This window comes from Myxococcus llanfairpwllgwyngyllgogerychwyrndrobwllllantysiliogogogochensis, from assembly GCF_006636215.1.
Classification (GTDB): Bacteria; Myxococcota; Myxococcia; order Myxococcales; family Myxococcaceae; genus Myxococcus; species Myxococcus llanfairpwllgwyngyllgogerychwyrndrobwllllantysiliogogogochensis.
The window spans coordinates 1-57,671 of the sequence record NZ_VIFM01000040.1 but is presented as its reverse complement, the minus strand read 5'-3'; the positions used below and the strand labels follow the sequence as shown (position 1 = coordinate 57,671).

At 68.0% G+C, this 57,671-nt stretch carries 37 protein-coding genes and 1 pseudogene (1 of these 38 running past the window's edge); 16 read left to right on the top strand and 22 right to left on the bottom strand.

All coding sequences use genetic code 11. The features are described 5' to 3' along the window. Together FJV41_RS12870 and FJV41_RS12865 are read left to right on the top strand one after the other, a co-directional pair. Window positions 1–850 carry the 3' portion of an ABC transporter permease gene (locus FJV41_RS12870; RefSeq protein ID WP_141642754.1) on the top strand. It extends 5 nt beyond the left edge of the window, so 850 of the gene's 855 nt are visible here — the last part of the coding sequence; its start codon lies beyond the left edge, outside the window; the stop codon is at window positions 848–850. Between the two features lie 84 nt (window positions 851–934). After that, window positions 935–1,801 carry a carboxypeptidase regulatory-like domain-containing protein gene (locus FJV41_RS12865; RefSeq protein WP_141642753.1) on the top strand — a complete coding sequence of 289 codons (867 nt, stop codon included), beginning with the start codon at window positions 935–937 and terminating at the stop codon, window positions 1,799–1,801. A 117-nt stretch (window positions 1,802–1,918) separates the two neighbouring features. Here FJV41_RS12865 and FJV41_RS12860 read toward each other — a convergent pair whose 3' ends face one another. From FJV41_RS12860 to FJV41_RS12845, 4 genes are read right to left on the bottom strand one after another with little or no spacing between them, the layout of a single operon-like run. Continuing rightward, entirely contained in the window at window positions 1,919–3,517 is a 1,599-nt protein-coding gene (locus FJV41_RS12860) for a sensor histidine kinase (RefSeq protein WP_246137174.1), read from the bottom strand. Further along, window positions 3,517–4,197 (bottom strand): response regulator transcription factor, encoded by a 681-nt coding sequence (locus FJV41_RS12855; RefSeq protein WP_141642752.1) that lies wholly within the window; start codon window positions 4,195–4,197, stop codon window positions 3,517–3,519. The genes FJV41_RS12860 and FJV41_RS12855 overlap by 1 nt, the downstream gene beginning before the upstream one ends. A 14-nt stretch (window positions 4,198–4,211) precedes the next feature. Further along, window positions 4,212–4,445, bottom strand: a complete 234-nt coding sequence (locus FJV41_RS12850; protein WP_141642751.1) for a hypothetical protein — start codon at window positions 4,443–4,445, stop codon at window positions 4,212–4,214. 41 nt (window positions 4,446–4,486) lie between these two features. Beyond that, the gene (locus FJV41_RS12845) at window positions 4,487–5,002 is read right to left on the bottom strand and encodes a periplasmic heavy metal sensor (protein WP_141642750.1); all 516 of its coding nucleotides are present in this window, start codon (window positions 5,000–5,002) and stop codon (window positions 4,487–4,489) included. Between the two features lie 356 nt (window positions 5,003–5,358). Here FJV41_RS12845 and FJV41_RS12840 point away from each other — a divergent pair, with 356 nt between their 5' ends. Both FJV41_RS12840 and FJV41_RS12835 read left to right on the top strand, forming a co-directional pair. After that, window positions 5,359–5,565, top strand: a complete 207-nt coding sequence (locus FJV41_RS12840; protein WP_141642749.1) for a cold-shock protein — start codon at window positions 5,359–5,361, stop codon at window positions 5,563–5,565. A gap of 201 nt (window positions 5,566–5,766) precedes the next feature. Beyond that, complete coding sequence (locus FJV41_RS12835) at window positions 5,767–6,138, top strand: cupin domain-containing protein (protein WP_141642748.1); 372 nt, start codon at window positions 5,767–5,769, stop codon at window positions 6,136–6,138. Between the two features lie 75 nt (window positions 6,139–6,213). Here FJV41_RS12835 and FJV41_RS12830 read toward each other — a convergent pair whose 3' ends face one another. The 3 genes from FJV41_RS12830 to FJV41_RS12820 form a co-directional block, all read right to left on the bottom strand. Then, window positions 6,214–10,131, bottom strand: coding sequence for a tetratricopeptide repeat protein (locus FJV41_RS12830; protein WP_141642747.1), 3,918 nt, complete (start codon window positions 10,129–10,131; stop codon window positions 6,214–6,216). 95 nt (window positions 10,132–10,226) lie between these two features. Further along, on the bottom strand, window positions 10,227–10,652 hold the full coding sequence (locus FJV41_RS12825) for a DoxX family protein (protein ID WP_141642746.1): 426 nt from the start codon (window positions 10,650–10,652) through the stop codon (window positions 10,227–10,229). Window positions 10,653–10,678: 26 nt separating this feature from the next. Further along, the gene (locus FJV41_RS12820; RefSeq protein WP_141642745.1) at window positions 10,679–11,128 is read right to left on the bottom strand and encodes a hypothetical protein; all 450 of its coding nucleotides are present in this window, start codon (window positions 11,126–11,128) and stop codon (window positions 10,679–10,681) included. Between the two features lie 688 nt (window positions 11,129–11,816). Between FJV41_RS12820 and FJV41_RS12815 the strand changes: the two genes are divergently transcribed. Continuing rightward, window positions 11,817–13,196 (top strand): DUF2254 domain-containing protein, encoded by a 1,380-nt coding sequence (locus tag FJV41_RS12815; protein ID WP_141642744.1) that lies wholly within the window; start codon window positions 11,817–11,819, stop codon window positions 13,194–13,196. Between the two features lie 24 nt (window positions 13,197–13,220). Here FJV41_RS12815 and FJV41_RS12810 read toward each other — a convergent pair whose 3' ends face one another. Next, a complete protein-coding gene (locus FJV41_RS12810) occupies window positions 13,221–13,832 on the bottom strand; it encodes a hypothetical protein (protein ID WP_141642743.1) in 612 nt (203 codons plus the stop codon). 179 nt (window positions 13,833–14,011) lie between these two features. Between FJV41_RS12810 and FJV41_RS12805 the strand changes: the two genes are divergently transcribed. The 3 genes from FJV41_RS12805 (at window position 14,012) to FJV41_RS12795 (ending at window position 23,386) form a co-directional block, all read left to right on the top strand. Continuing rightward, a complete protein-coding gene (locus FJV41_RS12805; protein ID WP_141642742.1) occupies window positions 14,012–14,548 on the top strand; it encodes an AAA family ATPase in 537 nt (178 codons plus the stop codon). Between the two features lie 658 nt (window positions 14,549–15,206). Continuing rightward, window positions 15,207–16,199 carry a hypothetical protein gene (locus tag FJV41_RS12800; protein ID WP_141642741.1) on the top strand — a complete coding sequence of 331 codons (993 nt, stop codon included), beginning with the start codon at window positions 15,207–15,209 and terminating at the stop codon, window positions 16,197–16,199. A 44-nt stretch (window positions 16,200–16,243) separates the two neighbouring features. Further along, on the top strand, window positions 16,244–23,386 hold the full coding sequence (locus FJV41_RS12795) for an FG-GAP-like repeat-containing protein (protein ID WP_181790593.1): 7,143 nt from the start codon (window positions 16,244–16,246) through the stop codon (window positions 23,384–23,386). 121 nt (window positions 23,387–23,507) lie between these two features. Here the strand turns inward: FJV41_RS12795 and FJV41_RS12790 are convergent, their stop codons facing one another. Then, window positions 23,508–26,546, bottom strand: coding sequence for a Vps62-related protein (locus FJV41_RS12790; protein ID WP_141642739.1), 3,039 nt, complete (start codon window positions 26,544–26,546; stop codon window positions 23,508–23,510). Window positions 26,547–26,971: 425 nt separating this feature from the next. On the opposite strand from FJV41_RS12790, the gene FJV41_RS12785 reads away from it, so the two are divergent. Next, window positions 26,972–27,298 (top strand): hypothetical protein, encoded by a 327-nt coding sequence (locus FJV41_RS12785; protein ID WP_141642738.1) that lies wholly within the window; start codon window positions 26,972–26,974, stop codon window positions 27,296–27,298. A 294-nt stretch (window positions 27,299–27,592) separates the two neighbouring features. Next, window positions 27,593–29,242 carry a DUF4394 domain-containing protein gene (locus tag FJV41_RS12780; RefSeq protein WP_141642737.1) on the top strand — a complete coding sequence of 550 codons (1,650 nt, stop codon included), beginning with the start codon at window positions 27,593–27,595 and terminating at the stop codon, window positions 29,240–29,242. Window positions 29,243–29,406: 164 nt separating this feature from the next. On the opposite strand, the gene FJV41_RS12775 is transcribed toward FJV41_RS12780, so the two are convergent. The 3 genes from FJV41_RS12775 to FJV41_RS12765 all read right to left on the bottom strand — a co-directional run bounded on the left by FJV41_RS12775 (window position 29,407) and on the right by FJV41_RS12765 (window position 41,136). Further along, a complete protein-coding gene (locus FJV41_RS12775; protein WP_141642736.1) occupies window positions 29,407–30,873 on the bottom strand; it encodes an APC family permease in 1,467 nt (488 codons plus the stop codon). Between the two features lie 150 nt (window positions 30,874–31,023). Beyond that, window positions 31,024–36,555, bottom strand: a complete 5,532-nt coding sequence (locus FJV41_RS12770) for an RHS repeat-associated core domain-containing protein (RefSeq protein WP_141642735.1) — start codon at window positions 36,553–36,555, stop codon at window positions 31,024–31,026. A 114-nt stretch (window positions 36,556–36,669) separates the two neighbouring features. After that, window positions 36,670–41,136 (bottom strand): hypothetical protein, encoded by a 4,467-nt coding sequence (locus FJV41_RS12765; protein WP_141642734.1) that lies wholly within the window; start codon window positions 41,134–41,136, stop codon window positions 36,670–36,672. Between the two features lie 314 nt (window positions 41,137–41,450). Here FJV41_RS12765 and FJV41_RS12760 point away from each other — a divergent pair, with 314 nt between their 5' ends. Further along, window positions 41,451–41,870, top strand: coding sequence for an MAPEG family protein (locus tag FJV41_RS12760; RefSeq protein ID WP_141642733.1), 420 nt, complete (start codon window positions 41,451–41,453; stop codon window positions 41,868–41,870). A gap of 5 nt (window positions 41,871–41,875) precedes the next feature. On the opposite strand, the gene FJV41_RS12755 is transcribed toward FJV41_RS12760, so the two are convergent. The 3 genes from FJV41_RS12755 to FJV41_RS12745 all read right to left on the bottom strand — a co-directional run bounded on the left by FJV41_RS12755 (window position 41,876) and on the right by FJV41_RS12745 (window position 44,147). Next, window positions 41,876–42,547 (bottom strand): TetR/AcrR family transcriptional regulator, encoded by a 672-nt coding sequence (locus FJV41_RS12755; protein WP_141642732.1) that lies wholly within the window; start codon window positions 42,545–42,547, stop codon window positions 41,876–41,878. A gap of 53 nt (window positions 42,548–42,600) precedes the next feature. After that, on the bottom strand, window positions 42,601–43,251 hold the full coding sequence (locus tag FJV41_RS12750; protein WP_141642731.1) for an SRPBCC family protein: 651 nt from the start codon (window positions 43,249–43,251) through the stop codon (window positions 42,601–42,603). A gap of 176 nt (window positions 43,252–43,427) precedes the next feature. Continuing rightward, the gene (locus FJV41_RS12745; protein WP_141642730.1) at window positions 43,428–44,147 is read right to left on the bottom strand and encodes a helix-turn-helix transcriptional regulator; all 720 of its coding nucleotides are present in this window, start codon (window positions 44,145–44,147) and stop codon (window positions 43,428–43,430) included. Between the two features lie 77 nt (window positions 44,148–44,224). Between FJV41_RS12745 and FJV41_RS12740 the strand changes: the two genes are divergently transcribed. Together FJV41_RS12740 and FJV41_RS12735 are read left to right on the top strand one after the other, a co-directional pair. Beyond that, on the top strand, window positions 44,225–44,653 hold the full coding sequence (locus FJV41_RS12740) for a VOC family protein (RefSeq protein WP_141642729.1): 429 nt from the start codon (window positions 44,225–44,227) through the stop codon (window positions 44,651–44,653). Beyond that, window positions 44,640–45,227 (top strand): YdeI/OmpD-associated family protein, encoded by a 588-nt coding sequence (locus FJV41_RS12735; RefSeq protein ID WP_141642728.1) that lies wholly within the window; start codon window positions 44,640–44,642, stop codon window positions 45,225–45,227. The genes FJV41_RS12740 and FJV41_RS12735 overlap by 14 nt, the downstream gene beginning before the upstream one ends. A 115-nt stretch (window positions 45,228–45,342) precedes the next feature. On the opposite strand, the gene FJV41_RS54580 is transcribed toward FJV41_RS12735, so the two are convergent. After that, window positions 45,343–46,701 (bottom strand): M57 family metalloprotease, encoded by a 1,359-nt coding sequence (locus FJV41_RS54580; RefSeq protein WP_141642727.1) that lies wholly within the window; start codon window positions 46,699–46,701, stop codon window positions 45,343–45,345. A 257-nt stretch (window positions 46,702–46,958) separates the two neighbouring features. Here FJV41_RS54580 and FJV41_RS12725 point away from each other — a divergent pair, with 257 nt between their 5' ends. Continuing rightward, complete coding sequence (locus FJV41_RS12725; RefSeq protein ID WP_141642726.1) at window positions 46,959–47,597, top strand: glutathione S-transferase family protein; 639 nt, start codon at window positions 46,959–46,961, stop codon at window positions 47,595–47,597. A 37-nt stretch (window positions 47,598–47,634) separates the two neighbouring features. Here FJV41_RS12725 and FJV41_RS12720 read toward each other — a convergent pair whose 3' ends face one another. The 3 genes from FJV41_RS12720 to FJV41_RS12710 form a co-directional block, all read right to left on the bottom strand. Next, the gene (locus tag FJV41_RS12720) at window positions 47,635–49,047 is read right to left on the bottom strand and encodes a serine/threonine protein kinase (protein WP_181790591.1); all 1,413 of its coding nucleotides are present in this window, start codon (window positions 49,045–49,047) and stop codon (window positions 47,635–47,637) included. A gap of 82 nt (window positions 49,048–49,129) precedes the next feature. Beyond that, complete coding sequence (locus FJV41_RS12715; RefSeq protein ID WP_246137173.1) at window positions 49,130–49,615, bottom strand: hypothetical protein; 486 nt, start codon at window positions 49,613–49,615, stop codon at window positions 49,130–49,132. 106 nt (window positions 49,616–49,721) lie between these two features. Then, window positions 49,722–50,375 carry a TetR/AcrR family transcriptional regulator C-terminal domain-containing protein gene (locus FJV41_RS12710; protein WP_141642724.1) on the bottom strand — a complete coding sequence of 218 codons (654 nt, stop codon included), beginning with the start codon at window positions 50,373–50,375 and terminating at the stop codon, window positions 49,722–49,724. A 47-nt stretch (window positions 50,376–50,422) separates the two neighbouring features. On the opposite strand from FJV41_RS12710, the gene FJV41_RS12705 reads away from it, so the two are divergent. After that, window positions 50,423–51,310 carry a M28 family peptidase gene (locus tag FJV41_RS12705; protein ID WP_141642723.1) on the top strand — a complete coding sequence of 296 codons (888 nt, stop codon included), beginning with the start codon at window positions 50,423–50,425 and terminating at the stop codon, window positions 51,308–51,310. 57 nt (window positions 51,311–51,367) lie between these two features. Here FJV41_RS12705 and FJV41_RS12700 read toward each other — a convergent pair whose 3' ends face one another. The 3 genes from FJV41_RS12700 to FJV41_RS12690 form a co-directional block, all read right to left on the bottom strand. Further along, window positions 51,368–53,200, bottom strand: coding sequence for a bifunctional metallophosphatase/5'-nucleotidase (locus tag FJV41_RS12700; RefSeq protein ID WP_141642722.1), 1,833 nt, complete (start codon window positions 53,198–53,200; stop codon window positions 51,368–51,370). Between the two features lie 94 nt (window positions 53,201–53,294). Then, window positions 53,295–56,096, bottom strand: coding sequence for a TonB-dependent receptor (locus FJV41_RS12695; protein ID WP_141642721.1), 2,802 nt, complete (start codon window positions 56,094–56,096; stop codon window positions 53,295–53,297). A 29-nt stretch (window positions 56,097–56,125) separates the two neighbouring features. Then, a complete protein-coding gene (locus FJV41_RS12690; protein ID WP_141642720.1) occupies window positions 56,126–57,094 on the bottom strand; it encodes a hypothetical protein in 969 nt (322 codons plus the stop codon). Between the two features lie 178 nt (window positions 57,095–57,272). On the opposite strand from FJV41_RS12690, the pseudogene FJV41_RS52180 reads away from it, so the two are divergent. Next, window positions 57,273–57,671 (top strand): annotated as a pseudogene (locus FJV41_RS52180) (PaxA); the annotation flags it as partial.

The window sequence follows — 57,671 nt, the reverse complement described above, 5'->3', positions numbered from 1 at the left end:
CGCCGAGATTTCCACCGCGCAACCCCCCGTGACAGCCGTCGCTCCGGCGCCATCCCTTCCTGGGACGCTCGCGCTGCAGTGGGCGACGGTGCGCGTGCTGATGGCGCGCGACGTGGTGCGCTTCTTCCGTCAGCCCAGCCGCGTCGTGGGCGCGTTGGCGCAGCCCATCCTGTTCTGGTTCGTCATCGGCTCGGGCTTCGCCGGCTCGTTCCGCGTCGAGGGCGCGCAGGGGCTGGGCTACCAGCAGTTCTTCTTCCCGGGCGTCGTCACCATGGTGCTGCTGTTCAGCGCCATCTTCGCGACGATTACCGTCATCGAGGACCGGCGGGAGGGCTTCCTCCAGGCGGTGCTCGCCGGGCCGGGCTCGCGGCTGGCGGTGGTGTTGGGCAAGGCGCTGGGCTCGTCGGCCATCGCGCTGATGCAGGCGTCGCTGTTCCTGCTGCTGGCGCCGCTGGCGGGCGTGAGCGCGGCCACCGTCAACCTGCCGCTCTTGTTCTCGGTGATGGTGCTGTCGGCGCTGGCGCTGACGGGCATGGGCATGTCGCTGGCGTGGTGGGTGCGCTCCAGCGCGGGCTACCACGCGGTGATGAGCATCGTGCTGCTGCCCATGTGGGTGCTGTCCGGGGCGATGTTCCCGCTCAAGGGCGCGGGGACGTGGCTGTCGTGGGTGATGGTGCTCAACCCCATGCGCTTCTCCGTGGAGGGCGTGCGTCGGGCGCTCTACGGCGCGGAGGCGTCGGTGGTGGTGGGCTCGCCCATGTCGGGGACGGGGCTGGAGGTGCCGGTGCTGCTCGCGTTCGCGACGGTGTTCGTCGGACTGGCCGCGGTGAGCGTCAGCCGTCGCGAATAGCGCGGACGCGCCGTTGGACAGGTCGGCGTCCTTTGACTACGAGGGGACGCGGACGATGAACTGGTTCACCGAGGAGATTGCACGATGACGCTGCGCACGCTCGGCCTGTCGATGCTGGGAGCCGCGGGGCTGCTGGCCCTGCCCGCTTGCAAGAAGGAGGAGGCTCCCGCCACTCCGCCACCTACCACCCAGGCACCGCCTCCCTCGGCGGCCCGCGCGACGGAGCCTGGCGCCGAGCACGCGGCGACGCCGATTCAGGCGGACAAGGACCCGGGGAACGAACAGGGGAAGGTCGCCGCGCCCGCCGGCAACGGTGCGGTGAAGGGGACTGTGACCTTCACCGGCACGCCTCCCGCCGCGGCCGACCTGCCGCCGAACACCGACCCGGCTTGCGAGGGGCGAGGCTCGAAGGAAGAGGCGGTGCTGGTGAAGGACGGCAAGCTCCAGAACGTGCTGGTGCGCGTGAAGGGGACCGTGGCCGGGGCTCCGGCCGCGCCGAGTGCTCCGGTGGTGGTGGACCAGACGAAGTGCACCTATGTGCCTCGCGTCCAGGGCGCGGTGGCGGGGCAATCGGTCGTCTTCAAGAACAGCGACGGCACGCTGCACAACGTGCGCGGCGTGGTGGGGACGAAGGCGGCCTTCAACGTCGCGCAGCCGCCCTCGGGCGCGCCGGTCCAGAAGCCCGTGCCTCCGGCGGATGACGTGTTGAAGCTCAAGTGCGACGTGCACCCGTGGATGACCGCGTTCGTGGTGAGCAACCCGAACCCGTACTTCGCCACGACGGGCGCGGATGGCGCCTTCGCGCTCCAGGGGCTGCCCGCGGGCACGTACACCGTGGAGGCGTGGCACGAGACGCTCGGGACGAAGACGACCGAAGTCACGGTGAAGGACGGTGCTCCGGCCGAGGTCTCCTTCGCGTTCTCCTCCGAGGACACGTCCGCGAAGAAGTAGGCCCGCGCTTGTCTCCGCGATGCGGGCCTGAATCCAGGCTCGTGTCGCGTGCCGCCGAGGAAGCCGCGAAGAAAGAGCCCCGTGCCTTTGAACGGGGAGCCACTCCCCCGGGTCTGCCTACGCCGCCGGCCGCTCGATGGCGTCCGGTGGCCCCGCCTTCTTCACCGTGAAGCCCACGCGCGCGCCGCCGCCGTCGCGATTCTCCGCGAACGTCTCACCGCCGTGCGCCCGGGCAATGCGCTGCACCAGCGCGAGCCCCAGGCCCAGCGAGCCCGCCTCGCGCGCTTCGCCACCCCGGTCCTTCCGGTAGAAGGGCTGGAAGATGCGAGTCTCCTCGCCCGGCTGGAGTCCAGGACCCCGGTCCTCGACGCAGAACGCGAGGTGCTCTCCCTGTTCCTGCACCCGCAGCTTCTCCACGCCCCCCCCATGCCGCCGGGCGTTGTCGAGCAGGTTGGCCAACGCGCGCCCCAACAGCGTCGCGTCTCCCACCAGCCCCGTCTCCGGCGCACCCACGTCGAGCATCTCCAGCGCGAGCCCCGCGCGCTCCATCGCCTGGGTCGCGAGCGTGCGCCCATCCAGAACGCGAGGCGTGAGCTGACCGAAGTCCAGCCGTGAGCTGGCGAGCAGCTCGCCCACCAACGCGTCCAGCTCCACCACCTCGCGGTCCACCTGGTCCAGCGTCTTGGGATTGCCACCGCCGTCGCGCAGCAGCTCCGTCAGCACGCGCAGCCGCGCCAGGGGCGTGCGCAGCTCATGGGACACCGCCGCGAGCAGCTCCCGCTGGTCCGCCACCTGTTTCTCGATGCGCCCCGCCATGTGGTTGAAGGCGACGGCCAGCACGGTGAACTCCCCCGTCGCATGCGGGAGGACCTCCGCGCGCGCGTTGAGCCGTCCCGCGCCCAGCGCCTCGGTGGCCTGCACCAGCGCATCCACGGGCTTGGCGAGCCTGCGCGCCATCTTCCCGGACGCCATCCACAGCATGAGACACGCCGCGAGCAACGGCAGCATCACCTTCAACGGAGTCTTGCCGCGCGCCAGCCCGTTGCAGACGCGCACCTGTCCCAGGGTCGTGCCCGCGCGCACGACGGGGAGGGTGAACTCGGCGTGTTTGCACAACCCACCCGCCAGCACGAGCAGCTTGCCGCTCGCGTCCGTCACCTCCACTTCGATGTCCAGGTCCTTCGCGAAGGACTGCGCCAGGGCGTCTCGCCGCGCGGGCTCGCTCCACACCTCCTCGAAGCGGTGGCTCGCGAAGTCCTTCAGCCGCATCATCTCCTGCTTCCACGTGTTGCCACCCACCAGGCTGAACACCGTGGCCACCACGACGCCCGTCATGAAGATGCTCAGGCCGAACCACAGGAACAGCCGCCGATGCAGGCGTGAGCGCACGAAGTGCCCGAGCCGGCTCATGCCCCAGTAGTGGTGCCGCCAGTGCGCGCGCTGCTGGCGCTTCCAGTGGAGATGCGCGCGGCGGTGATGTGCCTCCCACGCTTCCAGGGGGTTGGAGAACGGGCCTCGGCGGCGGTCCTTCGCCTCCTTGCCCTCGTCCTTGTCGGCCTGGGTCCACTCTCCCTGCGGCGGGCACGCGCCTTCGCGTTCCCCCTGCAGCCACCGCGCGATGGCGTCGGGGTCGTCCGACTCCGGACCCCAGGAGGGTTCGCACGGGTCCTTCTGATTCCAGGGCCCTCGGCCTCGCTTGCCGTCGCGGCGGCCCATCAGAGTCCCTCTTTGGCGAAGACGTAGCCCACGCCGCGCACCGTCTTGATGAGCCGGGAGCCCACGTCGCCCAGCTTCTGGCGCAGATGCGAGATGTGCACGTCCACCGTGCGCTCGCCCACCACCGTGTCGCTGCGGCCCGCTTCACCGAGCAGCGCGTCGCGGGGGATGACCCGCCCGGCCCGGCGCACCAGCGCCACCAGCAGGTCGAACTCCAGCCCCGTGAGGTCCACCAGCTTTCCTTCCGCGCGCACCTCGCGCCCGGCGACGTCGATCGACAACCCTCCCGCCTCCAGTCGGTCCGCCACCGACGAGGGCTGCGAGCGGCGCAGCACCGCGCGCAGGCGGGCCAGCAGCTCACGCGGACTGAAGGGCTTGGGGAGGTAGTCGTCCGCGCCCAGCTCCAGCCCCACCACGCGGTCCGTCTCATCGCCTTTCGCGGTGAGCATGACGACGGGAATGCGGCTCTTGGCGCGGATGCGCTTGCACACCTCCAGGCCGTCCATGCCCGGCATCATCACGTCGAGCAGCACCGCGTCGTAGGCGCTGGCCTCCAGCGCCGCGAGCCCTCGACCGCCGTCAGCGGCATGGGTGACGTTGACGCCGTTTTGCCCCAGGTACTGCGCGAGCAGCTCGTAGAGGCGGGAATCATCGTCGATGAGCAGGACACGTGTGGACATGGACGGAGTGGAGTCTAGCGCGGCCCCGGCGCGGGGGCCTGGGCCGTTGAGGAAGACGGCGACTCGGGCTGCGCGGGGGCGGCCGAGTGGAACGTGGGCGAGTTGCCCCAGGGCCCTCGAGAATCCCAGCGCTCCGCCCACCCGCCAGCATGGCAGTGGCGGCGGTGGCGGGCGATGCTGGCGAAGCCGGAGGCATAGCCTCCGAGGGTTCCCAGGGCGAGCAGGACGATGAGCAGGCGACGGCGCATGGCGGAGTTCCTCTGACGTTTGTTCGGGGAAGGGGAGCGGCTCACACCATCCGCTGGTCGTCACCGCGCCAGCCGCCACGCCCGCCGCAGTGACGCCCGTGCCAGCCCGGGCCGCCGCGCCAGCCATGGCCCCAGCCGTGCTCGAGCATGTCCGCCAGCTCGCGACGCTGGCGCGCATCCAGCGCTTCATGCACCTGCGAGAGCGCGCCCTGGAGTGAGCGACGGGCGTTCTCCAGCGCCACGTCGTGCCGCGTGAACAGCTCGCGCAGCGCGGCGCCATCGAAGTGCTCTCCGCGCAGCGCGTTGCCCAGGGCCGAGCGGCTGGGGCCCACCTCATCGCGCAGCTTGTCGAAGGCCTCCGTCACCTCCTCGGTGGCCTGGATGATGACCTTCTCCTGACCGGGGGACGTCTCCAGCCGCTCGAACAGCCAGCGCAGCCTCATCCGCCAGCCAAACCGGCTGCCGCGCCTGTGAGCGTGGTGATGCCAGCGACGACCGCCCTTCACCGTGTAGACGAGGCCGGCGAGGCACGCGGTACCCAACAAGAATCCGAACATGGGGCCTGCTCCTTCAAGAGTGCGGGCCCGAAGTAGGGCGCGCACCGGGTTTGATGGGCAGGAAGGTAGAGAACGGGTGTGAAGGGCGCGCCGGAGCCGCATGAAGAAACGTGAAGGACCCGGTGCGGGTTCGGCGCGTTCGGGATGAAGAGGCGAATGTGGCCTGTTCATCTCCCGAGCGATTTTCAGCCTCTCGGATTGTCCTCTGGTCGACGGCCGCCTGCCCGCTGGGCGGAGGTCGGGTGGACAAAGGAAATCGGGAGGTAGATTGTCGCGGCAGTGTCGGAGCGATGTCCGCCCCGCACTGGTGGTCCGGCTGGTCCCGGGTCGCCGTCTAGCAGAAAGAAGAAGGTCACATGGCAATCGGTACTGTGAAGTGGTTCAACGACGCCAAGGGTTTCGGCTTCATCGCTCAAGAGGGCGGCGAAGACGTGTTCTGCCACCACACGGCCATCAATATGGATGGCTTCCGCACCCTCCAGGAGGGTCAGCGGGTGGAGTTCGAGGTGACCCGTGGCCCCAAGGGGCTGCAGGCCCAGAACGTTCGCGCTTACAACGGCTAGCGTCATTCCTGGCCACCCTTGAGTGAGCCCGAGGCCCGGTCTTCCCACAGGGAAGGCTGGGCCTTCGTCTTTGGTGCGAACAGGCCCGTCGAGCAGGCGAGCGCCCGTGCGGGCCACGTCGGGACTCGCCCCCTTCCTTACCTTCATGGCTGAGCGCGGCGCACCCGCCGCCTGACGCCCGAGGGCGAAGGAGACCAAGGCATGGGGGATACCAGCGTGAAGAAGGTGGAGAGCCGGCACTCGCCCCGGGGAGACATGGGGCAGAAGTACCTGGCCTCCGGCGTACGAGTGTCCATGCGGCTGTGGGAGGACGAGCCACCCGGGGAGCCCCGGCCCGCGTCCCCTCGCGACTATGAGACGGTGGGCTTCGTGCTGAAGGGCCGCGCGGAGCTGCACCTGGAGGGGCAGGTCATCCTGCTCAACCCCGGTGACTCGTGGCTCGTGCCGCGAGGCTCCAGCCACACGTACAAGATTCTCGAGACGTTCTCCGCGGTGGAGGCCACCAGTCCTCCCGCGGCGGTGCATGGCCGTGACGAGGGCGCGGAGAAGGAGAAGAAGCCCGCGAAGGCCTGAGGGGTTTCGCGAGGTCGGGAGTCGACGGGGTCGCCACTCGCGATGGAGGCGGGCGGTGACCCCGTCGATGCCAGCTCAGGTGTCGCGAAGGGGCGGAAGCCTGGCGCGGGTCCACATCTCGCGAAGTCGTGCGCGGAGCGCCTCGGGTGTTTCGGTCAGCAGCCGCGCGAAGTCCGCGGTCGCATCCCCCAACAGCTCGGGCTCCCGGTCGCGCACGAAGCCCGTGGCGGCCTGGACGAGCCATGAGGCCGACTCCTCCCTCTGCCCGCACTCCAGCTCCAGGAGGCCCAACTGGAGGCGGGTTTCAGTGGAGACGCGCCGTTTGCCAAGCTTCTCCCGGAGGGCGAGCGCCTTGAGGTACCACGTCCGTGCTGCCTCGAACTCCCGCTGCTCCCGGGCGAGCCCCCCGAGCCGGTGGCAGACCATGGCCGCGTGGTCCTCGCTTCCCAGCTTCTCGTCGAGGACGAGCGCCTGGAGGAACCACGTCTGGGCCGCCGCGAAGTCCTTCCGCCTCCGGGCATTCGCCCCGAGCCGGAAGTAGCCGCTCGCCACGTCCCGCTGGTGGCCCCGCTTCTCGTCGATGGCGAGCGCCTTGCGGTACCACGCCTCGGTCTCCTCGAAGTCCTGCCGCTCCCGAGCAACTCTCCCGAGCTTGGTGCATGTTCGAGCCACCGCGTTCTCGTCACCCTGCTTCTCCTGGCTCGCGAGCGCCTTCAGGTACCAGGATTGAGCCGCCTCGAAGTCCTCCCGGTTGAGGGCGACCCTTCCCAGGTCGGAACAGGTGTTGGCCGCGTCGTGCACGTACTCCTGTTTCTCTTCGAGGGCGAGCACCTTGAGGAGCCACGTCTCGGTCGCCGCGAAGTCCTCCCGTTCCTCCGTCACCGTCGCGAGCTGCTCGCAGGTGTGGAGCACCGCGTCCTCGTCGCCTTGCTTCTCCCGGATGGCGAGCAACGGGAGGTACCACGCCTCGGCCGCCGCGAAGTTCCGCCGCGCACGGGCCAGGGTGGCGAGCCGCGAATACAGGCCGGCCATGCCGCGCTCATCGCCCAGGCGTTGGTAGAGGGCGAGTGCCTTGCGATAGCACGTCTGGGCGGCCTCGAAGTTCCTCCGCTTGCTCGCGACGATGCCGAGCTGGGTATAGCTGATGGCCGCGTCGTGCTCGTTGCCCAGTCCCTCCTCGATGGCCACCGACTTGCGGTACCACGCCTCGGCCGCTTCGAAGTTCCGCTGTTCGTGGGCGAGCCTCCCCAGTTGATAGGCGGTGCCCGCGAGGGTGCGCTCCTCGCCCCGCAGCTCATCCAGGGCGAGCGATTTGAGGAACCACGCCTCGGCGACCTCGAGGTCTCTCTGCGCCCAGACCACCCTCCCGAGTTGGTGGCAGTACGCGGCGGTGCTGGCCTCGTCGCCCTTCGCTTCCACGAGGGCGAGCGCTTTGAGGTACCACGTCTCCGCCTCCTCGAAGTCCTTCTGTGCCTCGGCGACCTCCGCGAGCAGTTTGTAGGTGGCGTCGTCGTACGCGTTGCCCTCTTTCTCCTCGAGGGCCAGTGCCTTGCGGAACCAGGTCTCGGCCGTGTCGAGGTCCTTCCTCGACCGCGCCACCTTCCCGAGCTGGTGGTAGGCGTAGACGGTGCCGTACAGCTCGCCCGTCTTCTCGACGATGCCGAGCTGCTTGAGGTACCACGCCTCGGCCGCGTCGAGGTCCTTGCGCTTCCGGGCCAGGTCCCCGAGCAGACCGCAGGTGCTCTCCGCGAGGGACTCGTCGCCCCGCGCTTCCGCGTCGGCGAGGGCCTTGAGGTACCAGACCTCCGCCGCCTCGAAGTCTCGATGGTGGTACTCGGCGGCTCTCCCGAGCGACTGGTAGAGGTTGGCCGTGTCCTGCGCTCCCTTGCAAGAGCGCTCCTTGCGGTGCCACATCTCGGCCGCTTCGAAGTCCCGCCGCTTCTCCGCGAGCCTGGTGAGGGAGCCATAAAGACTGCCCTCTCCGTGCGTATCTCCGCGAGCCACTCTGATGGCGAGCGACTTGAGGTACCACGCCTCGGCCGCCGCGAAATCGGACAGCTTTTCGGCGACGCCTCCGAGCCAGAAGCAGGTCCGGTCCAGGCCGTCCGCGTCGGGTGTCTGCTCCTCGATGGCGAACGCCTTGAGGAGCCAGGTCTCGGCCTCCTTGAAGTCCTGCTTCTGTTTCGAGATATCCGCGAGCAGGTGGTAGAGGCGGTTGTTCGCGTGGCCGTGCTGCTCTTCGAGCGCCAGCGCCTTGAGATACCAGGCCTTGGCTGCGTCGAGGTCACGTTGCTCCAGGGCGGCATCTCCGAACTGGTGGTAGGTCGCCACGGCACGGACTTCGCCGCCTGGCTTTCCCTCGAGGGAGACCTCCTTGCGGAACCACGTCTCGGCTGCCTCGAAGTCACTCCGCTTCTCAGCGAGCCTCCCGAGCTGACGGCAGGTTCTCGCGGTGCCGTACGCGTCGCCCTGCTTTTCCAGGAGGGCGACCGACTTGAGGAACCATTGCTCGGACGCCTCGAAGTTCCGGCGCACCCAGGCAATCTCTCCGAGCTGGTGACAGGTGTTGCCGACGCTGAGTTCGTTGCCGTGCTTTTCTTCGAGGATGAGCGCCTGGAGGAACAACGTCTCGGCCTCCTCGAACCGACAGCGCACGTGGGCGAGCCTCCCGAGCAGATGGAGGGCCACCGCCATCCCCGCCTCGTCGCGTTCGGCGGCCCATTCGAGCAGGTCCTTGGAAAGACGCTCCGCCTCGGCGAGGTCGCCCAGGTTCAGGGCATGGCGGGTGAGCGCGTGGGTCAGCGTCGAGCGCATCGCCGCCAACCCGTGCGCCTTGGCGAGCTCCAAGGCGTGGTGGAAGTTGGCGCCGTGGACGAAGAAGGGGTCGCGTTGCTCGTCGAGCGACCAGGGTTTGAGCTGGCTTGCGACCTGACCCATCCGTTCGACGAACGCCCGCTCCCAGTCCTCCCGGTTCTCGCGGACGTGGGTTCTCAAGTACCGGGTGAGGACGGGCTGGAGCGCATGGACGCCCGGCTTGTGTGGGGACACCAGCCCCGCGATGGTGAGGAGCCCGAAGAGTCGCTCGACCTGTTCGGAGTCACTGGCCCCGGGGACCGACGCCCCCATCCGGACGATGTCCGCGGACTCCGCGAAGCGCTCATGCACGCCGAGCGGCACGAGCAGCGAGCGCAGCTCCTCGGGCAGCCTCGCGGTGAAGAGTCGCAGCGTGGCCACCACCTTCGCGAAGGATGCGTCCCCATCGAGTCCCGGCCCGGCGCTCGCCTCACGCAGGATCTTCAAGAGGACTTCCGCTGCCGGGTCCTCCAGGTGGGGCAGGGCCATCCGCATCATCAACGGGTGGCCCTCCATCGCCTCCATCAGTGCGGCCTCGTCCGGGGTCCTCTGGTCCGGTGTCCCGACGGGGGCGCGAAGAAGGGTGGCTCGAAAGCGCCATCGCTCCTCTTCCGGCAGGCCATCCAGGCGGATTCGGGTGACGAGCGACTCGTCGAGCCACTTCTCTTCATCGTGGCTGAGGATGAGCACCCGGGTCTTGCCGCCCCGCAGTTGCTCCAGGAACCGCTTGAGCCACGCCCGGTCCTCGGCGGGAAGCAACCCTCGGGTGGACTCGAACTGGTCCCACACCACGACGTGTGGCTTGCGCTTCAACTGCCGCGACACGATGACCTTGGCGCCCATCGGTTGCGACAGTGCGTCGTGGTCCTGGAACTCCACCACGAACGGGTTGATGACATGCTCGGCGCTGCGGATGTCGCTGAAGTCGAACCAGAACGCCTTCTCGCGGAGCTTCTCCTTCGTCGACAGCCCGTGCAGGAAGGCGCGGACCAGCGTGGTCTTGCCGATACCCGCGGGTCCGTGAACGAGGATGCCCACCGGGGACGGGCGCATCGCGCGCCACAGCTCGCTGAGTCGGTCTTTTCGGCTGTGCAATGCGAGGAGGCTCTCGCCGACATTCGCCTCGTCGTTTTCAGTCATCAATGGCGGGTATTTCAACCCGATGGCATCTGTATGGGGAGTACAGCGTGTCCCAGAGCGGCATGCGACGCAAGGCCGCGCCACTTCAAGGTCCGTCAACTCCGAGGCTGGATGGGGGCTCGGGAGCGTCGCCCCCAGGCGACGAAGAGCGAGAGGCCGACGAGCAGGAAGTTGAAGGGTGTATTCGCGGCCTCTCCACGTGAGAGGTGGAAGAGGATGGCGGAGACCTGGAGCGCCGCGCAGCCCAGTGCGGCGAGGACTGTCAGGCCCGGCTTGATTCGAGTGAGCGAGGGCAGGACGACGCCAATCCCGCCGAGCAGGTCGAACAGAGCGGTTGCATACAGGAACGCCACCGGAACCTGACCTGCCCACGGAATCATCGCGGCGAGCGCTGGGACTGGCGTCAGGAGCTTCCAGAGGCCGGTGCCGGCGAAGAGGACTCCCAGGAGTGCCTGAACGAGCCACAGACTGGCGGGGAGCGTCTTGGATGGACTCGTGCTGCCGGTGATCGCCGTGGTCATGGAATTCCTCGGGTTCTGCTCTGGTGCTACCAATCGCGCTCCCAGCCTACGACGCGGGGATGGGCATCGCGGTTGAAGAAGACCTGGAGACGTCCCCCCAGAAGGTAGAACGGCAAGGGCTCGTACTCCCATGTAACGGTGGGGCCCGACGAGGGCACACTGATGCTGGAGGGGAGTCCAAGGACTCGCTCGACTTCGGCCTGTGTGCGCCCTTCCAGCGCCGCTTGCCGTGCCCGTTCCACCAGTGCATCCACCCGCGCCGAGTTGATGGGCTCCAGCACTGCTGCCTGCATCCAGGGGTTGACGAGGATGATGAGTCCCACGAGCCCCCACGCGAAGCGCAGCTCGCGCAGCTTTCGGTCGCGCAGCCACGTCAGCAGGATGAGGTAGCCCACCGCGAAGCCGGAAGGGCAGAACCCGAAGAGGAAGATCCCGGTGAGCGGCACATCACGATAGAAGGATGCCAGTGAAGTCATGCGTGTCGCTCGTCTCCGATGAAATTCGTGCCTCCGGCGCTGGCGCCGTGAACCCTAGCAGAGCGCGCTTCCAGTGCCTCTTGTGGGGCGGAGGCGAGAGCCGCTCAGGATGGCGCGAGGCATGCTCCAGGACAAACAGGAACCCGCCCGGGCGTGCGTGTCCGGGCGGGGGCGTCTGATGGCCCTACGGCGACCGGCGAATGCGCCTGACGCCGCCGTGGTTCGAGCACCTGCCCTGGGCCCCGTCGCGGCCGTTGCCGCATACCTGGTAGGAACTGGCCACGTCGCCGTCACAACACCGGACCTCGCACGTGCGCCATCCTGGAACGCACGCACGACCCACAAGGCATGACGACGCGGCTCCACGACTCTCATGGCCTCCTCCACTTCGTTCCGCGTCTGCAGGGTCCTGAATTTCAGACGCAGATAGGAATACGCCCCGGTGTCTGTGAATTAAGCGCCGTCGTACTTGGGGCGGGGTCCGAGTTGGCCAGTGGTCGTTTGCCGTTGATTCCAGATGGAATCATCCCATGCCGCCACGAGAACCCCTCGGTCGAATGCGAGCACCGCGAACGGACGTCCGAGGCCGCGCCGGGCCGCAGGGCCCCCGTGCATTGCAGGGGCCTGTCCGTGCTTCCACCTTCATCCAGGGCGTGCGACGCGAGGCCCCGGGGCGGAGGCGCGGCACATGGCGGGCGCACGGACGTTCGGACACGGGCTCGAAAGGCTGCCTGCCCCGAGGCTCGTGGCGGCCCACGACTTCCACCGGAGCCGCTGGTGGTTGCGCCAGTCACTCTGGTGGATGCCCATCGTGGGCGCGCTGCTGGGCGGCCTCATGGGCGTGGTGCTGGTGCGGCCTCCTTCGGGGCTCTCGCCCGTTTTGCGGGGCGTGGCGTGGGATGCCTCTGTGGTCGAAGCCCGGACCATGCTCTCCACGGTGCTGGGCATCGTCCTGACCTCGCTGAGTGTCGTGCTGTCGCTGTCCATGATCGTGGTCCAGAACGCCGCCGCGCAGTACTCGCCACGCTTGCTGCGCATGTACCTGCGGGGCCCGGGCATCCGCTTCATCATTCCCATCTTCATCTCCACGAGCATCTTCTGCCTCGTGGCGACGGAGATGCTTGGGTTCACGCCCACCGATGGACGGTATCCGCGGCCCGCGCTCGGCATGGCCATGGTGCTGCTCATCCTCTGTGAGGCGGCGCTGGTGTTCCATGTCCTCAACACCTTCCAGTTGATGCGCGTGGAGAACATCGTCCGGCAGATCCGCCAGGATGCGTTGGACGGCGCCCGCGCGCTGGCGCGGCGCCGGAGGCACGACGTGGCGCCGCCCCAGCCGGCGCGGACGTCCTCTCAAGACACCGTCGTGTTCCGGGCTCACGGACAAGGCTTTGTCGTGGACGTGGACGGGGCCTCGCTCTTGTCGTGGGCCGAGGCGCGGGGACTCGAGGTGCATGTGGACGTGGCCATCGGCGAGCCCGTGACGCGGGGCGCGGTGCTGGGGCGGGTGGCGCCAGGACGGCCCGAGGTCTTCCCTCATCTGGAGAAGGCCATCCTGCTGGGCCGCTGGCGCGAGCAGGGCTCGGACGTGGCCCTGTGCATGCGGCAGCTCGTGGACATGGCCGTCAAGGCGCTCTCCCCCGCCGTCAACGACCCCTATACGGCCCTGGAGGTCGTGGACCAGCTCACCTTCCTGCTGTGCGCGCTGGAGCCGATGCGACTGGGGCCGCGCGTGCTCGCGGATTCCTCGGGGCGCCCACGGGTGTTCCTCCGCGCCGCCACGTTCCGCGACTACCTGTCGCTCGCCACCCGGCAGATCCTCCGCTACGGCGCTGGCGAGCCCATGGTGGTGCTCCGCCTGCAGCGGCTGGCGGGAGAGGTCGGCCAGCGCGCCACGACGGAGGAGACGCGGCAGGCGGTGCGGGACGCCCTGCACCTCATCCAGGCCGAGGCGGAGCGCGCCCAGGTGGGCATGCCGGACCTCCCGGAAGTCCGACGCCATGGTGTGGCGATGGAGCGCTTGATGGAAGGGGGCGGCATGCCTCCGGTTCCGATGCTCGCCTTCTAGTCCCTCGGGTGGATGGCGGACGGCTCAGGGCCGTACGTCTTGCTCGAGTCGACGCAGGGCGCTGGCCAGGTCCGCGCCCAGGGCGAGCACCTGGGCCCGTGTGTCCGGGAGGTCCTGGCCCGTGCGGGAACCGGAGACGTCGAGGGAGAGGCGCGCGCTGGCGGACTGGGAGCCGCACCGCACCTCGAGCTGTCCCTGGAGTCCGAGCTGGAGGGCGCCATTCACGGGCCGGGAGCCGCTGCCTCCGTTGAACCTCACCGTGGACGTGCAGCCGCTTTCAGGAGGAAGCGGGCAGGAGCCCTCGTTGATGTTGAAGGTGGTCTCACTCGTCATCGTCGCGAGGATGCCGGTGCCACAGTTCATGTCGTTGAGATGGACATGCACCCTGCTGCGGACGCTGTGGGTGGCGTCGATTCGGACGACATCCCGGATGGGGGTGAAGTCCGTGCGACCATTCAGCTCGGTGCCCAGGGTCCCCGTGACGTCATAAGTGCCCGTGACGTTGGGACGATGGTCGGGCTGGTTGTCGTCCGGAGGTTCCACGTACCCCGGCTCCTCCGGGGACTTGGAATCACTCTCACCACACGCACTGAGTGCCAGCAGGGCAACAGCCATCAAGAGGCGCGAACGCAGCATCTGGGCTCCCTTTCAAGGGGACGAAACGCGAGACATCACTGCCGACCTTGCTGCCCCGCGTTCAGGGAACCCCGGAGGTCCATTTTCCGCGCAACGAAAGTTGCCGTTTTCGCCCATGCCTGGCCACCCGTTCGTTCCGTGCTGACGTCGCGGGGGGCCGACTGTTAGAGCGCTGATGCATGCGAATCGCCATCTCCGGGACTCATCGCGCGGGGAAGTCCACCCTTATCGAGGAGTTGTCCGACCTCCTCCCCACCTACGTGACGGTGGATGAGCCGTACCACCAGATGGAGGAGGAGGGGTACGCGTTCGCGGAGACCCCGTCGGTCGAGGATTTCGAAGCGCAGCTCGCGCGCTCCATCGACAACCTGGAGGAGGGCACCCGCGACGTGTTGTTCGACCGATGTCCGGTGGACTTCATCGGATACCTGTTGGCCCACGAGGACAGCGACGCGTTCGACCTCGATGCGTGGCTCCCGCGCGTACGCGGCGCGCTCCAGAAGTTGGATTTGATCGTCCTCGTCGGCATCGAGCGCCCGGACCGGGTCTCGCTCTCCGCCTCGGACGACAAGGCGCTGCGTCTGGCTGTCGACGAGAAGTTGAAGGACCTCCTCCTCGAGGATGCTCACGGCTTCGAAGTGGAGGTGCTCGAGGTCGAAGGTTCTCCGAGAGCGCGTGCGAAACAGGTGCTCGCGCACCTCTCTGAAGCAGATTGATAATGAGACGCTCCTGTTGACTGACGCATGTGACCTGCCGTTAAAGTATCGCTCGCAGGGGCCGAAGAGAGCGCTGACGTGGTCAAGGTGGAGTGGTTGCGATGCGTCGTGAAGGCGGCCCTGCTGAGGGGCGGCCCTGCCCGTGCTGACTCCGATGTGCCTGGCTGGGGAACAACGACGTCCGGGCGTGCCCCGTCAGACGTGTTGAGTCCCCCCAAGAACCTCCTCGTGGCGGGTGGCCCAGGAGTCTGTCCTTGACCCACGGACTTCCTCGGAACTCCCCGGAGTAGTTCGCATCCCCTGGGCAGCCCCTGACGCGAGAGCTCGTCGGCTCGCTCCGGGTCCGTCGCTGTTTCACGCATTTCTCCTCCTTCGCCAGAACTCCATGCTCTTGCCTCAATCACAAGCGCGGCTCGCGCTCATTCTCTTGTTTTGTCTGGGCCTCCTGCCACTCGAAGAAGCCCATGCCGCCTGTATCGACGGGGAGACGGTTTCCTGTTCGTCCGGCGCGTGTCAGGGAACCCGAATCTGTGAAGGAACCGCCTACGGGCCCTGCACCTATTCACTGGAGTCCACCACCTCGTGCTCTGTCTGCGGGCGCAACGGAAAGCTCCAATGTAGTGCCACGGGAAGCACCATTCCCGGCTCCTGCACCGCGTTGCGGGACGAGCTCTGCAACAGCTGTGACGACGACGGCGATGGCGCCGTGGACGAGGGCCTGTCGGGGCTGTCGTGCACCATGGCCAATGGCTGTGGTGGCGTCAGCGTGTGCGCGTCGGGGGCGAGCACCTGTGCCTGGACCGCGGGCAGCACGAAAGCCTGTGACTGGTGCGGGCCGAGCGGCCGCTCCGTCTGTGGGCAGGACGGCTCCGTTGGACCGTGTCAGCCCGTGTCTCCCTCTCGCGAGGTCGAGTGCAACCGCTGTGACGACAACAAGGACGGCATCCCCGACGGGGCCACGGGCAACGCGGAGTCCTGCAACGGGCAGGACGACGACTGTGACGGTGCCATCGATGAGGGGAGCAGCGGCATCGAGGGGGATGTGTGCCAGGTGGATGTCGCGCAGGCCTGCTGCGAGCCCACGACCTGTCAGGCCCAGGGCAAGAACTGCGGAGCCCTCGCGGATGGCTGTGGTGGGACGCTGAACTGCGGCACCTGCCCGAGCGGCCAGTCCTGTGGCGCTGGAGGGGTGGCCAACGTCTGCGCGTGTACCCCCATTCCGCAGGCTACCGCGTGCAACGGCAAGTGCGGCCTGGTGCCCAACGGGTGTAACGGCTCGTGGAATTGCGGCGGCTGCGCTGGCACGCAAACGTGTGGAGGAGGTGGCACGCCGAACGTCTGCGGCTGCACCGCGCTCCCTCAGTCCACCGTCTGTGCCGGAAAGAACTGCGGCACGGTGTCCGACGGCTGCGCTGGCTCCTACTCCTGTGGCGGCTCCTGCTCGGGCGCCAACACCTGTGGCGGTGGCGGTACGCCCAACGTCTGCGGTTGCGCTGTCTACGAGGACGCCTGCGACGGCAGGGAGTGCGGAACCGCGAGCAATGGCTGCGGTGGGACGGTGAACTGCGGCAGTTGCTCGGGAGGTGCCTACTGCCGAGCGGGTGTCTGCACGGGCGGCTCCGAACCCATGAAATCAGAGCAGCGGCGATGAGGCGCACTTCGGACGTCGTCTCTCGGGACCTCCAGGACATCGACATGACATCAGAGCCACTTCAGAAGAAGGATGGTCGGGCGAAGCGCGCCCTTTCGCTGTGCATGCTGGGCCTCTATGGCGCGAGCCTTCTCGGGTCGTGTGGCCCCGTTCCCGGCAGCGGCGAGGGACTGACCGAGGCCGAGGTCTCGGAGAACCGCCTGAGCGGGGATGAGCGGCTGCTGCCGCCCGTGGGAACGGTGGTGGACACCAATGCCCTGGCCGGGCTCGCCGCGGGTGCCACCGAGGGAGCGTTCTCTGTCACCCCGGATGGCGCGGCGACCTACCGTCTGCCCTTGTGGGTGCCTCCGGGCCGCGCGGGGATGCAGCCGGAGCTCGCGCTCAGCTACCACAGCCGCTCCGGGATGGGGCTGGCTGGGATGGGCTTCACGCTGACAGGGACGCTCTCCCGTATCACCCGTTGTCGCAAGACGCTGGCGCAGGACAGCGCGGTGGCGCAGGTGCGCTTCGACGCGACGGATGCGCTGTGTCTGGACGGCGCCCGGCTCATCCATCTCAACCCCGAGACGACGCAGTACGGCGCCCACGGGAGCGTGTACCGCACCGAGGTCGACACCTTCGCCCGGGTGATGCTCTCCACCAGCACCCAGAATGGTCCGCCGGATTCCTTCGAGGTGCGTCAGAAGGACGGGCGCATCTTCACCTATGGCGCCGTGCTGGCGGGGATGCGCGTCCTCCCCACCCAGGCGCTGCCCACGGGTGTGAGCACGGCGAACGTCCAGGCGGTGCGCTACGCCTGGGCCTTGTCCGAGGTGAAGGACAGGCAGGGCAACTACCTGCGGCTCGGCTACGACCTTCTGGGCGACCAGGAGACGGGCTACGAGCAGCGGTTGAAGAACATCGAGTACACGGGCTCCTACACGGACGCGACCGTGGCCGCGCGTCTGCGACGCGTGGAGTTCCACTATGAGCCGGGGGACCTGGATGAGTCCTACGTAGCGGGCCTCAAGATGCGCTCGGCCTCGCGCCTGGACCACATCGACATGTTCGCGCCGGACGTGCCTGTCTCCCAGTGGGAGTCGGGTCCGAGCACCCTCTGGCGCAGGTACGCGCTCGAGTACCGGAACGACAGTGTCTCCGGTCGGAGCCTGCTCAAGTCCGTGCAGGAGTGTGACGGCCGGAACGCGTGCAAGGAGAAGACGACGTTCGACTGGGAGCTGGGCTCCGAGCAGTTCCTCACCCTCAACACGGGCATCGCGGACGTCGCGGCCAACAGCGACGTCCCCGACACGTCCAGCACCCTCCATTACAAGGCCCGCGACTTCTGGAACCTGCACGTCGCGGACGTCAACGGAGACGGTAAGGACGACCTGCTCTACCGCTTCATGCGGTTCTCCTCCACCGCGGGCTACTCCCCGGCGGAGTGGCGTCTGCGGTTGAGCAACGGCTCGGGGTTCGGCGGCTATACCACCGTCAGTCTGCCTGCCTCGCAGGTCGGTGACTCGCAGGATGACCTGTCGGCCGTCGACATGGACATGGACGGAAAGACGGACATCGTCGCCCTCAACCGGACCGACTGCGACAACAACATCAGCGGCCACTTCCAGGTCTACCGCTACAACGGCTCCAACTTCACTCCCGCCGTTCTGGACGGCCATGAGACGTATGCGGTGTGCGGCACGTCGACCGCGACGGTGAAGCCCCCGGGCCTCCAGGTGGCCGACCTCAGTGGCGACGGCCTGCCGGACCTGCTCCGCTCGTGGCGCCCCAGCAACGCGGGCACGAGCGTCCCCACGGAGTGGGCCTGGCGGCTCAACCAACTGGGCACCACCGGCACCCTGGGCTTCCCTGGCTATACCGCCATTGGCGCGCGCTCCGGCGTGGACCATTCCGGCTTCGTGGCGGACGTGGACGGCGACGGCGCCGCCGAGGTGCTGCTGCGCAAGCCGAACACCCTGCCCACCACCCAGTCACGCAGCCCGGATGGGTTCGCCGGGTACTACACCGCGGTGGGCATCAACCCGGATGGCAGCCGTCGCGAGACGGAGACGACGCTGACGGCCCTGCCATGGGACTACGAGTTCAGCGGGCCCTTCCACTACCGCGACATGTGGATGGTGGACGTGACCGGCGATGGGCTGCCGGATGCACTCACGCTTCACAAGGAACGTCAGCCGCATGACGGCGTCCCGCGCGAACTCCGCCTGGCCATCAACAACGGCAGTGGCTTCCTGCCTCCGCAGACGCTCTCCATTCCCGCGGGGGCCATGCCTGGCCCCTCGCAGGGGGGACCGGTGGGGCGCTTCATCGACAGCGGCGTGCGCCTCCTCGACTACAACATGGATGGGCGGCAGGACCTGCTGCTGGCGGACAACTACAATGACCGGGGCACCATCCGGACGAACCTCACCGTGCTGTTGTCGACGGGGACTGGCTTCACCTCGAAGGTGCTGACCGGCCTGCCGGTGGGGCTGTCCACGGGGCTGGGCTTCACCTCGCCCCTGGGCTCCACCACGGAGCTGGAAGGGGCCGGCTGGGGGCAGAAGCTCACGCGGGTGGGCGACATCAACGGTGACGGCCTGCAGGACATCATCCAGGTCGTCGGGAACGTCTTCACGAGCCAGCTCGTGGTGCACCTGCGCCAGGGCCTCAAGCCGGACCTGCTCCGCCGGGTCACGGATGGCAATGGCAAGTGGGCCTCCTTCGAGCACCGCGCGCTGGGGAACTCTCCGGGCCACTTCACGGCGGGCGGGTGTACCTATCCCCAGTACTGCGGGGTGCGGGGCATGTGGGCCGTCAATGCGTACATGACGGACAACGGGCTCGACGGCCCGGATGCCTTCTTCCACTGGTCCATCCTCGCCTACGAGGGGGCTCGCACGGACCTCCGCGGCCGTGGCTGGCTGGGGTTCTCCCGCCGCACCGTCACCGACCAGATAACGAGCAAGGTGACGACGACGGTCTATGACAACACCACGCGCACCGGCTCGCTGTATCTGCACGCGTTCCTCCCCAAGCAGGAAGAGGTCGCCACGCCCCTGACGGGACGCACCCATACCGTCACCAGCACCTTCACCCGCGAGCCGCGCATCGCTCCGGAAGGGCGCACCCGGTTCCTCTGTCCCTCGGTGACGACCCTCTCCGAGAAGGACGGAATCTTCGGCACCGTGTCGTGGAAGCTCCAGTCCCAGGACTGCGACGGCTACGGCAACGCCACGCGGCTCTTCACCGTCGTGCGCACGGATGAGAACGCCGTCGAGGGCACCTGGACGGAGCGCGTCCTGGAGGTGGAGAACCATCCATCCACCTGGGTGCTGGGCCTCACCCGGCGGGAGACGGACACGTCCTACACTCCAGCCTCGACCCGCCATCCCGGCGGACAGCAAGCCACCCGCGCCACGACGTACCAGTACTGCCCCGGAGCTTCCTGCCCGGAGTCCAACGCCCTGTGGCGCGTCACCCAGGAGCCAGAGGGCACCGCGGACACGAAGCTCTTCACCACGTACTCACGCGACCTCACCGGCCAGGTGACGTCCATCGAGACGTCGGACACGCAAGGGGTGCTGCCGCGTCTGGAGCAGATCTCCTACGAGGGCCTCGAGAAGATCTTCCCCACGGTCATCATCAACGCCGCCGGGCACCGCACCGACGTCGCTCATCACCCGGGGTTGGGAGTGGTGGCGCTCACCGAGGACCCCAACGGGGTGCGGGTGCGCAACGCGTATGACGGCTTTGGCCGCCTTCGGATGGAGACGGCTCCCTACCGGGAGGGAGGAGCTTCTGGGGGTGCCACGGTTTGGATGGAGTACCACCGTGAGGCGCCGGGAACCCGCATCACGGTCCAGCGGGACGGCAGTCCCTCCCTGACTCACAGGCTGGACCGCTGGGACCGGGAGATCTACACCCTTGTCCAAGCCGCCGACGGCTCCTGGAGTCGCGCGACGATGGCCTATGACTTCTTCGGGCGCACCTTGCGCATCACGCAGCCTCGGTACGACCGCGAAGCCGAGAAGGCCACGACCTTCACCTACGACAACCTGGGGCGGAAGCTGAAGCAGACGAACCCGGACGGCACCTTCCGGGAGTGGGTCCACGAGTGGCGCACCACGACTGTCTATGACGAGAAGCGGAACAAGACCTACGTCAACCGCAACCCGCTGGGGCAGGTGGTGCATGTGAGCGAGCTGCGGGAGCCGTCCGCTCCCTGGCTGGTGACCGAGTACCTCCACGGGCCGTTCGGCGTGCTGGACTCGACGAAGGACCCGAGCGGCGCCGTCACGGTGATGGAGTACGACGTGCGGGGGCGTCGCACGAAGCTGCTGGAGCCCAAGCTGGGCGCGCTCATCACCCTCTACGACGCCTACAGCGATGTCCGTGAGGAGACGGACGCGGCGGGCGTCCTGACGCGCTATGCCCACGACACCCTGGGGCGCGAGGTGTTCATCCGGAACCCGGATGGCCAGACGCACCTGTTCTGGGACACCGCTCCCCAGGGCAAGGGGGTATTGGCCAAGGCGGAGAACGACCGGAACACCGTGGCGACCGCGGATGACGTCGTCACGACCTATTCCTACGACACGCTGGGGCGCTTCACGCAGGAGTCGTTGTCGCTCAATGGCGCGACGTACCCCGTCGACCAGAGCTACGACGGGTACGGGCGTCTGGACAAGACCTGGTATCCGACGGGCCCCGGTGGCACCCGCCTGGGCGTCCAGCAGACGTATACGGCCACGGGTTACCCCGAGGCCGTGCGAGACGCGGCCACCAGCGCCGAGTACTGGCGCGTGAAGGACCGGGATGCCGCTGGCCGCCTGCTCGTCGAGGCGCGGGGAGGCAATGTCCTCACCAGCTGGAACCGCTACGACGGCCAGGGGCGCCTGCGCTTCATCGAATCCCGAAAGGCGGCCGGACAGCTCGTCCAGTCGCTGGCGTACAGCTACAACGCGGATGACAGCCTGCGCAGCCGTCACGACAACCTGAACCAGGTGACGGAGTCGTTCCAGTACGACGGCGTGGACCGCCTGACGCGTTGGACGGTGCAGGCGGGCTGCGACAACACCGTCACCAACTACGGCTACGACGACCTGGGCAACCTCAACGCCAGGCGGGTGGTCCGCAATGGCACACAGACCGAGCAGCTCTACTTCCAGTACGGGGCCCTCACCGCGTCACGGCACGCCATCACCGGCGTGAGCACGGACCCTGCCTTCGGCACACTGGCTGAGACGTTCAGCTACGACACCGGGGGGAACCAGACCCAGGCGAACGAGCCCGCGACGGGGCGCTTCCGCAACATCACCTATACCGCCTTCAACCTGCCCTCGACGCTGGTGACGCAGCAGGGGACGCTGACGTTCACCTACGACGCGCTCCAGCGCCGCACGCTCAAGCAGCACAGCAACGGGGACTCCACCCTCTATGTGGCGGGAGGCCTCTACGAGAAGCGCAAGAAGGCGGGCGTCGAGTCGCACGTCTTCCAGGTGATGGCCAGTGGGAAGGCGGTGGCGCAGGTGACGCTGGCCGCGAGCGGCGGCGCCACGCCTGTCACCACGTACCTGCTGCACGACCACCTGGGCTCGGTGGAGACGGTGACGAACGACGCAGGCAACGTGCTGGAGCAGCGCAAGTACCAACCCTTCGGGGCGCAGGGCCGGGCGGACGACCCGACGCTGGCGCCGGCCTCCACCGCCAGCGACGTGCGTCTGGGCTTCACCAGCCACGAGTGGGACGACGAGGCGGGGCTGGTCAACATGAAGGGGCGGCTCTACGACCCGAGGGTGGGGCGCTTCCTGACGCCCGACCCGGTGGTCAAGGCGCCCTATTCCAGCCAGGCGTTCAACCGCTACAGCTACGGCTTCAACAACCCCCTGCGCTACGTCGACCTCAGCGGGTTCACGCCCACCGAGTCCTCGAGTGTCGTGGGCACCTGGCACACGGCGGACGGCGAACTGATGGAGATCTGCGGCTCGGCGAACCCCGGTGACTGCGGCGCTCCCAGCGTGGGAACGGGGACTGGTGACGGAGTCGGACAGGGTGACAGCACTCCTTCGGCCGTCGCGGGTGGGGCCGACCAGAACGGCAGCATGGAGACGGGCTACGTCGAGTCCTCGTGCAAGTACTGCGTGGGAGATGGTCGCGGCCTGTTCGCGATGAACGACCAGCAGATGGATTCGCTCCAGGGATGGCTGCGGGAGACCAAATGGTCCTACGTCCCCTTCGTGGGGCTCGGCACCACGTCGCTCAACCTGATGCTGTCGTTGATGCGAGGTGACAACGATGAGCTGGCCAGTGATGTGACACAGGTGGTCATCTCACTTGCCTCCGCGAAGGTGGTGGGGTTCGCGTTCAAGACCGCGGCACCCATCGTCACCTCGGCGACCCGCAGTTTGATCAACAGGGCGGGGCTCGCCCTCGCCCCCAGATTCCCGCTCGGCGGCTGCTTCGTCGCGGGAACTCCCGTGCTCACCGCGGAGGGACTGAGGCCCATCGAGGAAGTCCTGGCGGGAGACTGGGTGTGGGCCTGGAACGAGAAGACGAAGGAGCCGGGCTGGCACCGGGTGACGAGGACCTTCATCAAGCCGGAGAGGGTGGTGCTCCGCGTCGTCCTCGAAGCGCCTGATGGCACTCGTGAAGAGCTCGGAGTGACGGCGGAGCATCCGTTCGGCGTCGCCGGCCAGGGCTGGACAGAGGCTCAGGACCTCCGCGCCGGGGATGAGGTCGAAAGCGCCACGGGACAGCTCCTGCGCGTCCTCTCCGTCGCGACGTCCGCCGAGCAGCAGGTGGTCTTCAACTTCGAGGTGGAGTTCGCCCACACGTACTTCGTCGGGGAGTTCTCCTCGTGGGTCCACAACAACTCGGTGAGCGGGCTGGCCGTGAAGGAAGCCGTGTCCTTCACCTACGGCGAGCTGCGCAAGGCAGGCCTGCACCTCACCGACCGGATGTCCGGAAACCAGTTCGTGAAGCTGGTCAAAGACATCCAGAAGGACGGCATCAAGGACAAGCTCATCAACTTCGTCAAAATCGCGAACGAGAACTACGTCGTGCTCGGAAACAACAGGTTGCAAGCCGCGCGAAAGCTGGGCCTCGCCGATGAGTTGATCTTCAAGGAGGTGCAGCTGCCGTTCCGAGGGTTCAAGACGGAGGATGATGTCATCGAGGCCGCCGCCGATTTCCTGAGCGGAGGCTGAGACAGCAGGACTCCGTGAGGGTGGTGCCCCGGGTGGAGCGGGTGCCACCGCACAGGCCCTGCCGGCGGCGGAATGCCGGCAGGGCCTGCGTCCCTTCAAGTCTGGCGGAGCGTGGGCCCGCTCACTCCATGACCATCGCCTCTGGATTGGCGATGGTCTTCAGCATGGGCCCGCTGGGGCCGCCGTTGCGGATGCACTCATTCGAGTATTGCGTGACGATGTTGAGGCAGCCATCTGGCGGATTGCCCCACTGGAGGATGGAGTCCATCCACGCCGGACCGTTCGTCGACGTGTAGGTGCCCAGCGGCTGCCAGGGGATGATGACGGGGCGGTCCCACCCAATCCACGGCGTGCCTCTTCCTGTTTCGTCGCTCAGGAGTTCGCCGTTGAAGAGCGTCTTGTACACATGCGAGCCGGTGTCCGGATAGGCGCCGTGTGAGCCAAAGGCCACATAGGTCTCGGGATGGAAGTTCAAGAGGCCCAGCGCTTTGTCTCCATAGACGAAGAGCTGCCCTTCGGCATGCTGGGCCATGAAGACATGGGTCGGTCTCCCGTCGACGAAGCGCACGGTGACGTGCTCCCAGTCGCCCACGTGGTTGCCGAAGGTCGAGAACTTCCCGAGGCAGGAATGCACGGCATTGTAGAAGCCCACGCAGACGCGCTTGCCTCCGTTGTAGGGGTAGAACATCCAATAGACGACGTCGGTGGTCTGGGTTGGGGCTCCGGCCTGGGTGCGAGGGATGATCTGCGCATACATCGGCACGTGGGTCGTCGGGTCCGGACGCTGGCCGTGCAGGAACGCGGGGTCCGTACAGGAGGCGCAGCCCAGTGGCTCGCGGGTCTCCATGAAGTACCCGACAGGCGTCACGTTCGCGAGGAAGAACTCGGCGGAGGACGGCCAGTAGTATTCGTCTGGATGGAGCCAGACGAGGGGCGCGTACTGGAGGACGGTGAGGTCATCGACCGGGGCCCCCTGGAGTTCGGCGTTGGCGAGGGCGCTCTTGTTGAGAGCCCAGAAGAGACTGGCATTGGCGGCGCCATAACCGACCTGGCCCACCATGGATGAGGCGGTCAGGGACCGGTGGTCCGTGGCATTGGCCTGGAAGACAGTGCCGTCGCGATAGGCACTCGAGCCCCTGTCGTCCCACAGCCAGGCAGGGCTCGCGGGCAGGACATACTCACTGCGGACACACCGGATGAGCTGGGTGGACGGCTTGTCATAGCCCAGGGTGGCCACCGAGCCGAGGCAGGTATAGCCAGGAGCGGGCCTGGGGTGCCAGAAGCTGGCATCGTGAGAGCCGCGGGTGTGTTTGTCATCCCAGACGAGGTCATAGTCGATGGGAGGCGCCAGCACGTCCCCCTCACCGGAGACCACGAAGGTCATCCGAGGCGGTGAGCCATGGGAGGGCATGGCCACGTCGCCCAGGGAGTAGTGGCCGGGGAACCGGTCGAGCCTGGGCCGCCAGACGGAGATGTTGTCGTGCGCTCCGGTGTTGTGGTCGTCGTAGACCCAATCGAAGTGGGTCTCCGCCTGGACCGAGAGGCGCAGCGGATAGCGGAGCCGGGCCTTGTCGGAGCGCAGGGTGAAGTCGGCCGTCTGCCCGGCCTGGGTCGTCGCGGCGACGAGCTTGTAGCTGCCGGGCTGGAGGTCATAGGCGATGCGCGCGCGTGAGCCGCCAAGGAGGTCGTTCGCCTCGGCGAGCACGTTTCCGCTGGAGTCGAGGAGGTAGAGGTAGGGGCCGGCGTTGTTGGCGTCGAGGTCGAAGGTGACGATGTCGGGCGGGCCGGAGTGCTCGACGAGGAACTGACGGTTGGCGGGACTGGTTCGGTTCTGTCCACCGGAAGCGTGCCACTGGCCATGGAGGATGTTGTTGTTGCGGGAGGTGGTGGACTCGACGACGAGGCTGGAGGTGACGGCGTTGAGGAGGCTGCCGGTGAGGTCCGTGTCCTGGGTGAGGACGATGCGCTGGCCGGAGAAACCCGAGTCCGCGTAGAGGGTGACCTGGAAGCCGTCGGGCACCTTGAGGGAGCGGAGGGTGTCATTGCCCAGCGTGAGCTGGTTGATGTCATACCGGCCCGCGCGCAGGGATTGACGAACTCCTCCGAAGTTGTGCTGGGAATAGACGGACACGGGGGCTTCCACCTTGATGCTGGAGGCCCGTTTGTCCCAGCCATTGCCCGTCAGGAGGGTGTCGGAGGTGAAGGTGATGGAGCTGCCGGAGAAGCGCGAGTGCTCGTAGAGGGTGACGGCCCAGCCCCTGGGGACGTGGACGGAGCTGATGGTGTCGTTGCCGACGGTGAGCTGGTGCTGGTCATACCAGCCGGGCTGGAGCGCCTGGGCGGAGGGCTCGGCGCCACCGGAGGGGTAGACGCGTGCGACAGGCGTCCAGGCGACAGGTGGAGCGGCGTAGAAGAGGGGGAGGGCGCCGCCGAGCGCGGGGTCGGCGCCGAGTGGAGCCGTCCAGCCGCAGTAGCCGCCGCCGGTGATGGAGACGACCTGGTCGACGAAGCTGTAGGACGCGGCGCCCAGTTGGCTGAAGCCACTCGTCACGAAGTAGTCGGCGGGCAGCTTGAACGGGGTGCCGCGCAAGTCGACGTTGGCCCTGCCGGAGCCGCCCCAGTCGCAGGACATGGCGGTGGCGTAGGGCATGGTGGAGATGTTGGCCTGGCCATTGTGTGAGAGCGCGCCGGTGGACGTCGCGAACCGCCGGTCGGACGTATCGACCTCGAGCGTGACGGGGTTGATGCGCAGCTTGGAGAAGACGGTGCGGACGTTGCTGCCGGGGGCCGCGCCACCCGCGGTGTATTGAGAGAAGTTGGAGTGGAGGCCATTCTCGGGGAGCGGGAGATACTCGGTGGGAGTGCCGGCCATGTCGTGGCACCAGGCCTTCCAGGGCCGGGCGGCGTCCCCCATGAGGTGAAGGGTGTACTCACCATCTCCGGCCTGAGGTCTGGCGTTCTTGATTTCCCGGCAGGACTTCTCGCGCAGCGGGGCCAGCTGTTGCTGGAGGACGGGCAGGGCCTCTGTCTCTCCGGGCAGGGATTCGGAGTGCCCGTCCGACTCGATGCCTTCGCCCTGGCAACCCGTGGAGAGCGCGAGGAGTCCCCCGAGGAGCACTGCACGCCATGCCGCGGATTTCAATGAAACACCCAGACTCATGTCGTGAACCCTTCGCTTGATTCAAGGCGGGGGTGGACGCAGGTCGTGGTCACCCCTTCTTGAATGAGGACTGCCCACGAGCGGGGTCCTCGAAGGATGCCGCGCGGTGGGGCCGCGAGGAGGCTCGAGGGGGTTACTCCGTGGGTGGAGTGCGTCGTCTCCGGGCTGGAGACGGCGAAGGGTTTTCGCGTGTGATTCCCGGGGATTTATCCGGCGCGCCCTTTCGGAGGGAGGCACAGGCGGAGAACCCGCATCACGTCCTGACCCAGGAGGGTCATAAGCGGCCCGTTCGGTCAGGACTGAAGTGTTTCTGGAGTAGAAAAGTACGCCAGTCGCGACTTTTGAAGATTCGCGGTTTTCCTGAGACAGTCGAGGGGCCGGCTCACGCGTGGGTGGCCCGGTCATCCCGTCATCGTGGAGACATCATGAAACTGCTATCGAAGTCCCTGTTCGCAGGAGTCGCGGCGCTCGTGTTGGCCCCGCTGTCCGCGTCGGCCCTGCCTCCGGACTGCTCCCAGGACCGTTGCAATGAGAGCACGCCGTGCTGGCTGGTCTGTGCCATTCCCTGGAGCATGCAGGTCGTCACCTGTGAGGAGTGGGTGACCGAGTGGGAGTACGGCACCTGTGGCGGCGCGGCCCTGGGGACCGAGGAGGACGAGCTGTCGTCGTCGGAGTCGTCGCGTGATGACGCCGCGCTCGTGGCCCCCATCTGCGCGCCGCCGATGCTGGCTGCTCGGGCCGTGACGCTGTAGCGCCGGTTCATCCTGAGCGGTCGAGTCCATCACTCGCATGCTGGCGGGTGATGGACTCCCATCAAGGCTTCCGGCGACTCAGGGCTCCCTGCCTCGCCTGGCGGTTCGCGGTGTTTGATTTCAGAGAAACAAGAAGCCTCGGCGGCGCTTCGGTCCGTCCTCGGAAGGTGCCTTGTTCCGCGGCGGGTCGGATGACGAACAGCCAGGTGCTCCGCGGCACGGGGAGGAATCCAGCTCAAGAGGACCATCGTAAGGGCTCGTGAAATCAATCCGGTCCATCCTTCGGGGGAACCCATGACCCTTATCAGGAAGCCGCACCAGTTCCTCGCCGCGCTCGCTACCGCGCTCTTCCTCACGGCCTGTGGTGACGACGACGACCCGAACCCGACTCCCGGCACGGGGCTGGATGGCGCGCCGGATCCGGTCATGGTGGGAGAGGTCATCGCCCTGACCGCATCGGACACTCTGGTGTCCTTCAATCGCGCGACGCCCGATGTCCTGGTGGGCTCCATCGCCGTGACGGGTCTGGACGCGGGAGAGTCTCTCTTGGGCATCGACTACCGTCCCGCCGACTCGCAACTGTATGGCCTCACCAGCGGGGCGCGAATCGTCACCCTCGCCCCGGACACCGGCATCGCCACCGTGAAGGCCACGCTGTCCGCCATGACAGGGGACGACAATCCGTTCACGGGCCTCGTCGGCACCGACTTCGCCGTGGACTTCAATCCGGTGGCGGACCGCCTGCGCGTGGTGAGTGACAGCGGGCAGAACCTGCGCATCAATGTCGACACCGGCGACACCATCACGGATGGCGCCATCAATGGCGGCAATGGCGGCGCGCAGGTCAGCGGTGCGGCCTACACCAACTCCTTCGCGGAGACCGCCACCACCCGCCTCTTCGTGCTGGATGCGGCGACCGACACCGTCTACCTCCAGGATCCGCCGAACAACGGCACACTCTCCGCCCCGGTGGCATTGGGCGTGGATGCCTCGGGGGTGAATGGCTATGACATCGATGCGCGGACCAACGTCGGTTATGCCGCGCTGACGGTGGGCGGCACGCAGCGCCTGTATCGCATCACTCCGGAGAATACTTCGGCCCCCGCCACGGAAGTCGCGGCCATCGGCTCGACGGAGCCCCTCAAGGGGCTGGCCCTGAAGCAGGAGTCGGGCGCCACGGTCTACGGTCTCACCACCGACAACCAGCTCGTGCGTGCCGCCGTCTCAGCGCCCAACACGCTGACGGCAACGGTGGCGCTGACGGGGGTGCCAGCAGGGGAGACGTTGCTCGGCATCGACCTGCGCCCGGCGGACCGGACGATGTATGCCCTGTCGTCCGCCGGGAAGCTCTACACGGTGGACACGCAGACAGGCGCGGTCACCGCGAAGGCCACCTTGAACGCGGACCCGGCGGACACCACGGAACCCTTCACCGCGCTGTCGGGGGCTCAGTTCGTCATCGACTTCAATCCCGTGGCGGACCGTTTGCGCGTGGTGAGCGACACGGGGCAGAACCTGCGCATCAACGTCGACACGGGTGCGACAACCACGGACGGCGCCATCAACCGGACGCCGGGTGCCGTCGTCTTCGGTGTGGCGTACACGAACAGCGTCATGGGTGCGACGACGACGACGTTGTTCGACCTGGAGCGCAACAGCAACGGGCTGACTCAGCAGGTGCCCCCCAACGATGGCACGCTGGTGAACGTGGGGGCGCTGGGCGTGACGTTTGTCGGCGCGACGGGGTTTGATATCGCTGGCGGCGACAACGGGCTGCCGCTGGCGGCGGGTCGCACGGCGGCCAGTGGTCCCTATGTGCTGTATCAGGTGAATCTGCTGACGGGCGCCGCGACGTACTTTCCGCGCACCGCCACGACAGCGGAACAGGCGGCTATCGGTGGGGCTTCCGGTCCGGAGCTGCGAGACATCGCCATCGTGTACTGATGCAGGCACCTGAAGGGTGGGAGCGCCGCCATTCCCTGCCTTGCGCGCAGGGGTGGCGGCGCATCCGCGTGGAGAGGTACGCACCTCGCCCTTCCCGGTCGGTCTCGTAGTGCGCGCCGCTGTCCACCGAGGCCCGCCGAGCCGTGGAGCATCAGGGATGGGCTTCAGTCCGCTCCGCGCTTGCCAGACACCGCGCTCCGCACGGGCTGCTCCGGCACCGAAGGGCCTTCCACGACGTCTGTTCCCGATACCTGCGCCGTGGCGCGCGCCTCCCTGCGCTTGCGCCAGTAGAGGAACACAGGCACGCCCGCGCCGAGCAGCAGCGTGCCCTTGAGCGCGTTGAGGGGATTGGAAGCCGTGGACCCCACCACGACGTAGAGCGCCGCCGCGATGAAGAGCAGGGGCGTGAAGGGATGGCCGGGCACCCGGTACGTCACGCGGGGCACCTGTCCCTGACGCTCCCGGGCCCGGTAGACGAAGAGCGTGGCGGCCGTGGCGCCGAAGACAAGCCAGTCCGCGAAGACGACGTAGTCGAGCAACTCGCCGTAGGTCCCCGTGCTCGTGAGGAGGATGGCCCAGACCGCCTGGAAGACGATGGCCGCCGAGGGCGTGTGGTAGCGCGGATGCAGGCGCGCCATCCACGGGAAGAACAGCCCATCCGCCGCCATCGCCTGATAGACGCGGGGCGACACGAGGATGACGAGGTTGAGGAACCCGAAGGTGGAGAGCGCCACGCCCGCCGTGATGAAGGTGCGGCCCGTGGGCCCCAACAGGAGCCCGAGCGCATCCGCCGCGGGCGCGTTGCTCGCGGCGAGTCCCTCCGCGCCGAGCGTGCGCAGGTAGGTGAGGTTCGCGAGCAGGTACACCGTCACCACGCCGATGACGCCCCACAGGAGCGCGCGGGGCAGGTTGCGCTCCGGATTCACCAACTCCTCGGCCACGAAGTTGGTCTGCTGCCAGCCGCCGTAGCTGAAGAGGACGGGGACCAGCGCGGCGCCGAGAGCCAGCACGATGGAGTCCGGAGGCGCGGGAGGCGTCGTGGTCCCCACCGAGGGAGAGGCCCCCGCGAGCAGCAGGCCCGCGCCCACGAGCACAGCGAGCGCCACCAGCTTGAGCACCGTGAAGACGTTCTGCGTGAGCGCCCCGGGACGCACGCCGAAGTAGTTGATGCCGGAGAGCAGCACGATGGCGCCGACGGCGAGCGGAAACCGGTAGCCGTCCGCGAGGCCCGTCAGCGCCAGCGTGTAGTTGGCGAAGGTCACCGCCACCGCGGCGATGGCTCCGGTGGCGATCATCAGCAGCATTCCCCAGGCATTGAGGAAGGCGGGCAGTTCGCCAAAGGCATCGCGCAGGTAGACGTAGCTGCCGCCCGCCTTGGGGATTCGCTGTCCCAGCTCGCCGTAGATGAAGGCGCCGATGAGGGCCACGCCACCGCCGAGCAGCCAGGCCCCCAGTGTGAGAGCGGGGGTGTGCACGCGCTGGGCGACGATGGAGGGGTTGAGGAAGATGCCCGAGCCGATGATGCCGCCGATGACGAGCATCACCCCCGAGAACAGGCCCACCCGCCGCGAATAGCCTCCGCCCGACGTGCCTGACGGAACTCCAGCTTCATGCTCGAGAGGAGGGCTCATGGCCGCCGAGCATAGTCCGAGGGCGGACGCCGACCAGCGTCAGGCCCGTGAGAGCCCTGCCCAAAGCCGCTGCGCGGGAATCGCTGGAACGCGAAAGAGGGCCGGTGGACGACCCGGCCCTCCTCCGCGATGGACTCACGACAGGTATCGCTACCTGTGGTCCTCGTAGAACTCCTTCAGCTCCTGCTCCGCGCTCTCCAGGTTCTCCGTCGCCTTGTCGATTTTCTTCTGGAGGGCGCGGTCCTCGGCCGCCAGCTCGTTGATGCGCTGGTGGACGTAGTCCATGCGCTCCTCATCCGGCAGGGACTGGCTCGCCTCTTCGAGGTAGCTGCCCAGCTCCTGGTGGAGGGCGGCCTGCTGCTGCGCCATCTCCTGGAGGGCCTCGCGGATGAAGCGGGCCCGCGACTGCGCCACCGGCTCGCTGAAGAGGGGATTGGTGCCGTTGATGCAACCGCCGATGAACTTCACGACCTTGATTGCGGCGTTGGCCTTGCGGACCCCGGAGACCACCGGGTTGTTCAAGAACCGCTTGCCCATGTCGTACCCGGCCTTCACGCCCGAGACGACCTTGGGACCGCCGACCTGCACGCCCGCGGCGATGGCGATGGGCGCACCCACGCTGACCGCGTTGCCGACCGCGTCCCCCGTGGGAACGTTCTTCTCCTCGGTCCCCGTCGGGTCCACCAGGTCCAGCGGACGGTTGCTCACGTAGCTGTAGAGGTTGCACTCGACGGGACTGGCGCGGCACTTCTCCAGGTCCTCGAGGAACAACGGGTCCGGAGTGGTGAAGCGATTGATGCGGGCGTCGTAGTCGCGGACCCCCATGCGCACGAAGCCGAGGTCCGCGTCGTAGGCCTTCTCCACGTAGTCCAGCGCCGCCGAGCCCGTGGGGTGTGTCGCCCGGTCACCGAACGGCGAGGCCACCCGCTGCGTCCCGTCCGCATCCGCCATCACCGTGCCACGGCGGTCGGTGGACAGCAGGCGGAAGGCGCCATCCTCCAACGCGCCCACCAACTGCGCATCCACGCGCACCGGCTGGGTGAGTCCCGCGCCATCCAGATACGCGCCGCCCTCCAGATATGCCGCGAGCGGTGCCCCGGACGCATCACGCTTCAACAGGCGCTCTCCGTCCTCGTCGTACACGAAGCTCCAGCTCTGTGCGCCCTTCTGCGCGGAGGCCACCTGACCGTCCGGCCCATAGGTGAGGCTCAGGTCGTCCCGGGCCACCGTGCGGCCCAGACCGTCCCGCGTGTACGTCACGCCACCGACCACCCACGTGTTCGCGCCCGTGACGAGGTTGCGAGTCCCCGAGGCATCGGAGATGAACGTGGACAGGCCCAGTGCGTCGAAGCCGTAGTCATACGCATGCTGCGCGTCCTGGGCCGAGGCCAGGAAGCCCTGGGGTGAATAGCCGTACTGCCGCGCGAGTGTCGTGCCACCGAAGCCCATCACCTCGCTGTCGGTGAGCCCGCGAGCATTCAGCTTCCAGGCGATGGAGGAGCTCCAGGCCGGCGTGGTGTGCGCGAGGCTGGTGCGCTGCCGGGTGAGGACGTCGTAGCCCAGCGACACCGACGTGCCGCCACCGAAGTCCACCATCGCCGTCTTGCCCAGGGCGTTGTACTGCACGCTCGCCCAGGACTGCCCGTTGCGCGTCAGGGCGCTCATCCGGCCCCAGGCATCCCAGACGTAGCCGAGCGACGTGGTGGACAGGACACCGCCACCCGCGTCCTTCACGCGCGTGACTTCCTGCCGCACCTCTCCGCTCTCCGCGTACGTCAGCTCGCTCTCCACCGTGCGCCAGCCGGTGAGGCTGAGCGTCGACTTCGTCAACGTGCCGTCCGTCCGGTACTCCATCCGCTTCGTGTACCCGTCACCCGACGTCGCGGTGAGCAGGCCCGGCACGCTCGTGTTGGCGGGAGCCGCCGGCGAGGCACCGTCGTAGTAGAGCTGGTACGACTTCACGCCGCCCGTGCTCGTGTGGGTGATGCCGGTGCGGCGGCCAATGCCGTCGTACTGGTAGCCCTCGCTGCGCACCAGCGTGTTGCTCGGCGTGCGGAAGCGCTTCGCGGACACGAGCCAGGTCCCGGGGGCGTACTCGAAGTCCACGTTCGCCACGCCATCGCGCTCCACGCGGTCGACGCGACCATAGGCGTCGTAGGACAGCCGGTGCCCCTGGTTGTCCGGCATCGTCACGCCCCTCAGGCGCCCCAGCGCGTCGTAGGTGTACGAATAGGCGAAGCCGAGCTCATCCTCGTACCGCGTCATCCGCTTCGCCGCGTCCAGGAACTGCCGACGCGTCTGCGTGCTGTTCTCCTGGGTCTCCACGACGAGCCGTCCCCCCGACAGCGCCCAGGACGTGGCCAGGGTCTGCTGGACGTCGACGTGGTGGCGCAGCACCTTCTCCACGTCGTAGCCAAAGACGGCGGTGCGCACGCTCGACGTCTGCTCGATGCCACCCAGCAGCGTGGCGTAGTCCAGGGCCGCCATGTCGGCGTTGGCCGGCAGGTTGGGACGCACGTACCGCGTCTTCTCCCGCTGCTGGCGGCTGTGCAGCGTCAGGCCGTCCACCACCCAGCCCTCGGGGACCAGGCGCGTCCTGGCCACGTCTTCTCCGGCGGCGGTGGAGTACTCCTCCGTGTAGCGCCGGGCATTGCCGCCAGCGTCCACCAGCGCCGTCGCGGCGATTCCGGCAGGGCGGGTGGCGGTGGCGAACCGGTAGCTGAGCGTCTCGTTGGGATTCACCTCGCTCGCGGCGCCCAGGGCGTCCCACCGCTTCGCCAGCCGCTCCATCCCGTCGTAGCGGAAGCGCTCCACATGGGTGCTCGCGCCGCGCCGGGTGGTCATCGTCAGGAGTCCGTCATGCAGCGGGTGACGCTCGGTGACCTCCAGCGCCACGCCGTCCGGCTGGGTCACCTTGGAGAGCAGCAGGCGGCCCGGGGTGTACTCGAACGACGTGCTGCCCCGGCCCGGCTCGCTCACCGTCTTCACGGTGAAGTCCGGCCAGTAGCTCACCGTCTGGAGCGGCATGGCGCCCTGCGGCCCCTGGGCGACGACGCTCTGCACGAGCCCCACGGTGTTGCGGGTGATGACCCCCTGGTACGAGAAGTTCAGCGAGGACTGCGGATGCGTGCCCGCATACGTCAAGGTGGCGGGCAGGCAGTGCAGGTGCTTGACGAGCGCCGGCAGGCTGGCGCGTCCCAGCGTGGTGGTGAGGGTGCCCCACGGGGTGGCGCGCACCTGCTGCTGCGGGCACAGGCCGTCGAAGGCGACCGTCTTCGTGGACTCGGTGAGCGTCACCGCCGGCAGGCTCGCGTCGCGGAAGCCCTGCCCCTCTTCCTTCAGGCGCTTGAACGTGACGCCCTGGTGCGTGGCGTCCTCGTACTCGCGGAAGGAGACCTCGCGGACCTGGGGCGTGAGCGCGTCCGTACGCGTGTCGGAGAGCAGCAGGCCGGCGAAGTCATCTCCATTGAGGAAGTTGACCGCGTGGCTCTCCTGCGGCGCGGTGCGCACGACGCTGTCGAAGCCGACGAGGAAGCCACCCTGCGAGTGGTAGTTGGCGCCGAAGTACTGGTAGGCGTAGGTGATGGTGTCGTAGCCCGAGGATGCCGACGTCAGCGACGCCAGCACGGGCTGGCGGAAGCGGGCCCCGGGGGCGGCGGGCAGGCGCGTGTACGTGAAGCCCAGCAGGGTGCCCTTGCCGTCGTCCGCCGACTTGAGCAGGCCCGTCTCCGGGCCATCCAGCGACGTGCTGTAGGCATCCGAGCCCTTCGTCACGGTGAGGCTGGTGTTGCCGCTGCCCGCGAAGTCGCCCTGAGTCAAAGCGCTCGTCGTCCCGTTGAAGAAGGTGAGCGAGGGGACGGTGACCTCGCGGAACTCGCTGCCGTTGTTGACGAAGAGCAGGGCGAGGCCCGCCTTCGACAGCAGCACGTCCGACATGCCGTCGCGATTCACGTCGACGAACATGGCCGAGTACGTCGCGAGCTGCGCAAGGCTGGTGCCGTTCTTCGTCAGCACGGGGAACAGCTTGCTGGACGCCGAGTCGAACGCGTACCTGCCGGTGCCCGGCCACACGTGCAGCCCGTTGGAGAGGCGCGCGACGATGTCCGGGATGCTGTCGCCGTTCATGTCGTGCACCCACGTCGCCGTCGCCGACACGCTCGGCGTCAACGTGCCGTTGAGGGTGGCACCGAACTGCGTACCAGGCGCCGCGCTGCTCGTATTGGGACGCACCTGGAAGCCGCCCGGGACGACGCGGATGAAGTCCGGCTGCTGGTCGCTGTCCAGGTCCACGAAGCGGGTGTGCGGGCCCAACTGCCACGCGCCCGTCAGGGACTGCTGGGACAGCAGCGTGCCGGCGCGGTCACACACGCGGATGTCCGTGGTGGAGCCGCTGGTGTTGGTGATGGCCACGACTTCGGGCTTGAGCTGGTTGGGCCGCAGGCGGGCCAGCAGACGAGGCTCGTTGCTCACGTGGGCCGTGGGGCGGCACACGGACTGCGTGCCGGCGTTGGCGGGAGGCAGGGCCTCGGCGCGGAAGCCGGAGTCCTCCTGGACGTAGAGCATCTGGGCCTGGGCATGCTCGAAGTCGAGCCGTCCGTCCTCGTCCTCATCCAGCAGCGAGGCGCGCCAGGGCTGGATGGCGTCCTGGCCCGCGGTGGCGAGCGTCGCGTCCAGCTTCGTCACCCGGCTGAAGGTGGCGGTGGCGAGCGCGTCCGCGGACGTGTGGTAGGTGTAGCGGGCCGTGGGCGCCACCGTCACGTCGGGCGCGGTGCCGTAGGTCTGGTCCACCTGGGACAGGTAGAAGGCCACGCCGTCCACGGGCTCCGTGTAGGCGAGCTGGTACTGCCACCGCGCTTCGAAGAGGCCCGTGCTCGCGCTCTTCGCCTTCACCGACAGGGTGGACACGCGGCGGTCCAACCGCAGCTTCTTGCTCGAGCGGAAGTCGTCCACTGGCTTCGCGAGCGTCGCGTAGCCCAGGTCCACCTGGTACTGGAAGTCCGTGCCGGTGCCGCCGTACCGCACCGTCTTCAGGAAGAGGCGGCCCGTCGCATTGGCCTCGTAGGTGAAGTGCGTCTTGCGGCCCGTTGCGCTCACCACCTCGCGCAGGGACCAGGAGTAGGTACCCTTCACGGTGTTCACCTGCGCCGAGCCCGCGACTCCACCCGCGCCATCACCGAAGCTCCAGACGCTGCCGTCGGGGTGATAGGCGGTGAGGCCCGTGGCGGACTGCTCCACGCGCACGGCGGGGTTCATGTCGGCGGGATACCAGGCACCATCGGCGCCGAGGACGAGCCGTCCCCAGGGGCTGGTGAGCTCGTCCGTCGCGTAGTCCAGGTCGCCACGAACACGCCACCGGCGAATCTCCAGCCGCGTCTGCCAGCCATGTCCCCACTCCGACTGGCCAGCATCGGAGGAGTAGGTGGGGAAGGGCGAGCCGAGCACCTCGCCCCGGTCCTTCGGAACGGCGAAGGGGGAGGCGAGCGCGAAGCCACCGCGCGCCACATCCGCCGCGCCGAAGGCCGTCTGCGCATAGGTGCCGATGAGGGAGCCCCGCTGCGGAGCGGCGAGCTGGGGCGGTTGAATCTTGGCGTCCGTGAAGCCGGCGGGCTGCGCGAGCGCGAGAGGGGAGACGAGCAGGGCGGTGCCGCCCAGCATCCTTCGGAAGAGGGATAGCGGTTTCATGTTCCTACCTGATGGGTGAAGTACGAAAGAGAGAGGCGCTGCGAGATGGCTGGGGAGGGCGGAGCGCGGGGCGTTCCCCACGTCGCTCCACCCTCCCCGTTGAATGGGCGCTGGCTACTGGCAGACGGTGACGCCAGAGACCGGCGTCGCGAGCTCCAGCACGTCCACCTTCATCGTGATGACCAGCGCGGAGGCCTCGGCGAACAGCGCGGGAGGCACGTTGCCCAGTCGGATGTTGAAGGTGCCGAAGGGCGACAGGCCATTGCCGGCGATGGTCGCGAACGGCTGCTGGAGGTCCTGCGCGAAGAGGGTCAGCACCTCGATGTCATTGCCGAACAACAGGTGCGGAGCCCCCACGAGGAAGTCCTGGTTGAGCATCACGTAGTTCTTGATGCCCGCCGTGGAGGGGTACGCCAGCACGTCGCCCCACCGCACGGGCACCGTCAGGCCCGCCTGGGAGTCGGACGCGTTGGTGCTGCTGAAGGGACGGACCACCTGGACGCCCAGGTTCTTGATGATGGGCATGTGGTGCTGGCAGAGCAGCGCGCCACCCTGGCCTCCCACGCTGTACAGGTCATCCGGCGTGAGGGTGATGCTCACTTCGCCCGTGCCCAAGAGGAGCGTGTTCCACAGCGTCTCCGAGCGCTCCGGGTTCGCCGCGTGCCACTGGGTGGGCATGTTGAACGCGGGGTTGGGGAAGGCGAAGGCGAGCGCCACGTCCTTGGGCAGCTTGTCGGTGATGCGTGCCTGGGCCAGGGCGCCCTCGACAGCGGTGACGGCCGCGAGCGCCTTGTCGGCGAGCACCGTGAAGTCGTCGGACCAGTTCGCCTGCAACAGCGCGTTGATGTCCGCGTTCGTCTTCAAGCCCACGAGCGAGCTGGGGTGGCGCAGGTCCAGCGTCGGGTAGAGGTACTCGGTGACGAGCCCCGTCAGCGCGCGCGACTTGTCACGCAGCTCCTCGCCATCCAGGTTGCGCAGGCGCCACAGCGGCAGGAGGCGCAGCAGCCGTGCCTGGTTGGCGCCCATCGTCAGGTCATCCGCCAGGGACTGGATGTCGAGCAGTTGGAGTTCGATGGCGCGCTCCACGGTGCGCAGTTGCACCAGTCGCTCCAGCCGGGCGAGCTCCTGGGTGGCGAAGGAGACGAAGAGCGCGCTGAAGATGTCTGGCATGCCGCTCATCTGGCAGCCCGGGCACTCCACGCTGTACTGCTGGAGCAACCGGGACTCGGCGGTGACGCGCAGGGCCTCCAGCTCGCTGCTCGTCACGCGCCCCTGTTCCACGTAGGCGGGCGTCGCCCCGCGCAGCTCGGTCATCACCGTGGCCATGGCCTTGCCCAGCGCCCGGGCGGCTTCGCCGGTGGGCATCAGGCGCACGCTCTTCACCGTGAGCCGATGCGACAGGTCGTCCGCGCAGGAGCCCACGTCGTTCACCACCAGGAAGTAGTCGGTGTCCGCCTCCACGACGACGCCCGTGTGGGGCGACTGGAGCACCTGCACGTCGCGGATGTGGTTGCGGCCGGTGCCTCCCGGCGTCATCGCCACCAGCAGCAGGCTGCCCACCGGCGCGTTCGGGAAGGGCGTGTTCGGCAGGCGCAGGCCCATGGAGAAGCTGGCGGTGCTGCGCTGCTCGCTGCCGGACTGCTGGTCGAACGTCCCTTCGATGCCCGTCGAGTTGTTCACGCAGGCCTCGGCCGACACGTACGCCGTCGTCCCGTTGCCGAAGAACTCCGCGCCGGCCTCCGTCTTGACGCCCGCGCACAGCCGGGTCTCCACGGAGCTCTTCGAGAACATGGACAGGTTCGCGCTCTCCGCTTCGTAGCCACTGCCGGAGTAGGTGACGGTGTAGCCCCCGGGTCCCGTGAGGGCCTGGCCGTTGCCCAGGTTGATGGCGGACGGCGTGCCGCTCGAGGGATGGGGCAGCATCGCTCCGGAGATGGCGCAGCTCGGCGTGTACTCTCCAGACACCTCGAAGTTCAGCAGCTCGCCGCGCAGCGCGGGGATGCCGAAGGCCTGGGGACCGCCGACGCCGCCCGGCCCCGGCTGACGCACCGCGAGCGAGAGGATGTTGAACGTCCCACCCGGCGACCAACGGGCCTCATCCGCGCCGATGCTGAGCACCTGCACCGGGCCGCGCTGGATGTCCGTGCCCAGGTTCGGCGACTCGTTCTCCAGCGTGGTGTTGAACGCCGCCGCGAAGTCGCTGAACTGCATCCGCTGTATCTCCAGGTTGTCCTGGAGCCCGACGAGGTCCGCGTTGAGCGAATAGAACTCGTTGAGCTTGCGCGCCAGCGTGGTCCGCACCGTCTTCTGGTTGGCGGCGTTGGCCACCTCGCCGAGCACCTCGTTGATGAGCGCGGCGCGGTGCTGGGTGAACTCGTTCAGCGCCGTCGTGAGCGCGCTCTTGCGCGTGGCCACCACGTCGTTGATGAAGTTGGCCTTGTACTCCTCCGTGCCCGTCTTCAGCGTGTCGCGCGTGGTGCTGACGAAGAAGCCGGACTTGGCGTAGCTGCTGGAATACGCATCCGCCTTCTCCACCAGTTGTGCCCAGCGGGCCAGCGGAGGAGGCGCGCCAGCGGCGCCGCTCTTGAGCAGGGCGGGGCTGTACGTCGTCTCGCCCGTGGCGGAGAGGACGGCCTGGGTGAAGGTGACGTGGTTCGAGTGCAGCAGGCCGAACACCGAGACCCAGCCCGCGTGGTCTTCGCCGGCCGTGTTCAGCTTGTTGGCCGCTGAAATCGCCGCCTGGAGCGTGGTGGCCTCCGGCACGGCGCCGAAGAGGGCCCACAGCTCCCCCGTCTCGGTGTCCACGGTGCCCGCCGCGCAGCCCTTGAAGCGGCAGCCCAGGTCATGCAGGTAGCTGAAGTCCTCCATGCGCTGGAACAGGCCGCTGAAGCCATCACCCAAAAGCATCAGCAGGGGAGGGCCGCTCATTGCTGGCGTCCCCGTCAGGGTGGCCTTGAGCACCGCCTGGTCCACGAGCAGCCCCGCATTGAGCGGCTGGGCGTGCAGGGGCAGCCCGTTCACGTTCAAGAGGGCGTTCTCGTAGGCGACCTTCCAGAACATGCCGAACGTCTCGCTGAGCTGCTTCATCAGCGTCGGGCTGTTGAGGGCGCCGGGGAACATCTGCGCCTGCTGCACCGCGTACCAGTCGCTGATGGACTTCAGGTGGGTGCGCACGTCGTCCGCGTTGGGGACCTTGCGCTGGAGCGTGTCGTTCGGGACGTCATCGCGGCGGATGTCGGAGAGGGTCCGCTCGTACAGCTTCAGCCACATGGCGTGGTACTTCTCGCGGTACACGTCACCCTGGCAGACGCCCGCGGGCACCGCCGCGACCTGCGAAGCCAGGCCCACGCAATAGGCCGCTTGCGAGCGCGCGGAGATACCGGGGACGTGGGACGAGGACAGTCGGGTGCAGAGGTCCATCGACGCGTTGAGCGCCGTCAGGCTGGTGCCGCAACCGGGCGTGGACGGCGGGATGAAGCCCGCGCTGCAGTTCGTGTTGGCGGACGGGTCGGACAGGTACAGGCCTCGGATGAACTGCACCTGCGCGGGCGTCAGTTGGTGTCCGTGGAGCTCGAAGAGCAGCTTCAGCCGGGAGACGACCTCCGTGCGGAGCTGTGCGCCACCGGCTCCGGCCGGGAGACCCGAGGCGAGCCCCTGCTGCACCAGACAGTCGTACTTGGCGGTGACCTGCACGGCGGTGGAGGCGGCGGTGAGCGTCAGGTGGTCACACGTGCGGCAGAGCGGCTGCTGCACATAGAGCGGCGAGGGCTCGTAGTTCTTCGGCGTCATCGCCGCCCACTTCGCGGCCGCGGCCAGCTTCACGGAGTTCAGCGAGGTGTCCGCGGGGTGGAACAGCGGGTTCGCGTTGCAGGCGGTGGCCACGTCATTGCCGAAGTTGTTGTGACGGCACGTGGGGTAGATGGGCTTGGACGGGTCCGGGCACGAGTGGTTGCCCGTGGACGCACCGCAGGCCGGGTCCGCCTTGGCGATGTACGTGGGCCACAGGGTCAGCGTGAAGGTGCACGAGCCGGAGTTGACCTCCCGCTCGGTGGCCCCCTGGACTGACTGGATGACGACGAGGTTGCGGTCCGCGAGCGGCAGGCTGTTGCGCTTCGCGTTCGCCGCGGCCAGGCACTGGGTGGCGCAGTTGAAGCGGGTGACGTCCGTGCAGAGCTCCACATCGGGCGTGTGCGGCTTGGGTCTGCACTCCTGTTCCGTGTACGCGGTGCAGGAAGTGACTGTCTGGCTGAAGTTCGTCGTCGCGCGGCCCTGGACGCCGAACTGGGGCAGCCGGCACGTCGGGTAGTCGTAGCAGGTCATCGTCTCGAAGCCGGTGGACGGGCCACAGGTGACGTTGGTTCCGGACTTGTTGCAGTCCAGCCCGTACTGCCACGGCACCGCGCAGATGTTGGACGGGTCTCCGGCGGAGGCCCAGGCCAGCCGCGTGTCATCACACGCGCCATTGAGGGACTGCGAGGCCTCCGACAGCGCCTCCACGCCGTTCAACTCCTCCTCGGTGGCCTCGCCGCAGGCCACCAGCGCACAGAGGACTGCGAGACACCACGGGCTCGACGGACGCATGAAACACACTCCTCCCGTGGAGCACCCGCGTGTGCGCGGCTCCCGGGTCTCCGGGCGCTTCCAGGGCGCCCTCTGTCAGGGACTGCGATGGGAACCGCGCGGGCCCAGGCTCTGACGGGAGCGAGGGCCCTCGGCGGGGTCGTGAAGGCTGTCAGCGATGGGAACGGAGCCCGCGCCGGATATTCCCGGGGATTATTCCGCTCCCGGTGCTCCCGGGCTCAGCGTCGAATCTGGCCCACGGGTCAACGGGTCCAGGTCTTCGTCACTTCCGCCACGGGTTGCGCCGTGCCGCGGCATGGGGCAGGGAAGGAACCATGCACAGTCCCATTCTCGCTCCCGTCGTCGCGCTCGTGTCCTGGTCCATGGTCATGTGGGCCTGGATGTACGCCACGCGCTTGCCGGCCATGTTCAAGGCCAACATGAAACCCGACCCGTATGCACCGCGCGGCGAGCAGATGAGCCAGCTGCCGGCCCAGGTGCGCTGGAAGGCCGACAACTACAACCACCTGATGGAGCAACCCACCATCTTCTACGCCATCACCCTGGCCCTGGCGCTGCTGGGCGAAGGAACGGGCCTCAACCTGATACTGGCCTGGAGCTACGTGGGCCTGCGCGTGGTGCACAGCCTGTTGCAGGCGCTCATCAACAAGATCGAGCTGCGCTTCTTGCTCTTCGTGCTGTCGTCACTGGCGTTGGTCGGACTGACGTTCAGGGCGGCCATGGCCGTGCTCTGAGCAGGTCATCGCGAGCCGGGCCCCAGTCCGGCTCCCAGCGCGAGGGTCACCACCTCGGCGATGGCGACCTTCTCGAGCAGCTCGACCTTCGGAATGCCGGGGATGTTTCCCAGCACCCTCGCGGCCCGGAGCGACGCGAACCCATGGCACAGGGACAACGCGGCGATGGCCCGGGCGACGATGGCGTCGGGCGGCAGCCCCGGGTTGCCCTCGGCGACCACCTCGAACAGGGTCAGCAGGGAGCGGTCGGACGCCTCGTGGACGGACGCGAAGCGCACCCGGTCCTCGATTTCGGGCAGGAACATGATGCGGTAGTGCGAAGCGTGCTCCTTCGCGAACGAGAGATACGCGGTGGCGATACCCGTCAGCTTGCCCGCCACGGTGGGCTCACTCGCCACGGCCCGCGCGACGCGCTCCGCGAGCAGGTCGTAGCCCTCGGTGGCCAGCGCCGCCAGGAGCGACTGCTTGTCCGGGAAGTGGTGGTAGGGCGCTCCGGGAGACACGCCCGCGGCCCGCGCGAGGACCTGGATGGTCAGCCCCGTGACGTCGCCTTCCCTCAGGAACTGGATGGCCGCGTCCAACAGCGCCCGGCGCAGATCCAGGTGGTGATAGCCGCGAGGCTTCGCGGCTTTCTTGGCCGTCTTGGCTGCCGGCTGACGCGTCTTCGGTGTGCTCACCACGTGACTCCCATCTTCTTCGTGGGGAGCATAGGCCGCGACAACACGCGTCGTCAGTCGCGGCGTGCCGTCAGGTCGAGCGTCGACTCCTTCTGGATGTGCCCGATGCCGACCTTCATGTATGCGGCGAAGTCCTCCTCGACGAAGTCCTTGAGGATGCCCTCGGTGGGCCACCCATTGCCCCGGAAGCGATAGGTCCAGGTCAAGTGCGTCCCCGTCGCGGTCGGCGCGAAGCGGAACTCGCCCACCGCGTACTGGACGGCGCGCCGTGCCTCGTTGGTGAAATTCCAGACGACGTACTGGAACCGACGGCCTTCCTCGACGACGAGCAGCTCCTCGAGCGAGGTGTTCCCATCGCGCAGCACCACGCGCCGGCGCGCTCCAGGGCTGCCCCAGGCGGCGGAGAGGACATCGGTCCGCTCGATGCCGGCGAGCTTCTCGGTTCCCAGCAGGATGCGCTCCAGCGGGACATTCACCAGCCAGGGCAACAGCACCTCTGGAGGCGCGGCGATGTCGGTCTCGACCGTGTGCGCGATGAACGGCGCCTCAGGCTCCACGGTGGGGGCCGGCGTCGAGCGGTGCAGGGTGTCTCGCTCCGTGACGGAAGTCCCCGACGCATAGCCGATGGGCGTCGCGCACGCGCTCAGGAACACACCACAGGCAAGGGACAGCAGGGTGACGGCAGGTGTCGCGATCCGCGGCATGGCTGTTCTCCTGGAAAGACGAATCTAAAAGATATTTAGATGTGAGGGCATGGGTTGTCAAGGCGACCACGAGTCGCCGGTTGAGCGGGGACCTGGTTGCATCCGTCCCAGCCCATTCGAGGCCAGGGCGCCTCGGAGCTGACGCGAGTGAAGCGATTGCCTCGCGGCCCTGTCGCTCAGAGCGCGGCGAAGACATCGCCGAGCGTGGCGAGCATCGACTCCGAGCTCCTCACGCGGAACGTCGACTCGGTGACGCGCGCCGACTCGATGCGGTCGACGCGGAGCATGCGCACCGCGCCTCGCAGGTGGTCCCAGACGAGGAGGAACCAGGCGGGCCAACTGAGCAGCAGGTAGTGCGGCTCCACGACGCGCACCGTGCTCGCGTCGTTCGAGCGGTAGGTCAGCTCCAGCGCGCGTTGCTCGAAGAACGACTCATGGATGGGACGGAGCACCGCGAGGCTGGGGGCCTTCCACGTCGCGGCGACGTTCCGCGAGCTGGGGCCGACCAGAATCCTCCGGCGCAGCCCGCTCACCCGGGTGCGCTCCTCCGGTGGAAACGAGGCGGAGAGCTTCTGCCGCAAGCCCTTGAGCGTGGAGAGCAACAGGGGGGAGCCCAGTTGCTCCGCGAGCGCCAGGGCGAGCATGAGGTCGAGGACTTCCCGGGTGTCGAGCTGAACGCGCCCAAGCCCCGTTCGTGGCGGCACGCGCACGCCACCGCCTCGCCCCGCGTCGGACTCGATGGGGACACCGCGGGCCGCGAGCCGGGACAGGTCTCTGCGGATGGTCCGCACGCAGACGCCCAACTCCTCCGCCAGTTCTGGTGCGGTCCACGATGGGCGTGAGGCGAGGAGGCCGAGGACGCGGTCCAGGCGGTCGATGACGGGTTCGCGTTTCAAACGTGACTCATTCTGTCACCTTTAGGGGGGATGGTCACTGTGTCGCGAACGAACGCGGCCCCGGACACGAGAGACCCATGACCTTCATGCGCGGAATGAGCACCATCAACCTCTGGGCGGACGACCTCCGGGCGGCGACCCGCTGGTACTCGGAGTTGCTGGGCGTGGAGCCCTACTTCAGCAGCGAGGCCGCCGGGCGAGGCCCCGGTTACGTCGAGTACCGCATCGGTGACTATCAGCACGAGCTGGGCATCATCGACCGACGGTTCGCGCCCCCTGGAATCGCCACGAGCCGGGGTGGGGCCGTCGTCTACTGGCACGTCGATGACGTCGCCGGAGCGCTCTCACGACTGCTCGCGCAGGGGGCCGAGCTCCTCGAGGGCGTCACCGAGCGGGGCCCCGGTTTCGTCACGGCGTCGGTCATCGACCCCTTCGGCAACGTGCTGGGTGTCATGTTCAATCGGCACTACCTGGACGTCCTCGGAGCCCGTGATGCCGCGCGCTGAGCGAGGTGCCGTCGCCGAGGCCCCGGTGAGGGCGTTTCGCGGCGTGGCGGAGTTCGAGGCGTGGCTGGAGGAGAACGGCGGCGCGCCCGAGGGGGTCTGGTTGAAGCTGGCCAAGAAGGGGACGGGCATCACCTCGCTGACGGACGACGAGGCGGTCGACGTGGGGCTCTGCTTCGGCTGGATATCGGGCCTGAGGAAGTCCCTCGATGACCGCTTCTATCTCCAGAAGTACGTGCCGCGCCGGCCGCGCAGCCGTTGGTCGCGCGTGAATGTGCGGAAGGTGGAGGCGTTGCTCGCCGAGGGCCGGATGCGACCGGCGGGGCTCGCCGAAGTCGAAGCCGCCAAGGCCGATGGGCGCTGGGCCGCCGCCTATGAGTCGCAGCGGAACGCCACCGTCCCCAGCGACCTGACGGCCGCGTTGTCCGCGAACCCCCAGGCCGCGCGAGCCTTCGAGGCGCTCGGGAAGACCCGGCGGTATGCCCTCATCCTGGAGATCGTGACGACGCGCACGGAGACGGGCCGCACGAAGCAGGTGCGGCGCATCGTCGACTCGCTCGGTTCCGAAGACCCTTGAGTCGTCTACACGCCCCCGGGAGTTGCCGCACCCCCCGGGAGGGTCATGTCCGCGATGAAGAGCCGGTGGCGCTTCCCCTACCGACCCGCCTCCATGCCGTCAGCCAACGTGGCGACTATCTGCCCAGGGAGAAGCTCCCTCCCCAGGCGCCGTAGGAGAGCGTGGTGATGCCGTTGCGAGTGGTGCCGGTGTAACTGCTTTGTCCCGGTTGGATGGTGACGACCACCGTGCCTCCCGTGGCGGGAATCACTCCCGCATGCACCCCGGCCGCGCAGGCATCCGAGTCATCGGTATAGAGGTCCGTGCCCCACAGGACTCCTCCACTCACGGCCGGGCAACCGCACCGGATCTGCGTCCCGTTCTGCCCACGGTAGGACGTGAAGTTGTAGCTGGAGCAGCTCTGCGCCGGTGGAAGCTGGAATGAGAAGCTCCCTCCCCATGCGCCGTAGGAGAGCGTGGTGATGCCGTTGCGAGTGGTGCCCGTGTAGCTGCTCTGTCCCGGTTGGATGACGACGACCACTGTTCCTCCGGTGGCGGGAATCGCGCCCGCATGCACCGCGGCGGCGCAGGCATTCGAGTCATCGGTATAGAGGTCCGTGCCCCACACGACGCCCCCGCTCACGGCAGGGCAGCTGCATCGAATCTGCGTCCCGTTCTGCCCACGGTAGGACATGAAGTTGTAGCTGGAGCAGCTCGGGACCGTGCCTCCGTAGAGGGCGTCCAGCGCGGTGTTGTCGGAGCTGGTCCACTCGCCAGTCTCGGTGGAGCGGAAGCAGGAGTTCATGACGGAGCCGCCGACGACGGCCGTGGTCGGAGTCCCGGGGATGTGGATGGCGCCCACGCCCGCGTCTCCCTCGTCCCCGCCAGCGCCGCAGCTGATGCTGCGATTGTAGTAGTCCGAGTGGCGGAAGCCGACCGCGTGGCCCAGCTCGTGGGTGATGACGTGCTCGTTCACATCGGCGCTGTAGTCGTTCAGACCGGTGCCGATGTTGATGATGCCGTAGGGCAGCCCGCCCGAGGGGAAGCCGGCGGAGCCTCCGGTGCCGGACGTGGTCTGCGCGGTGATGTTCGCGGTACAGCCGGTGGCCGGTCCGCGCGCGAAGGTGATTCGCAGCCCCCGCTCATTGTAGTTGGCGATGGCCAGGTCGAGCCCCTGGCTCAGCATCGGGTAGCTGTCGAAGGTGGCGGTGGAGTTGACGCAAATCCTGGTCACGCTCGAACCGACGAGGTTGGTCGTGCGGTACTGCTCCTCGCTCTCCAGGGGGACCTGAAGCATCTCCCGGGACGCCTCGAGCGTCACATGCGCGTCACGGCCCACATACACGGCGTCGTCGGCGACCAGGATGTCGTCGGCCGGAAAGCCGGCCTCCAGCAGGTTGGAGATGATCTCCTCGTTCTCTGCCTGCGGGTCCGGGCCGCAGCCGACCAGCAACGCGCCACAGCTCACCACGAGGACTGCCGCTTTCTTGAACATGGGGGCTCGTTTCGCGGACAGCGGGGATGCGCCGTCCGCCTGACAGGCCAGGCGACACAGCGCGACGGCCCACCAAGCATTTCCCTGTTCAAGGCCGGCAATGTCGTGAAAGCCTGACTGACTGTTGATGTCTGGATGGATCGCGAGGCGAATGCCTCTTCACCCTGACGCGGGTCATCCAGAGAGGACCAGAATCGGCGGTGCGCTGCAGCCCAACGAGACCTGGACGCTCCATCCGCGCGAAGTAGGATTCGCGCATGCTCAAGGTCTACGGCTTCTCCCGAGTGAACAAGATGGCCCGTGGCAAGACCCGAGACCTGCGCGTGCTGTGGGCGCTGGAGGAGATGGGGCTGCCATACGAAATCGTGGGGATGGATCATCCGCGGCACGACCTTGATGCGCCCGCGTATCGCGCGCTCAATCCGTTCGGACAGATTCCGGTCATCGACGACGACGGCGTGGTCGTCACCGAGTCGGGCGCGATCCTGCTCTACCTCGCGCGCAAGAGCGGCAAGCTGATGCCGCGCGACCTCGCCGGCGAAGCGCAGGTGCTGCGCTGGTGCGTCGCGGCGCTGAACACGATCGAGGTCCCGCTCCTGACCGCGTGGTTCGTCGACCTGAACGGCGGCAAGGGTACCCAGGGAAGCGATGCGCTTCACCGGTGGGGGGCCATGCGCCTGAAGCAGCTCGACGGCTGGCTCGAGGGCAGGGAGTTCATCGCGACCGACGAGTTCACCGTCGCGGACCTCTTGATGACGCATGTGCTGGGCGCCGGCATCGACGAGAGTGTCGTCAAGGACCATCCCAACGTGCTCGCCTTTCAGAGGCGCTGCATCGCGCGCCCGGCCTGGAAGAAGGTGTTCGACGCCTACTGTGACCGCGTCGAAGCGGGCTGAGCGCAAGGCGCGTCGTCATCCCCGTCGGAGCGGAAGCCTAGAAGCCTCCGTCGCGGGTCGCGGGGTTCGAGGTCGCGGGTCGCGGCGGCGGGAAGACGGGCGAGTAGCAGGCGCCCTTGTAGACGTAGCTGTCGTCGTCACAGTCCTTCAGCGGGACATCGAGCTTGAGCCAGCACCCACCCCGCAGGGCGACCTGGGAGCGGCGGGGACATCGGCCGCTGGAGTCCGGACGAAGTTGCCCCGGAAATGGTGTCGTGGGCATGTCCGTGGCGAGCGTCATCCAGATGGACGGCAGGTCCAAGGCGGACACGGGAGAGGTCATCGCGGAGTCGCCGACCGCCACCGTGTCTGCATCGCCCATGTGCTGATTCGCTTCCGTCCATGCCTCCAAGGACTTGCTGTCGGACACGGTACGCCAGCGCCAGATGGCACCCGAGCCAAGTGCGCAGCACAGGCCCACGGCCGCGAGCCAGGGGCGCCAGGTCAGCGGGACGACACGACGTCTGACGGGCGGCAGTTTCCAGAGGTGGAGTTGCGCGTCCGCCTTGGGCCCCAGCTCCCTGGCTGCCTGTTCCAGGGCTTCACCCAGTTCGCGGGCACTGCCACGCGCGGCGGGCTGGAGGGAGAGCATCCGGGTGATGAGGCGACTGAGCTCATCGGGGCATCGCGGGTTGAGGGCATGAGGAGGGCGGGCGCCCGTCGCCTTGTCGGACGTGTCGTACCAGCAGCGGGAGGCCGCATCGCGCGGGTCACACGAGGCCGGGTACTGCTCGGTGACCAGCCGATAGGCGCTCACCCCCAGGGCAAAGACGTCATCCGCCGGGCCCGCTGTGTAGGGGTCGTCCCTGGAAGGGGAGGTCTCGGTCACGAAGCGCCAGGCCTCCGGGGAGCGGTAGGCAGAGGTTCCGGGGGGAGGCTCACGCCACGTCAGGCGGGAAGCGCCCCGGTGTGTGCTGGAGCCGAAGTCGGTGAGGAAGACATGCTCATCAGCGGAGCGCACCAGGACATTGGTTCCCTTCACATCTCGGTGCACGCCACCCACGGCATGGACGGCCTCGAGTGCGCGAGCGAGTGCCGCGAGGACTCGGAGCACGCGGCGGGGTGTCGACGGCACGAGCCGTGCCCAGGAATAGAGCGATGGGCCGTCCACCAACTCCATGGCGAGGTACGGATGGGGCCGCCCCTCGGGTGACACCCAGGTTCCATGACCCAGCAGTCGCGGGACGCTGGGGTGATGAAGAAGGCCGAGGAGTTCAACCTCACGCTGGAAGCGAGGGTCCTGTGGTGTCGCGGAGAGCTTGAGGGCACAGGGGCAGGGCTCTCCGGAGCCCATGGACACCGCGCGATAGACGGTGCCGTGAGCGCCGCGTCCAAGCTGCTCCAGCACGAGCCAGGGGCCCACGCGTGCCCCCACGGGCAGGTACGCCGGATTCAGGTCGCCCAACGCCATGTCGGTTCTCGCGAGGAGGCGCGGTTCATCCCGCGTGAAGAGAGCCTAGCTCGACAGCTCGCCTCCCGAGGCCTGGGGGCGTTCACGCCTTCACGCGGGTGAACTCCATCACCCAGTTGGTCTCCCAGCTCTGGCCCTCGTCGGGAGAGAAGGCCTGCTCCCAGCGAGCGGTGTCCTGGCCCAGTCGGGTCCACGTGAAGCGCACGCGGATGGCGCGGCCCTCGAACGTGTCGTTCGTCTCGAACACGCCCACGTCACCCGAGAAGGAGCCCAGCACGGGTGGGTCGATGGTGTGGTTCCGGTTGTCCACCCAGGTGATGGACCACTGTTTCGTCGCGGGGTTGTAGACCCGGAGCGCCAGGCCCACGAAGCCGGGCCAGAAGTCGCTGCGATAGGTCTCCTGATTGCCGAGCCCGCCCGGAAGGGGATGCTCCTCGGCGGTGGCCTCGAACGGGACCCACTCGGTGCATCCCTTCAACCGCTCCTTGATCCGACGGTTGTGCACCCGCCAGGTTCCCATGAGGAAGTCGAAGTCTCCCGCCCCGTCGTTCTGTCCCTGTGTCCGCACGCGCGCCGCTCCGTTCAGGATGTCGAGGCCCCACCTCGGGGCCACTGAACGCGCACGGTAGAGAGCATATAGGGCGAACCCCGCCCTGATTCGGACAGGCTCCGACTCACTCCTTCCGGGAAGCCTTGCGCCGCGTGAGGCGCGCCTCGAGCCCGGCGAGCATGGCTTCGAGCCCGAACTCGAATTCCTTCTCGATGTCGTGTCGGGCGAGGACGGCCACCAGCTCATGGACGCGCGGGAAGTCCTGCTTGCTGAGCTGCTCGTAGGCGGGCCGGGACTCCTCCTCGGGCCGGGTCGGCGAGTAGCCCGCGACAGTGTGGCCGACGACGAAGGCCACCATCACCTGCAAGGTGCAGAGGGCCTCATCGGCACTGAAGCCCGCCTTCCGGAGCAACTCGAGCGCCGCTTCGACGTGGATGATGGACGCAGGCGTGACGGCGGGGCGCGTCGCGAAGAGCGGCAGCGTGTGCGGATGGGCGCGGAGCACGAGCCTCAAGGCCCGCGCGTTGTCTCGAAGGGCGACTTGCCAGGTCGCCGCCTTCGTCGCCGCGGGCATCTCGGCGAGGACGATTTCGAACAGGCCATCGAGGATGGCCGCCTTGTTGGCGACGTGGTTGTAGAGGGACATCGCCTCCACGCCCAGCTCCTGCCCGACACGCCGCATGGAGATCGCCTCGAGCCCTTCGCTATCAACGACGCCCAGTGCCGCCCGCAGGATGCGCTCTCTCGAAAGGGGTTCGCGTTTGTTGGACTGTCTCATGGCTTCCTTGACAGACTTACGTCATAAGCTTACGTTGTAAGTCAATCATGTGGATTCGAGAGCGAGCGGTCGAGGAAGCCACTCCGTTGCCCCACGGCGCCACGCAGTCGGATGAGGTTCGCCTGCGCCAGTGGGTTGAACATCTCGCGGTTCCCCGGCACCTCTTCGCGAACGCCCGGAACAATGCCTGGGTGCGCGACGAGCTCGGGGCGGCCTTCGAGCGCTACGGCCTGTCGGTGCGAATCCAGGGTCGATATCGGAACGTCGTGGCGCTGCCTCGACACGCGAAGGGCAGGCCGGTGACGTTCGTGGCCGCCCACTACGACAGCGTTCCGGATTGCCCCGGTGCCGATGACAATGCGAGCGGCCTGGCGGTGATGCTGGAGTGTGCGCGGGTCCTCGCGCAATCCGACGCGGGCCCGCACGTGGGCTTCATCGGGTTCAACGCGGAGGAGGATGGGCTGTTGGGCAGCCGTGACTTCGTCGCCCATGGACTGCCGGCGCTTCCCTGCCAGCTAGGTATGGCGCACGTGCTCGAGATGGTCGGCTTTCGCAAACGCTCAGGCCCTGTCCAGGCGCTGCCGTTTCCGTGGGTCCCCCAGAGCCTCAGGGCGCCCGACTTCCTCGGGCTCGTGGGGAAGGGTCGCTCCAACGCCATCATGGACCGTGCCGTCAACTCGACCGAGTCGCCAGGGCTGCGGTTGATGACGGCGAAGACGTGGGGACCGCTCCACGTCCTGCTGCCCGACCTGATGCGCAGTGACCATTTCCCGTTCTGGACCGCCGGGAAACCCGCTGTGCTCTGGACCGATACCGGGAACTTTCGCAACCCGCACTACCACTGCTCGACGGATACGCCGGACACCCTCGACTACGGGTTCATGCGAGAGGTGTCCGTGCTGCTCAACGCGGTGGTCTCCAAGGGAGTCGTCTGACCTTCGCGCCGCGCGCAAGCAAACCCTTGCGCGCGGGCGCCCCTGGGACTTGCTCCCTCAGGGCTTCCCTGCGGCCTCGGCGGGGCACCCGGCCGTCGCGGTGTCGCGCTGGATGCGTCCGAGCGCGGGAGCCGCCAGCGGCTTGCCCCGGGTCTTCCAGTGCTCCACGAGCGCGTCGCGCAGCGTCAGCGCCTGACGCTCACCCAGGTCGATGCTCCCGGGCGCCAGCGTCTTGAGCACGTCCTCCAGCCCACCACCGCCGCGCGCCAGGAAGTCCGGCATGGCCACGCGGAATCGCTTGTTGGCCGGGAGCGGCTTCCCATTCGGCAGGGTGACGGAGGTGAGCCGCGAGGCCCCGTTGCACAGCTCCACCCGCACCTTCAGTCCCGACACCTGGAGGACGCCCTTGCGCCCAAAGCCGGCCTCCAGCAGCTTGCGCAGCTCCGCCGCCGAGACGGTGATGACGGCGAGGGTGTTGTCGAAGGGAAGCACCTCGTAGAACGCGCCGTAGGTGAGCTCGCCGGCCGGCAGGTCCGCGCGCAGTCCGCCGCTGTTGATCACCGCCACGTCCGTCGCGGAGACCTCGCGCAGCGCGTCCGCCAGCACGTTGCCGAGCGTGCTCTCCGCGTCATAGTTGCGCGTGAGCGCGGTGGGAACACGCACGCCCAGCGAGCGCTTCTGCTCCTGCTCCACGCGAGCGAACGCCGCGGTGAGCTGTGACTCCATCGCCGCGTCGGCCACCACCGGGCGCCCCCGGAAGGTGGCGGGGACCAGCTCCAGGCTCTTCGCCGCCTTCAGCTTCCGCTCGTCACACGTGCCCAGCGTCGCGTCCATGCGCGCGCACACGGGGATGGAGCCCTGAAGCACGGTCTGCTCGGGGAGCACCTTGCGCGTCACCGGGTCCACGAAGAGCTCCACGAGCCCGAACGCGCGGCCCCGGCCCGACGTCTCGATGACCGGCGTGCCGCGAATGAAGTGGCCCACGGGCTGGTGCGTGTGCCCGGCCACCACCGCGTCCAACGTCCCCTCGGGCAGGGTCTCCAGCAGCTCCACAATCTCGCTGTCCCCGCGGTCGCAAGAGGAGGCGTCGCGAGGGTCGTCCTGGCGCTTGCACACCGCCCCCGCGTGCGCCACCGCCACCACCACTTCGGCCCCGCGCGCGCGCAGGGCCTGGGCCGCGGCGAGCGCCGACTGAGCCAGGGGCGCGAAGCGCAGGCTCGCCACATTCACGGGGTTGGTCACCTGCGGGGTGTGGGGCGTGGCCAGGCCGAGGATGCCGATGCGCACCCCGCGCCGCTCCACCAGCCGCATGCCCTCGTTGCCAAGCCAGGTGGGAATCGCGCCCGTCTGGCTGTCGGTGACGTTGACCCCGAGCACCGGGAAGCGTGCCTGGGCGATTCGCGCCTTGAGCGCGCCGAACGGGTCATCCCCGTCGAGCGCCACCGAGCGGGGCCCCACGGGCCCGTAGTCGAACTCGTGGTTGCCGAGCGCCGAGGCGTCATACGCGAGCGTGTTCATCGCGCTGATGACCACCTCGCCCTCGGTGAGGTTGGAGGCGAGGGTGCCCTGGAAGAGGTCGCCTCCGTCCAGCAGCAGCACGCCGTCCGGATTCTCCGCCCGAAGGATGGACACGTAGCCCGCGAGCGTCGCCAGGCCGCCCTGGTCCACCCCGGTGCCGTCGGGCAGCGTGGCGCGGGAGGGCATCACCCAGCCGTGCAAGTCGTTGGTCCCCACCACGGTGATGCGCAGGGGGGCCGGCGCGGCTTTCACCTCGCTCGGGGGCGCGGGCGCCACCGGAGCGGCCTCCGGCACGGGCGGAGTGGACGAGGCGCAGGCGGCGAGGAGGGCGGACAGCAGCCCGAGGCGGAAGGGACGGATGGCGGAAGTCACACGCCCGTCTAGAACGGTGTCCCCGCCGGATTCAAGGGCCCTCGCTTCCGAAGCAGGACTTCCGGAAGCGAGGGCCCCAAGTGCGCGGGTGTGGCTAGTTGCGCACGCGCAGCAGCAGCTCGGCCTGCATCGGGCTGCGGCGGCTGGTCGCCGTGCCGAAGCGGTTGTTCGTGGGGCGGTACTGCTCCTGCACGAAGGTGACGTCGCTGTTGTTCAGGACGTTGAACATGATGAGCGTGAGCTCCATCTTGGTCTCCTGCGTCTTCACGATGCGGTTCAGGTCGTAGCGGGCCTGGACATCGAACATGAACTGGCTCGGCTGGCGCAGCTCGGAGATGGCCGCCGGGTCATTGAAGTCCGGCAGGCCGGTGTTGGTGTTGTAGGAGTGGCCGGTGCCGCGCTCCGAACGAGACACGCGCTGCCGGTCGACCGTGCCCTCGGTGAACATCCACATGGGCGCGCCGGTGCGGTAGTTGAACCGCACGCCGAAATCGAGACCGAACCGCGTGGTGTACCCGATGGCGCCCTTGATGGTGTGGCGGATGTCCTCGGGGGACGGACCCTCGAAGAAGCGCTTGAAGCGCGGGTTCACCCCGTAGCCGTCGAAGTAGTCGCCCACCGTGCCGTTGCTGTAGGCGAGGGTGTAGCTGGCGAGCAGATCCCACGGGCCCGTCTTGCCCTGCGCCCACAGGTCCATGCCCTTGTAGTCGCGCCAGGCGTCATCCGGGTTGTGGATCTTCACGATGGTGTGGTTCACGCCGTCCACGTAGTCCACCACGCGCGTGCCGGACGGATCCCAGACGCGGTTCATCTCCTCGTCCACCCACATGTTGGCGTACTTGCGGTAGGTGAGGTCGATGCCGATGACGGAGCCCTCGGTGATGGCGTGGTGCAGGCCGAGCGCGAGCTCGTCCACGTGCGGCGGCGTGTGGCTCGTCTTGTCGAAGTAGCGGCCAGAAGCGCCACCCGACACGCTGCACTGGGGGTTGCCGACGGTGTCCGGCGCACAGTCCGCGAAGGCGCCACCGGCGAAGGTGGACCGCACCGTGGTCAGCTCCGGGTTGGCGTGCTGCGCGATGAAGACGTCGCCCACTTCGTTGGAGCGGCCGTAGTGCACCTTGACCAGCGTGCTGCGGTTGCCGAACAAGTCGTAGGTGGCCGACAGACGCGGGCCCACGCCCACCAGGTTGGTGATGAACTGGTTGTCGTCGCCATACAGGCGGCCCACGTCCGCGCGGAGGCCCGCGACCAGCGTGAGGTAGCGGTTGACGTTCCAGCGGTCCTGGAGGAAGGCGCTGGAGATGAGGGTGCCCGCCTCGGTGGTCAGCGGGGCCTGCGCGCCGTCGGTGTTGTAGAAGTCCAGGCGCTCGTTGCAGAACTGGAAGGTCGACGGGTCCTCGGGGTTGCACTCGCCGTTGCGGTCATTGAAGCGCTGGTTGCCAATCACCTGCGTGGTCTTGTCGCCGCTCAGGTAGCTGAACTGCAGACCCGCCTTCATCTGGTGGTTCTTGAGCTTGAAGAGCAGCGTCGGGTCGAACTGGTAGCGCATGCGCTTCTCAGTGACCAGGTTGCCCACTTCGTTGCGCAGCGCGCCGGCGTTCCGGTACGTGACGCTGTTGTAGGTGTGGGAAATCTCCTGCGAGTCCTCGTCGATGGGGCCCTGCCAGATGTCCTTGAAGGTGGTGCCCGTCTGGAGCTGGAAGAGGACGTTGTCGGAGATGCTGCGGTCGTAGTTGACGATGGCGAAGAAGCCGCCGCGGTCGATCTGCGTCTCCGCCTCCGGGGCGGCGAACGTCGAGGCCACCTGGTTGGTGATGGTGTTGTTGTCGTAGTTGAACGCCAGGGACAGGCGGTCCTTCGGCGTGGGCTGCCAGGTGAGCTTCAGGCGGGCCAGGCGCGTCTGCGTGTCCGTCGTGCGGCTCTCCTCACCCAGCGGCGTGTCGCGCTGGGAGAAGTTCCACTGGCCGGAGACGTAGAACCACAGCTTGTCCTTGATGATGGGGCCGCCCACGCCCACCAGGGGGCTGTAGAAGGCCGTCTCGGACAGCGGCACCTCGTTCTGCGTGTAGTTGGCCACGTTGGGGTTCTGGTTGGCCGCGCCCCGGTACTTCGCGTTGGCCCACGCCGGCGAGAGAATCATCGTCACGTCGTAGGTGAACTTGTTGGAGCCGCTCTTGCTGACGACGTTCTGGATGAGGCCCAGCGAGTTGTACTGGGCGTCCAGACCGCCGGTCATGACCTCGAAGTTCTCCACCGCGTAGAAGCTCATCGGCGAGCTGATGCTGCCGTCCACCACGTCGGACGTGTCCATGCCGTCGATGAAGAACTTGCCGTAGCGCGACAGGCCGGCGCGCAGGCTGGGCGCGTTGCCGTTGCCCACGCCCGCCACCAGCTGGGGCATGGCCTGCACCTGCGTGAAGACGGGCGAGGTGGCCGCCTTCTCCGCGTTCATCACCGCGCCCATCTGCGCGGAGTCCGGGTTGATGATGGGGTTGACCTTCTCGACGATTTCGTAGGTGGCCACCGCCGTCTGCTCGGTGAACACCTCCAGCTTCACGTCCACCTGCGAGGCCTGGCCGAGCAGGACGGTGATGCCCGTCTTCTTGATGGGGGCGAAGCCCGGGACGTTGACCTCCAGGGTGTAGTTCTCGCCCGGGGGCAGGGTGTCGAACTCGAAGCGGCCGTCCTCGCCGCTGGTGCGCGACTGGGGCTGCAGCAGCGCCGGGCCCGTCACGGTGAGGGGCACCTCGGCGAGCGGGGCGCCCGTCGGGTCATAGACGTAGCCGGCCATGCGGCCGTAGTTCTGGCCCGCGGCGAGGGCGGGCACGGGGAGGGCCGCGACGAGCGCGAGCAGCAGCGCGAGCGCGCCGCCGCCCCGGAAGAAAGGCGTCTTCATGGAAGGGCTCTGGGAAGAAAGGGTGGCGCTCACAGGGTGCTCCCCACGACGAAGAGCACGCCGGCGTACCGGGTGACGGTGGAGAGGTTGAGCTCGGTCTCCGCGCAGGTGTCGACGCACAGACCGGTGTAGCTGGAGGCGGGCTTCGCCGCGGTCGCGGTGAAGGTGCGCAGGCGCACCACCGGCGACCAGCCTTCCTCGCCGGGGAGGGCCGAGAACAGGTACACGGGCGTCTCCGTGGTGGGCGCGCCCGTCGGCGGGCTCACCAGGACGCCGTCCATCACCCGCACGTTGCCGGTCTCATCCACCTGCACGGGGCCGCCGTCCAGGTAGGCCAGCTGCAGGCCGCGGTACCAGCCGCCCTGGGCTTTGAACTCGGAGCCCGTGCGCAGGGGGTTGAGCTGCGCGGACACGTCGATGATGGCGCGCAGGGCGAGCGTCGTCTCTTCCTCGGCGGCGCCACCGAAGGCACCCTTGGTGAGCGAGGCCACGTCCTTGATGGAGTTGCACTGCTCGGCGCCCGTGCCCGTCCAGCGCGCCACCTTCATCAGGGGCAGCACGGGGGGCGTGGTGTTGCCGGTGACGGTCAGCGGTAGCGCCGCGAAGAGGGGCCACTGCACCGTCTCCGGGTAGCTGTCGAGGCGGAAGTCAAAGTCCGCCTTGCCCGTCTTGCAGCCGTCCGCGAAGTCGTACGAGGTGGCGACCACCCTGCTCGCGGGCAGGAACGGACGTCCGGTCTCGTCCACGGGGACGCCCGAGTTGGTGAGCACGCCGCGGTCATCCTTGCGCTCGGTCGCGACCTGTCCCAGGTTGTAGAAGGGCACGTTGGTGCCCCTCACCCGGGCCGCCGCCGGCCGGTAGATGCCGCTGGTGGGCCTGAACTTGGAGTCGAGGTTCGTGGCGTCGATGACTCCTTGGTACTTGTCACCGACCTCCTCGTTCGACTCACCACACGCCATCGCACTCAGGGCTGCCGCGAGCCCGAGTACGCACTTCATTTTTGTCTGCACGGAAAAAACCTCTGGGGATGGGACGAGGTGGCGGCCCTCTAGCACGAGTCTCAGGTCCTCAGGTATCAGTTGAGTGGCGTCCTCGTGACAGACCCCCCGTTCTGCTGGTGCAGCACGATTACATCCCGAGGACTCTTCCCCAGCTTGTGGTATGCCCTGCCCCGGCATGTTCGCGCAGCAGACCGACCCTCCCTCGCGCATCCTCGGCTTTGCCGCCTTCTCGATTGCCGTGCACGTCGGCATCGTGGCGGTGCTGATGTTGCTGGTGAAGCCCATCGCCCTCGAGGCGGAGCAGCCCATCGAGGTGGTGCTCAACCTCGTCAAGGCGCCGCCTCCGCCGCCTCCACCGCCCCCACCCGCGCCGAGCAGGACGACGCCTCGTCAGGTGGAGAAGAAGCCCCGGACGGAGCTCCGCACGCCCGTGGAGGTCAAACCCGTCCCCGTGGAGGTGCCCGCGGAGCCGGAGCCCGCGGAGCCGGAGCCCGAGGCGCCCCCCGAAGAGGGCGGTGTCGAGGGAGGTGTGGCCGGCGGGGTAGCGGGTGGGGTTGTCGGAGGAGTGGTGGGA

Excerpts from the sequence above, each read along its gene's own strand:
- FJV41_RS12865 (WP_141642753.1), top strand. The coding sequence starts at position 935 with ATGACGCTGCGCACGCTCGGCCTGTCGATGCTGGGAGCCGCGGGGCTG.
- FJV41_RS12860 (WP_246137174.1), bottom strand. The coding sequence starts at position 3,517 with ATGGGCCGCCGCGACGGCAAGCGAGGCCGAGGGCCCTGGAATCAGAAG.
- FJV41_RS12855 (WP_141642752.1), bottom strand. The coding sequence starts at position 4,197 with ATGTCCACACGTGTCCTGCTCATCGACGATGATTCCCGCCTCTACGAG.
- FJV41_RS12850 (WP_141642751.1), bottom strand. The coding sequence starts at position 4,445 with ATGCGCCGTCGCCTGCTCATCGTCCTGCTCGCCCTGGGAACCCTCGGA.
- FJV41_RS12845 (WP_141642750.1), bottom strand. The coding sequence starts at position 5,002 with ATGTTCGGATTCTTGTTGGGTACCGCGTGCCTCGCCGGCCTCGTCTAC.
- FJV41_RS12840 (WP_141642749.1), top strand. The coding sequence starts at position 5,359 with ATGGCAATCGGTACTGTGAAGTGGTTCAACGACGCCAAGGGTTTCGGC.
- FJV41_RS12835 (WP_141642748.1), top strand. The coding sequence starts at position 5,767 with ATGGGGGATACCAGCGTGAAGAAGGTGGAGAGCCGGCACTCGCCCCGG.
- FJV41_RS12830 (WP_141642747.1), bottom strand. The coding sequence starts at position 10,131 with ATGACTGAAAACGACGAGGCGAATGTCGGCGAGAGCCTCCTCGCATTG.
- FJV41_RS12825 (WP_141642746.1), bottom strand. The coding sequence starts at position 10,652 with ATGACCACGGCGATCACCGGCAGCACGAGTCCATCCAAGACGCTCCCC.
- FJV41_RS12820 (WP_141642745.1), bottom strand. The coding sequence starts at position 11,128 with ATGACTTCACTGGCATCCTTCTATCGTGATGTGCCGCTCACCGGGATC.
- FJV41_RS12815 (WP_141642744.1), top strand. The coding sequence starts at position 11,817 with ATGGCGGGCGCACGGACGTTCGGACACGGGCTCGAAAGGCTGCCTGCC.
- FJV41_RS12810 (WP_141642743.1), bottom strand. The coding sequence starts at position 13,832 with ATGCTGCGTTCGCGCCTCTTGATGGCTGTTGCCCTGCTGGCACTCAGT.
- FJV41_RS12805 (WP_141642742.1), top strand. The coding sequence starts at position 14,012 with ATGCGAATCGCCATCTCCGGGACTCATCGCGCGGGGAAGTCCACCCTT.
- FJV41_RS12795 (WP_181790593.1), top strand. The coding sequence starts at position 16,244 with ATGACATCAGAGCCACTTCAGAAGAAGGATGGTCGGGCGAAGCGCGCC.
- FJV41_RS12790 (WP_141642739.1), bottom strand. The coding sequence starts at position 26,546 with ATGAGTCTGGGTGTTTCATTGAAATCCGCGGCATGGCGTGCAGTGCTC.
- FJV41_RS12785 (WP_141642738.1), top strand. The coding sequence starts at position 26,972 with ATGAAACTGCTATCGAAGTCCCTGTTCGCAGGAGTCGCGGCGCTCGTG.
- FJV41_RS12780 (WP_141642737.1), top strand. The coding sequence starts at position 27,593 with ATGACCCTTATCAGGAAGCCGCACCAGTTCCTCGCCGCGCTCGCTACC.
- FJV41_RS12775 (WP_141642736.1), bottom strand. The coding sequence starts at position 30,873 with ATGAGCCCTCCTCTCGAGCATGAAGCTGGAGTTCCGTCAGGCACGTCG.
- FJV41_RS12770 (WP_141642735.1), bottom strand. The coding sequence starts at position 36,555 with ATGAAACCGCTATCCCTCTTCCGAAGGATGCTGGGCGGCACCGCCCTG.
- FJV41_RS12765 (WP_141642734.1), bottom strand. The coding sequence starts at position 41,136 with ATGCGTCCGTCGAGCCCGTGGTGTCTCGCAGTCCTCTGTGCGCTGGTG.
- FJV41_RS12760 (WP_141642733.1), top strand. The coding sequence starts at position 41,451 with ATGCACAGTCCCATTCTCGCTCCCGTCGTCGCGCTCGTGTCCTGGTCC.
- FJV41_RS12750 (WP_141642731.1), bottom strand. The coding sequence starts at position 43,251 with ATGCCGCGGATCGCGACACCTGCCGTCACCCTGCTGTCCCTTGCCTGT.
- FJV41_RS12740 (WP_141642729.1), top strand. The coding sequence starts at position 44,225 with ATGACCTTCATGCGCGGAATGAGCACCATCAACCTCTGGGCGGACGAC.
- FJV41_RS12735 (WP_141642728.1), top strand. The coding sequence starts at position 44,640 with ATGCCGCGCGCTGAGCGAGGTGCCGTCGCCGAGGCCCCGGTGAGGGCG.
- FJV41_RS54580 (WP_141642727.1), bottom strand. The coding sequence starts at position 46,701 with ATGTTCAAGAAAGCGGCAGTCCTCGTGGTGAGCTGTGGCGCGTTGCTG.
- FJV41_RS12725 (WP_141642726.1), top strand. The coding sequence starts at position 46,959 with ATGCTCAAGGTCTACGGCTTCTCCCGAGTGAACAAGATGGCCCGTGGC.
- FJV41_RS12720 (WP_181790591.1), bottom strand. The coding sequence starts at position 49,047 with ATGGCGTTGGGCGACCTGAATCCGGCGTACCTGCCCGTGGGGGCACGC.
- FJV41_RS12710 (WP_141642724.1), bottom strand. The coding sequence starts at position 50,375 with ATGAGACAGTCCAACAAACGCGAACCCCTTTCGAGAGAGCGCATCCTG.
- FJV41_RS12705 (WP_141642723.1), top strand. The coding sequence starts at position 50,423 with ATGTGGATTCGAGAGCGAGCGGTCGAGGAAGCCACTCCGTTGCCCCAC.
- FJV41_RS12695 (WP_141642721.1), bottom strand. The coding sequence starts at position 56,096 with ATGAAGACGCCTTTCTTCCGGGGCGGCGGCGCGCTCGCGCTGCTGCTC.
- FJV41_RS12690 (WP_141642720.1), bottom strand. The coding sequence starts at position 57,094 with ATGAAGTGCGTACTCGGGCTCGCGGCAGCCCTGAGTGCGATGGCGTGT.